Source organism: Caballeronia sp. dw_19 (genome assembly GCF_018449515.1).
Classification (GTDB): Bacteria; Pseudomonadota; Gammaproteobacteria; order Burkholderiales; family Burkholderiaceae; genus Caballeronia.
Map to the genome: position 1 here is coordinate 1 of NZ_JAAVUQ010000035.1, position 57,671 is coordinate 57,671.

At 60.0% G+C, this 57,671-nt stretch carries 50 protein-coding genes and 3 pseudogenes; 28 read left to right on the forward strand and 25 right to left on the reverse strand.

Translation table 11 applies throughout. The annotated features are described in order from the left end of the window. Window positions 1-321: 321 nt before the first annotated feature. On the forward strand, window positions 322-1,695 hold the full coding sequence (locus tag HB376_RS31830; RefSeq protein WP_213767648.1) for an MFS transporter: 1,374 nt from the start codon (window positions 322-324) through the stop codon (window positions 1,693-1,695). A 273-nt stretch (window positions 1,696-1,968) separates the two neighbouring features. Next, window positions 1,969-3,081: a porin gene (locus HB376_RS31835; RefSeq protein WP_213767649.1), complete on the forward strand. Its 1,113-nt coding sequence runs from the start codon at window positions 1,969-1,971 to the stop codon at window positions 3,079-3,081. A gap of 124 nt (window positions 3,082-3,205) precedes the next feature. Here HB376_RS31835 and HB376_RS31840 read toward each other — a convergent pair whose 3' ends face one another. The 4 genes from HB376_RS31840 to HB376_RS31855 are packed head-to-tail and all read right to left on the reverse strand — an operon-like array spanning window position 3,206 to window position 5,739. After that, complete coding sequence (locus HB376_RS31840) at window positions 3,206-3,565, reverse strand: protocatechuate 3,4-dioxygenase (RefSeq protein WP_213767650.1); 360 nt, start codon at window positions 3,563-3,565, stop codon at window positions 3,206-3,208. Further along, window positions 3,562-4,455 carry a gallate dioxygenase gene (locus HB376_RS31845; protein ID WP_213767651.1) on the reverse strand — a complete coding sequence of 298 codons (894 nt, stop codon included), beginning with the start codon at window positions 4,453-4,455 and terminating at the stop codon, window positions 3,562-3,564. The genes HB376_RS31840 and HB376_RS31845 overlap by 4 nt, the downstream gene beginning before the upstream one ends. Window positions 4,456-4,510: 55 nt before the next feature. Continuing rightward, entirely contained in the window at window positions 4,511-5,008 is a 498-nt protein-coding gene (locus tag HB376_RS31850; RefSeq protein WP_213767652.1) for a nuclear transport factor 2 family protein, read from the reverse strand. Continuing rightward, window positions 5,005-5,739, reverse strand: a complete 735-nt coding sequence (locus HB376_RS31855) for an alpha/beta hydrolase (RefSeq protein WP_213767653.1) — start codon at window positions 5,737-5,739, stop codon at window positions 5,005-5,007. The genes HB376_RS31850 and HB376_RS31855 overlap by 4 nt, the downstream gene beginning before the upstream one ends. Window positions 5,740-5,974: 235 nt before the next feature. Here HB376_RS31855 and HB376_RS31860 point away from each other — a divergent pair, with 235 nt between their 5' ends. Beyond that, window positions 5,975-7,189 (forward strand): serine hydrolase domain-containing protein, encoded by a 1,215-nt coding sequence (locus HB376_RS31860; protein ID WP_213767654.1) that lies wholly within the window; start codon window positions 5,975-5,977, stop codon window positions 7,187-7,189. Window positions 7,190-7,200: 11 nt separating this feature from the next. On the opposite strand, the gene HB376_RS31865 is transcribed toward HB376_RS31860, so the two are convergent. Beyond that, on the reverse strand, window positions 7,201-7,626 hold the full coding sequence (locus HB376_RS31865; RefSeq protein ID WP_255631668.1) for a hemerythrin domain-containing protein: 426 nt from the start codon (window positions 7,624-7,626) through the stop codon (window positions 7,201-7,203). A gap of 150 nt (window positions 7,627-7,776) precedes the next feature. On the opposite strand from HB376_RS31865, the gene HB376_RS31870 reads away from it, so the two are divergent. From HB376_RS31870 to HB376_RS31905, 8 genes are all read left to right on the forward strand, one after another. Beyond that, complete coding sequence (locus tag HB376_RS31870) at window positions 7,777-8,655, forward strand: LysR family transcriptional regulator (RefSeq protein ID WP_213767656.1); 879 nt, start codon at window positions 7,777-7,779, stop codon at window positions 8,653-8,655. Window positions 8,656-8,816: 161 nt separating this feature from the next. Further along, on the forward strand, window positions 8,817-10,115 hold the full coding sequence (locus tag HB376_RS31875; protein ID WP_213767657.1) for a Rieske 2Fe-2S domain-containing protein: 1,299 nt from the start codon (window positions 8,817-8,819) through the stop codon (window positions 10,113-10,115). Next, complete coding sequence (locus HB376_RS31880; protein ID WP_213767658.1) at window positions 10,112-11,077, forward strand: PDR/VanB family oxidoreductase; 966 nt, start codon at window positions 10,112-10,114, stop codon at window positions 11,075-11,077. The genes HB376_RS31875 and HB376_RS31880 overlap by 4 nt, the downstream gene beginning before the upstream one ends. A gap of 114 nt (window positions 11,078-11,191) precedes the next feature. Beyond that, complete coding sequence (locus tag HB376_RS31885; RefSeq protein WP_213767659.1) at window positions 11,192-12,562, forward strand: MFS transporter; 1,371 nt, start codon at window positions 11,192-11,194, stop codon at window positions 12,560-12,562. Window positions 12,563-12,592: 30 nt separating this feature from the next. After that, complete coding sequence (locus HB376_RS31890; protein ID WP_213767660.1) at window positions 12,593-12,895, forward strand: LysR family transcriptional regulator; 303 nt, start codon at window positions 12,593-12,595, stop codon at window positions 12,893-12,895. Window positions 12,896-12,906: 11 nt separating this feature from the next. Then, complete coding sequence (locus HB376_RS31895; protein WP_213767661.1) at window positions 12,907-13,638, forward strand: PIG-L deacetylase family protein; 732 nt, start codon at window positions 12,907-12,909, stop codon at window positions 13,636-13,638. Window positions 13,639-13,661: 23 nt separating this feature from the next. Beyond that, window positions 13,662-14,330 (forward strand): 4-carboxy-4-hydroxy-2-oxoadipate aldolase/oxaloacetate decarboxylase, encoded by a 669-nt coding sequence (locus tag HB376_RS31900; protein WP_346730620.1) that lies wholly within the window; start codon window positions 13,662-13,664, stop codon window positions 14,328-14,330. Between the two features lie 12 nt (window positions 14,331-14,342). Further along, the gene (locus HB376_RS31905; RefSeq protein ID WP_213767662.1) at window positions 14,343-15,446 is read left to right on the forward strand and encodes a 4-oxalomesaconate tautomerase; all 1,104 of its coding nucleotides are present in this window, start codon (window positions 14,343-14,345) and stop codon (window positions 15,444-15,446) included. Window positions 15,447-15,547: 101 nt separating this feature from the next. Here HB376_RS31905 and HB376_RS31910 read toward each other — a convergent pair. Next, a pseudogene (locus HB376_RS31910) lies at window positions 15,548-15,825 on the reverse strand (DUF1348 family protein); the annotation flags it as partial. 1,045 nt (window positions 15,826-16,870) lie between these two features. On the opposite strand from HB376_RS31910, the gene HB376_RS41350 reads away from it, so the two are divergent. The 4 genes from HB376_RS41350 to HB376_RS31930 all read left to right on the forward strand — a co-directional run bounded on the left by HB376_RS41350 (window position 16,871) and on the right by HB376_RS31930 (window position 20,377). Beyond that, a complete protein-coding gene (locus tag HB376_RS41350) occupies window positions 16,871-16,999 on the forward strand; it encodes a hypothetical protein (protein ID WP_255631669.1) in 129 nt (42 codons plus the stop codon). 580 nt (window positions 17,000-17,579) lie between these two features. After that, window positions 17,580-18,176: an NAD(P)H-dependent oxidoreductase gene (locus HB376_RS31920; protein WP_213767663.1), complete on the forward strand. Its 597-nt coding sequence runs from the start codon at window positions 17,580-17,582 to the stop codon at window positions 18,174-18,176. A 342-nt stretch (window positions 18,177-18,518) separates the two neighbouring features. Next, complete coding sequence (locus tag HB376_RS31925) at window positions 18,519-18,869, forward strand: hypothetical protein (protein WP_213767664.1); 351 nt, start codon at window positions 18,519-18,521, stop codon at window positions 18,867-18,869. A 1,124-nt stretch (window positions 18,870-19,993) separates the two neighbouring features. After that, complete coding sequence (locus HB376_RS31930; RefSeq protein ID WP_213767665.1) at window positions 19,994-20,377, forward strand: hypothetical protein; 384 nt, start codon at window positions 19,994-19,996, stop codon at window positions 20,375-20,377. A 374-nt stretch (window positions 20,378-20,751) separates the two neighbouring features. Here the strand turns inward: HB376_RS31930 and HB376_RS41825 are convergent. From HB376_RS41825 to HB376_RS31950, 4 genes and pseudogenes are all read right to left on the reverse strand, one after another. Further along, a pseudogene (locus HB376_RS41825) lies at window positions 20,752-21,894 on the reverse strand (bifunctional enoyl-CoA hydratase/phosphate acetyltransferase); the annotation flags it as partial. 47 nt (window positions 21,895-21,941) lie between these two features. Further along, complete coding sequence (locus tag HB376_RS31940) at window positions 21,942-22,241, reverse strand: hypothetical protein (protein WP_213767666.1); 300 nt, start codon at window positions 22,239-22,241, stop codon at window positions 21,942-21,944. A gap of 13 nt (window positions 22,242-22,254) precedes the next feature. Further along, the gene (locus HB376_RS31945; protein WP_213767698.1) at window positions 22,255-23,367 is read right to left on the reverse strand and encodes an IS630 family transposase; all 1,113 of its coding nucleotides are present in this window, start codon (window positions 23,365-23,367) and stop codon (window positions 22,255-22,257) included. Next, complete coding sequence (locus HB376_RS31950) at window positions 23,360-23,872, reverse strand: hypothetical protein (RefSeq protein WP_213767667.1); 513 nt, start codon at window positions 23,870-23,872, stop codon at window positions 23,360-23,362. The genes HB376_RS31945 and HB376_RS31950 overlap by 8 nt, the downstream gene beginning before the upstream one ends. 27 nt (window positions 23,873-23,899) lie before the next feature. Between HB376_RS31950 and frc the strand changes: the two genes are divergently transcribed. The 5 genes from frc to HB376_RS31975 all read left to right on the forward strand — a co-directional run bounded on the left by frc (window position 23,900) and on the right by HB376_RS31975 (window position 29,417). After that, a complete protein-coding gene (gene frc / locus HB376_RS31955; protein WP_213767668.1) occupies window positions 23,900-25,150 on the forward strand; it encodes a formyl-CoA transferase in 1,251 nt (416 codons plus the stop codon). Between the two features lie 94 nt (window positions 25,151-25,244). Next, window positions 25,245-26,957 carry an oxalyl-CoA decarboxylase gene (gene oxc, locus HB376_RS31960; RefSeq protein WP_213767669.1) on the forward strand — a complete coding sequence of 571 codons (1,713 nt, stop codon included), beginning with the start codon at window positions 25,245-25,247 and terminating at the stop codon, window positions 26,955-26,957. A 113-nt stretch (window positions 26,958-27,070) separates the two neighbouring features. Continuing rightward, entirely contained in the window at window positions 27,071-28,246 is a 1,176-nt protein-coding gene (gene yfdE, locus HB376_RS31965; RefSeq protein ID WP_213767670.1) for a CoA:oxalate CoA-transferase, read from the forward strand. A gap of 151 nt (window positions 28,247-28,397) precedes the next feature. Continuing rightward, window positions 28,398-29,105 carry a DUF1275 family protein gene (locus tag HB376_RS31970; protein WP_213767671.1) on the forward strand — a complete coding sequence of 236 codons (708 nt, stop codon included), beginning with the start codon at window positions 28,398-28,400 and terminating at the stop codon, window positions 29,103-29,105. 72 nt (window positions 29,106-29,177) lie between these two features. Continuing rightward, on the forward strand, window positions 29,178-29,417 hold the full coding sequence (locus HB376_RS31975) for a DUF3562 domain-containing protein (protein ID WP_213767699.1): 240 nt from the start codon (window positions 29,178-29,180) through the stop codon (window positions 29,415-29,417). Here HB376_RS31975 and HB376_RS31980 read toward each other — a convergent pair. Continuing rightward, entirely contained in the window at window positions 29,399-30,121 is a 723-nt protein-coding gene (locus HB376_RS31980) for an IS6 family transposase (protein ID WP_213767672.1), read from the reverse strand. The two genes, HB376_RS31975 and HB376_RS31980, sit on opposite strands and share 19 nt — an antisense overlap. A 147-nt stretch (window positions 30,122-30,268) precedes the next feature. Here HB376_RS31980 and HB376_RS31985 point away from each other — a divergent pair, with 147 nt between their 5' ends. The 3 genes and pseudogenes from HB376_RS31985 to HB376_RS31995 all read left to right on the forward strand — a co-directional run bounded on the left by HB376_RS31985 (window position 30,269) and on the right by HB376_RS31995 (window position 32,728). Next, window positions 30,269-30,868: a transposase gene (locus tag HB376_RS31985; RefSeq protein ID WP_213767673.1), complete on the forward strand. Its 600-nt coding sequence runs from the start codon at window positions 30,269-30,271 to the stop codon at window positions 30,866-30,868. A gap of 72 nt (window positions 30,869-30,940) precedes the next feature. Next, window positions 30,941-31,129 (forward strand): annotated as a pseudogene (locus tag HB376_RS31990) (DDE-type integrase/transposase/recombinase); the annotation flags it as partial. 390 nt (window positions 31,130-31,519) lie between these two features. Further along, window positions 31,520-32,728 carry an MFS transporter gene (locus HB376_RS31995; RefSeq protein ID WP_213767674.1) on the forward strand — a complete coding sequence of 403 codons (1,209 nt, stop codon included), beginning with the start codon at window positions 31,520-31,522 and terminating at the stop codon, window positions 32,726-32,728. 249 nt (window positions 32,729-32,977) lie between these two features. Here the strand turns inward: HB376_RS31995 and gabD are convergent, their stop codons facing one another. From gabD to HB376_RS32045, 10 genes are all read right to left on the reverse strand, one after another. Next, window positions 32,978-34,459 carry an NADP-dependent succinate-semialdehyde dehydrogenase gene (gene gabD, locus HB376_RS32000; RefSeq protein WP_213767675.1) on the reverse strand — a complete coding sequence of 494 codons (1,482 nt, stop codon included), beginning with the start codon at window positions 34,457-34,459 and terminating at the stop codon, window positions 32,978-32,980. Between the two features lie 68 nt (window positions 34,460-34,527). Further along, window positions 34,528-35,289, reverse strand: a complete 762-nt coding sequence (locus HB376_RS32005; protein ID WP_213767676.1) for a glucose 1-dehydrogenase — start codon at window positions 35,287-35,289, stop codon at window positions 34,528-34,530. 50 nt (window positions 35,290-35,339) lie between these two features. Next, entirely contained in the window at window positions 35,340-36,788 is a 1,449-nt protein-coding gene (locus tag HB376_RS32010) for an NAD-dependent succinate-semialdehyde dehydrogenase (RefSeq protein WP_213767677.1), read from the reverse strand. A gap of 33 nt (window positions 36,789-36,821) precedes the next feature. Continuing rightward, window positions 36,822-38,183 carry an MFS transporter gene (locus HB376_RS32015; protein WP_213767678.1) on the reverse strand — a complete coding sequence of 454 codons (1,362 nt, stop codon included), beginning with the start codon at window positions 38,181-38,183 and terminating at the stop codon, window positions 36,822-36,824. Window positions 38,184-38,237: 54 nt separating this feature from the next. After that, the gene (locus HB376_RS32020) at window positions 38,238-39,416 is read right to left on the reverse strand and encodes an acetyl-CoA C-acyltransferase (protein ID WP_213767679.1); all 1,179 of its coding nucleotides are present in this window, start codon (window positions 39,414-39,416) and stop codon (window positions 38,238-38,240) included. Beyond that, window positions 39,416-41,542 (reverse strand): 3-hydroxyacyl-CoA dehydrogenase NAD-binding domain-containing protein, encoded by a 2,127-nt coding sequence (locus tag HB376_RS32025; protein ID WP_213767680.1) that lies wholly within the window; start codon window positions 41,540-41,542, stop codon window positions 39,416-39,418. The genes HB376_RS32020 and HB376_RS32025 overlap by 1 nt, the downstream gene beginning before the upstream one ends. A 39-nt stretch (window positions 41,543-41,581) precedes the next feature. Next, window positions 41,582-42,391 (reverse strand): crotonase/enoyl-CoA hydratase family protein, encoded by an 810-nt coding sequence (locus HB376_RS32030; RefSeq protein WP_213767700.1) that lies wholly within the window; start codon window positions 42,389-42,391, stop codon window positions 41,582-41,584. A gap of 5 nt (window positions 42,392-42,396) precedes the next feature. Then, a complete protein-coding gene (locus HB376_RS32035) occupies window positions 42,397-43,245 on the reverse strand; it encodes an enoyl-CoA hydratase-related protein (RefSeq protein ID WP_213767681.1) in 849 nt (282 codons plus the stop codon). Further along, window positions 43,235-44,461, reverse strand: a complete 1,227-nt coding sequence (locus tag HB376_RS32040) for a CoA transferase (protein WP_213767682.1) — start codon at window positions 44,459-44,461, stop codon at window positions 43,235-43,237. The genes HB376_RS32035 and HB376_RS32040 overlap by 11 nt, the downstream gene beginning before the upstream one ends. Window positions 44,462-44,622: 161 nt before the next feature. Further along, window positions 44,623-45,423, reverse strand: coding sequence for an IclR family transcriptional regulator (locus HB376_RS32045; protein ID WP_213767683.1), 801 nt, complete (start codon window positions 45,421-45,423; stop codon window positions 44,623-44,625). Between the two features lie 169 nt (window positions 45,424-45,592). Here HB376_RS32045 and HB376_RS32050 point away from each other — a divergent pair, with 169 nt between their 5' ends. The 3 genes from HB376_RS32050 (at window position 45,593) to HB376_RS32060 (ending at window position 48,494) form a co-directional block, all read left to right on the forward strand. Further along, on the forward strand, window positions 45,593-46,759 hold the full coding sequence (locus tag HB376_RS32050; RefSeq protein WP_213767684.1) for an iron-containing alcohol dehydrogenase: 1,167 nt from the start codon (window positions 45,593-45,595) through the stop codon (window positions 46,757-46,759). Between the two features lie 17 nt (window positions 46,760-46,776). Further along, window positions 46,777-47,205 carry a thioesterase family protein gene (locus tag HB376_RS32055; RefSeq protein ID WP_346730618.1) on the forward strand — a complete coding sequence of 143 codons (429 nt, stop codon included), beginning with the start codon at window positions 46,777-46,779 and terminating at the stop codon, window positions 47,203-47,205. Window positions 47,206-47,366: 161 nt separating this feature from the next. After that, window positions 47,367-48,494 carry a porin gene (locus tag HB376_RS32060; protein WP_213767685.1) on the forward strand — a complete coding sequence of 376 codons (1,128 nt, stop codon included), beginning with the start codon at window positions 47,367-47,369 and terminating at the stop codon, window positions 48,492-48,494. A 917-nt stretch (window positions 48,495-49,411) separates the two neighbouring features. Here HB376_RS32060 and ltrA (HB376_RS32065) read toward each other — a convergent pair. Both ltrA (HB376_RS32065) and HB376_RS41830 read right to left on the reverse strand, forming a co-directional pair. After that, window positions 49,412-50,665 (reverse strand): group II intron reverse transcriptase/maturase, encoded by a 1,254-nt coding sequence (gene ltrA, locus HB376_RS32065; RefSeq protein WP_218627442.1) that lies wholly within the window; start codon window positions 50,663-50,665, stop codon window positions 49,412-49,414. Window positions 50,666-51,241: 576 nt separating this feature from the next. Next, window positions 51,242-52,045, reverse strand: a complete 804-nt coding sequence (locus HB376_RS41830) for a group II intron maturase-specific domain-containing protein (RefSeq protein WP_346730619.1) — start codon at window positions 52,043-52,045, stop codon at window positions 51,242-51,244. 297 nt (window positions 52,046-52,342) lie between these two features. On the opposite strand from HB376_RS41830, the gene HB376_RS32075 reads away from it, so the two are divergent. After that, window positions 52,343-52,504 (forward strand): hypothetical protein, encoded by a 162-nt coding sequence (locus tag HB376_RS32075; protein WP_213767686.1) that lies wholly within the window; start codon window positions 52,343-52,345, stop codon window positions 52,502-52,504. After that, on the forward strand, window positions 52,497-54,710 hold the full coding sequence (locus HB376_RS32080; RefSeq protein ID WP_213767687.1) for a recombinase family protein: 2,214 nt from the start codon (window positions 52,497-52,499) through the stop codon (window positions 54,708-54,710). The genes HB376_RS32075 and HB376_RS32080 overlap by 8 nt, the downstream gene beginning before the upstream one ends. Window positions 54,711-54,724: 14 nt before the next feature. On the opposite strand, the gene HB376_RS32085 is transcribed toward HB376_RS32080, so the two are convergent. After that, window positions 54,725-55,207, reverse strand: a complete 483-nt coding sequence (locus tag HB376_RS32085; protein ID WP_255631672.1) for a reverse transcriptase domain-containing protein — start codon at window positions 55,205-55,207, stop codon at window positions 54,725-54,727. Between the two features lie 229 nt (window positions 55,208-55,436). Beyond that, a complete protein-coding gene (ltrA, locus tag HB376_RS32090; protein ID WP_213767689.1) occupies window positions 55,437-56,741 on the reverse strand; it encodes a group II intron reverse transcriptase/maturase in 1,305 nt (434 codons plus the stop codon). Window positions 56,742-57,671 lie beyond the last annotated feature (930 nt).

Below are 57,671 nucleotides of genomic sequence, written 5' to 3' on the forward strand. Positions count from 1 at the left end.
TCGATTGCTGCCGCGCCGCGCGATCGGCTAAAAAATCCCGCCGCGGGTCGCCGCGTCTCCCAAGGAGGATGAGGCTCATCGCTTTCCACGCTCGCGTAACCGCCGAAAACTGCGGGACAGGAAGGCGGCCAATTGCCATCTCGATTCGAGACGGCGCCACCTTGAATTAGCGGTTTACGCACCTCTTCCACCTCAATACCATCCGCAGAACTCACTCGGGCCACGTCGTCGCCCCGTTAGGACGGCTTGCGTGCGATAGGAACCATCGACGTCGATATCGGCGAGCCCGTGAAAAATTCATCAAAAATGATGGAGACAGCCATGCAGGGGCGCCTCTGCGATATTTCCACCGTGATCGAACAACAGAAGTTCGGCCGGTTTGCGATCTTGTTGATCTTTTACATGTGGTTCGTTTTACTGATAGAAGGCTATGACATTGCCGTACTCGGTTACGCCGCACCGGCGCTGGCCCGAGCATGGCATCTGAGCCGCAGCGCATTCGGCATGGCGTTCTCGGCCAATGTTCCCGGCGTGCTGATCGGGTCGTTCCTGTTCGGATACTTCGGCGATCGCGCGGGACGGAAACCCGCGATCATTCTCGGCATTCTGCTGTTCGGCATTTGCACATTCGCGACCCAGTGGGCAACGGGCATCACCGGCCTGATCTGCCTCCGGTTTATCGCGGGCATCGGCCTTGGGGGAACCGTTCCAAACGTCATTGTGCTGCTGACCGAATTCGCTCCGCGACGCATGAGGGCGACGTGGATTAGCCTGTCTTATACCGGTTACATGGTCGGCGCAGCGCTTGGGGGCGTGGTTTCGGCTAGCCTGGTCTCGACCTACGGGTGGCAAGTCGTATTTTTCGTCGGCGGCGTCATGCCCAGTGCGATCGCGATCGCGCTGGTGTTCCTGATGCCAGAATCGATCCGCTATCTGGCACTGAAAAAACGCTCGCCGCACCGGATCGCTCTCACCGTACAACGCATCCAGCCCAATTTTGTTCTGCCCGATTCGGCTCGCTTCATCGTGTCCGACGAGCAAACAAGCGCGCGTTTCTCGGTAAAGCAGCTATTCAGCGGGCCATTACGGTACATCACGCCAGTATTGTGGCTGATCTGCATCGCGAATTCTCTGACGCTGCTTTTTCTGCAAAACTGGCTTCCGATACTGATCGAGGCGATTGGCGTGGCACCCGCGCACGCCGCGCTGCTCGCCGCGATGTTCTCGGTCGGAGGCGCAGCAGGCGGTTTGGCCTTGATGCGTCTACTCGACCGTCATGGCGCAATCGTCATCGCATGCCTGCCGCCTCCCGGCATACTGCTCGTCGCACTGCTCGGACACACGATGCCGGCACCCGCATTGGCGATTGCCATATTCGGCGTCGGCTTCTGCGTGGTCGGGACACAATTCGGTCTCAATGCGATGATATCCATCGTCTATCCGACGGCATTTCGCTCGAATGGAACCGGTGCGGCGCTGGCGGTATCCAAGATCGGCGCGTTTCTCGGACCGATGATCGGCGGCATGCTTATGACCATGCACATGCGCATACAGAACGTCTTCCAGCTCGCCGCGTTACCACTCGCTTTTGTCGCCGTGCTCGCCGTGATGCTGGGGCGACTTCATCACGTCGAGGTTGCCTCTCCGGAAAACAGCTTGGCGGTCGAAGGCGGTCAAGGGGGCAAGAACTATTGACCACTGGGCCCCGCCTCTCGTACAGGAGGACAGCCACGACACCCTAAGCGCTACGTCTTTATAGGATGAGTCATGTAACCAATCCCTAATTATTTAGCGGTACAGATTACCTTTCATTGATATCCATTGGACATGACCGTCCGGGATAAGGAGTTACAACCTGGAGCACCGACGTCTGAAAAGGCCCGACAGCGAGTCTGCCCGGACATCAGATCGTTCCAGAAAGTCGAGTGATATTTCAGAGTATAAAATTTGTCTGAGGAGACGCAAAAAATGAAGAAGACGATGATCGCATGGGGGTGCTGCACATTGGCGTTGGCGGGGATCGCTCTGCCGGCACACGCGCAAAGTAGCGTGACGCTATATGGCGTGATTTCGGTAGGCCTAGTCTATACGAACAACACGGCGGGTAGCCGCGACTACGCGCTCGTCAGTGGCGTCCAACAAACGCCCCACTGGGGTTTGAAAGGTGTCGAAGACCTGGGCGGCGGTTACAAAACGTTCTTTACCCTGGAAAACGGCTTCAGCATCACGAGCGGCGCGCTGAGCAACGGCGGCAAGCTGTTCGGCCGCAAAGCCTTCGTCGGCATATCGACCCCGGATTTCGGAAGCATCACCGTGGGCCGTCAAGTCGATGCGATGAGCGACGCTCTCTTCTTTTACGAAGCCGCCGCTCAATTCGCCGCATTCGGGGTGCCGATCGGCGACAACGACAACGTGTTCGAGACCACGCGCGTCTCGAATGCAGTGCGTTACTCGAGCCATCTATACAGTGGCTTCCAGTTCGTCGGTCAATATGGTTTTTCCAACGACGCGGGTGAATTCAACAACAACAGCAGCAAGAGCGCTTCGCTAACCTACACGAACGGTCCGTTCAGCGCCGCGATCGCCTATAGCGAGTTTCTACTCCCGAACTCGGCGTCGAATTCGAATGGCGCGATCACCGACACCTATGGTGTTCCCGTCATTACAACCTTTGCAAGCAATGTTAACCGGCAACAGATGTTCGGTCTCTCGGGGGATTACAAGTTAGGCGCCGCTCAGTTCACCATGATGGTCACGCGCTCGATGTTCAGTTACCTGCAGGGTGCACCGGGGCTGAGCCTCACGAACTACGAACCGACTTTTACCTATTACGTCACACCGGAGGCGCTGGTCGGCATCGGCTATATCTTCACCGACGGCCATACGAATAATGAAAGCCCGAAATGGCACCAGATCGATACGGGTATTGACTATTTCCTCTCGAAGCGCACTGACGTGTTTTTGGTTGCCGTCTATCAAAAGGCCGCCGGCGACGCGAAGTTTGCGCAGATCTACGGCAATGCGCCGTCGACCAGCCGGCTACAGTTCTCCGCCACCGTGGGCATCCGTCATACGTTCTGATCGCACCCGGTACGGGCAGGCTCGCTTCACGGTGGGAGGATCCGTGTTTCACCACAGCTCTATTGCGCGCTTGTGGAGAAACACGCCGGCGAGCCCGCCTATCGTCGTGACGGCGGGCTATCGTTCAAGCCGATGCCGGCACCTTACGGGTCTTCAGAAAATCATCCAGCGTTTCGCCGCGCATCGAAGCATAAACCGCCAGATTGGAAACTCTGAGCAATCGCGCATATTTTTCGAGCACGAAAAACGATACCCCATATTGCACCAGACCCAGCCAATCCCGCTTCACGATGAGCTGACGCTCCTCATCGCTTAACCCTGCGTCGTCGAACGTCCGCTCCGGATCGTCAAGAAACAGCTGACGGAATGCCGGGTCGCGCTGCTGCCAGAAAAATCGATTGATCTTCAGCGCCTTGCGACTCTTGCGCAGATCAAAGATATATGTGCCGGACAGATTGTCGAGGCCATCGAGTTGCGGATTCATGACGTGTGCTCCTCACCAACTCGTGTGCCATCGGCCGAAGCTTCATGCGCCGTGACCGCCGGTTCATATAACGTCACGGCCATTGCGGTCGTGGTGGCCAGATAGTAGTTCTGATGCAGGCAGCGGATATTTTGATCGAGTGCGCCGCGCATGGCGAGCCACATGATGACTTCGACACTTTCCGCGCCGCCGAGCCGGATAAAATCGGCGTGACGCATCGCAGTCAATTGCTGCGGATCGTCGACCATCAGCCTCAGGAATTCATGATCCCATTCGCTATTGTTATACCCCGCGCGTTCGCCGTGAATCTGGTGCGATAATCCTCCCGTTCCGACCACCACCACCTTGAGATCTTCGGCAAACGACTGCACGGCACGGCGCACCGCCTGGCCCAGCGCATAACAGCGCGCCGCGGTCGGCAGAGGATACTGGAGAACGTTGATCGCGACCGGCAGGATCGCGCCGGGCCATCGCGGCTCGTGCTGCCACAGCAGCGCCAAGGGCGAATTGCAGCCGTGATCGAGCGCCCGCTCCTGAAACACGGTGATGTCGAACGCATCGTTGACGAGCGATTCGACCATATGCGCCGCAAATTCGGCATGCCCGCCAATACGCGGCAAGGGACGACGGCCGCCGCCCTCGTCGGCCATGTCGAACTCTTCCGAAATACCCACCGCGAAGGTCGGATAACAATCGAAGAAAAAGCTGTTGCCGTGATCGTTATAAAACATCACGAGCAGATCGGGGCGTTTGTCGGCGAGCCATTTCGCTACCGGCTCGTAGCCGTCGAACAGCGGCTTCCAGGCTGGATCGCTCTGCCGCCTATTGTCGTATGCCGCCCCAATCGTCGGTACGTGCGAGGTCCCGATACCGCCTATGATTTCCGCCATCTGTGTTCCATCCTGTTTTTAAAACCTGCTAGATCTGCCGGCTATCCAGCAAAGGCTATGCATTTCGAAACATGACGAAGCGTGCCACCCGCTTCGCAATCAACCATTCCTCTTCGTGCCGCTCGAGCATGTCGTCGAATTCGCCCAACAGTTGTAAAGGGTCGGCGCAGTGTTCGTTGAGCGCGGTTTTCGGGGGTCCGCCTTCATCGACGGAAATAGCGGAATCGCGCTCCGCGGGCTCCCGCGTGGCGCTCCAAAGCAGCACCGTGCTCCTTGCGCGCGCAAGCGTCGGGGATTCCAGATCGACGATGATGTTCGTGAGCAGGTGCCGCGTGGATCTGTCGGCGGGCCGCTGCAGATAACTCGCGAGAATCGCGTCGCGTCCTTCGAGCACGGTCTGGTTAGGTCTCGTCAGCGTGGCGTCGCGAGCGAAGTGATGCGAGAACGCTACGTAATCGCCCGCATCGAGTGCGGCGCCCACACGCAGAATGCAATCGCGGCACGCCTGCTCGGCCAACCAGTGTTCCGGCGGCAGCGAACCCACGGCACTCATGCGGCGAGCCACGTCCGCAATGCGCGCGTGACAGATTCGGGTTGCTCCATCGTCGTCATGTGCCCCGCATGCTCGATGACCTCCAAATGCGCACCCCGTATCGCCTCGCGCATGTCGGTATGCCTCGCAAGCGGACTCCATCGATCCTCGCGGCCGCACAGCAGCAGCGTCGGGCAATCGATATGGGCCAGCAGCGACGTCCCGTCTGGACGGCGCAGCAGCGCTTCGATCTGGTGCGCGAAACGCTGCACACTATTGCGTTCGATCATCCGAAGTATCGCTTCGAAAGTCGGCGTGTCGACGTGAGCGGGATGGACCATACCGACCGCCCATTGGGTGCCCATCTCACGCATGCCTTCGGTTCTTGCGCGATCGAGCAGCGCGAGGCGCTGGCTTCGCTCCTGTACGCCGGCTTCAGTCTCGGGGCGCGCTTGATAACCTGTGTCCAACAGCGCGAGACGCGCCACCCGCAGCGGTGCGCGACGCACGATTTCAAGCGCGACGCGTCCACCCATCGAGTGGCCGACTAACGCGAATGTATCGGGTAATTGGGTCGACAGCACCGCTTCGGCCATAGCTTCGATCGAATCGCACGCGCCGTAATCCGCTACAACGCAATCCGCCGTATCCGACAAGCTTTCGATCTGATGTTCCCAAACGGTACTGTCGCAAAGCAAGCCAGGGAGTAATACCAACGTTTGATGTTTTGCGGCGCGAGATACGAGGTTCATTCTCGGGTCGATTCAAATGGATTGAGTGAGTTCAAAAAACACGATAGGCGAGCGCATCGGCGCGGACAAGAGAATAAATTTCATCTGAAACCCATCGCGCCGTGCTTGCCTTGCAGCAAGGGGCGCTCGTGCGGAGAGCGCCATTTTCCGCAGGGGCTCTCTACGCCCTCGGCATGGCGTTTTCCGAACCCATCTGGTATACCGAAACCGATCGTCTCAATCGCACAGGACATGTATGAAAAACAGTAGTGCAGATCAAAATGGTTTTTCCGGAGAACGACTGGATCACCTCGCCGAATTTTTAAAATCGGGTTACGTAGAGACGCGTCAGTTGGCGGGATTTTCGCTGCTGATTTCGCGCGCCGGCACCGAAGTCGCCCGTTTCATGGCGGGTCATGCCGACATCGAACGCGGCAAGCCTATCGAGAACGATACGATTTTTCGTATCTATTCGATGACCAAGCCAGTGACTTCGATCGCGCTGATGATGCTCGTGGAGGATGGCCTCCTTTCGCTCGACGACCCCGTCAAAAAATATATTCCCGCGTGGAGCGAGCTGCACATGCTGCCGGACGGCAGCGCCGATCTGTCTCAGGCGATGCCGGCACCGGATATGCTCGTGGTCGACCTAATGCGCCATACGTCCGGACTGACCTCGTGCTTCCAGCGCGGCTCGCCGGTTGACGATATATATCGCCAGCACAATATCGATACGCGCGTACGCGGCAGCACACTCGCGCATACCATCGAGCAGCTTGCGCAAGTGCCGTTGCGCTTTGCCCCTCAAACGAAGTGGAATTACTCGATTGCGACCGATGTCATCGGTTATCTCGTCGAGCAATTGAGCGGCCGCACTCTCTCGGCATTTTTTGAAGAAAGGGTGTTCACCCCGCTCGGCATGACAGACACGACTTTTGAATTGCCGAAGGACAAGGTACAGCGTTTTGCCGCGCTGTACCGTACCACGCCACACAAGGGCCTCGAATTGATCGACGATCCGGCGACCAGCGACTATCTGGTTCCGGCGACGCAGTACTCGGGGGGCGGCGGACTCGTGTCCACGCTCGACGATTACCACCGTTTCTGCCAGATGTTGTTGAACGGGGGAACTCTGGACGGTCAACGGATCATCGGTAGAAAGACGCTGGAACTGATGACGGCCAATCATCTGCCAGGCGGCGTGGATCTCGAGACCCTTGCTGTATCGAGTTTCGCCGAAACGTCGTTTAAAGGCGTCGGGTTCGGACTCGGATTCGCCACCACGCTTGATCCGGCTCAATGTCTGCTGCAAGGTAACGCGGGGGATTTTTTCTGGGGTGGCGCCGCCGGCACTTATTTCTGGGTCGATCCGGCAGAGGAGCTGATCGTCATCTTCATGACCCAGCTTTACCCTCATCTGCCGCGCATTCGCCGCCAGCTTCGTACGCTTGTTTACGCCGCGATGACGTAAAGCGGAACCACTCAGCGGCGGCCGAGCGCACGCGTAAATTTAAGCGGCGCCCCGCCCGTGGCGTGCTGCACGAGCCAATCCGCGAGGCCGCGATCCATCGCATCGAGATGGCCGGGAAACCAGCGAGCCAATTCTTCGGCGAATCTCCTGCCGACGGCAAAACGCCGTTCATCGGGTAGCACGCGCACTTCATTCACTGACGTCAACACGGCGTGATGTTCGTCGACATGGCACTTCGCGTTGCCGTAGCCGGATTCGGCCATCAAACGATCTTCCTCGGCGAAATGACGCTGCGCGTGCGCGGCAAACGCATCAAGGCAGATGTCGAAGCTTGCCCTCTCGGTGGCGGCGAGCATGGCATTGACGGCCTCGACAAACTCCCGATGCGTCGCATCGATCAGCGTATTCCCTAACAGATACGTGTCAAGCCATGGCATGGTCGAGGCAGGCGTCATAATTGTCGAAAGAAAGTAGGCAAACGCAGGCGTCAGAGAATATCTCACTTTTGTCGCGTAAGCCATCGGGCCATTGTCCTGGATCGGCGACTGACTAGAATATTTCGCGCAGCGCTTAAAAAAACTATCCCCATGAAAATCGATCCAGTTTCATTGCAGCTCTTCGTCAGCATCGTGGAAGAAGGAACGATCTCCGCGGCCGCGGAGCGGGAGCACATCGTCCCCTCCGCCGTGAGCCGGCGGCTCGCGGAACTCGAAGCGACCTTGCAAACGAGCCTGCTGCGGCGAACCAATCGCGGCGTGGAACCCACCCCCGCTGGGCTTGCGCTGCTGAGTCTCGCGCGCGGCGTCTTGCATGATCTCGATGAGATCAAGGTGCAGATGAGCAGCTACTCGCAAGGCCTACGCGGGCAGATTCGGATTTTCGCCAGTATGTCGGCCATCACGCTCTATCTCGCGCAGGATCTGGCCGCATTCGTGCAGGCCCACCCGCATGTGCAGATTCACCTCGAACAGCATCTGAGCAATGCCGTGACGAAGGGGGTCGCCGAGAACAACGCCGACGTCGGCATTTCGATTTCGAGCCCTCATGGCTTCGAACTCGACTCGTTCCCTTACCGGAGTTATTCGCTGGTCCTGCTGGTGCCGCGCGGCCATCCGCTGGCCGGCCGCCAGTCGGTCCGGTTTCGCGAAACGCTCGATTTGCCTTACATCGATTTCACCGGCGTCAACGTACGTCTGGTCAGCGCCGCGAACGAACTCGGGCGGACCTTGAACCTGCGCCTGCACGTCGCCAGCTATGAAGCGCTGTGTGCGATGGTCGAAGTGGGTCTCGGAATCGGGGTACTGCCAGCATCACTCGCGAGTTATTATGCGTGCACCCGTGACCTGGTAGCGATCGTGCTGGACGAACCATGGGCACGCTGCGATTTGAACGTATGGGTCCGATCGACCGACGCGCTGACGCCCGCCGCACAACTATTTCTCGATAGTCTGCGCGTCCCCCGCTGAATTTTCCTCGCCGTTCCCGTCACTGCTGCGACCGACCCGGTTCATGACTGCCATCTCGGTTCGAGAGGGCACCGACACGCATTAGCGATTTACTCGTCGGTAGTGCACTTTTATGATCGGTTGAAGCAATACCGATCAGACGATGGACACGGAGTGAATAGATGAGACACGAGGAGAATGAGATTCTGGCTCATGTCGGCCGGGGAACCCCGCTCGGCGACACGTTGCGGCGTTACTGGCATCCGGTGGCGACGTCGGCCGAATTACCGCACCCCGATTGCGACCCGCTGCGCACGAAAGTGCTCGGCGAGCGCCTCGTGGCGTTCCGTGACAGTGCGGGCAAAGTCGGGGTCATGAATGAACTGTGCATGCACCGCGGCGCGTCGCTTGCGCTGGGCCGGGTCGAGGACGGTGGGATCCGCTGCTTGTATCACGGCTGGAAATTCTCCGTCGACGGAAAGATTCTCGAAACGCCGAATCTGGCGGAGCCGCGCATCCGCGAGCGGCTGAACGCGCCGGCCTACCCCGTGCGCGAAAGCGGCGGGGTGGTCTGGGCTTACCTCGGGCCGGCCGAACTGGAACCGCCGTTCAGGCGTTTTGCATTTGCCGACGCGGCTGATGAAAATCGCGTGGTGCTGCGCATCAACGTGAAGGCAAACTTCCTTCCGCTCTGGGAAGGTGGTGCGGACACCTCGCATGTCACCATGCTGCATAGCAACGTCGCACGGCCGAGTTGGGCGCTAAAGGACGGCATGGATGGCCCTATCGTGACCGATCTGCTCAATCCCGCGTTCGACGACACGGCGCCGACCCTCGAAATCGAGAACACAAGCTTCGGTTTCCACTACGCGGGTATTCGCCAAATTGCCGACACGAGCCCGGCAAAACGCAATATCCGGGTCGTGCCTATCTTTATGCCATACGGCCGGATGATCCCGTTCAACGATTTTTTTACTACGATATTCGAAGTGCCGCGCGACGAAGAAAGCACGAGCACTTACCTGATCGACGCGAGCTTTACCCAGCTGCCTCATGACCGTGCGGGCCGTCTGAAGCGTTCGGGCCTCGCCGACAGTCGGTTCTATGAAGATAACAACTTTGTCGCTTCGTGGGAAAACGACTTCTATCAAGATCGCACGGCCATGCGGCAACGCAAGAACTGGACGGGCTTCAGCGGCATCACTCAGGAAGATTTCGTGATTGCGACGGCAATGGGCGTTGTGCCGGATCGCGTCAACGGAGAGCACCTGGTGCCGGCCGACATGGCGATCATGCGCTTGCGCCGCCGCCTGCTCGATTCGGTCGAGCTCAATCAGACGGGCGGCACGCCGCTCGGGCTGATGTACGAAGATATGACGGAAATGCTCGCGCGCGATTTCGATCTCGAGGGCGACCGGCCCTGGCAGGATGTCGTGCCGCATGACTCGGTGCTCTACAAGGGGAGCGGAAATAGCCGATGAATCAGCTCGCACTCAGGGTCGCCGCAATCCGTTACGAAGCGCAACGCATTCATACCTTCGAACTCAGACTGCCGGAAGGCGGCGAGCTTCCGCCATTCGATGCGGGTGCACACGTCAACGTGCATCTGGGTAACGGCCTCGCGCGCAGTTACTCGCTGACCAATGCGCCCTCCCAGCGCGACTGTTATGTGATCGGCGTCAACCTCGACCGCAAGAGCCGAGGAGGATCGGCGTATATGCACGACAAGGTTCGAGTCGGCGACATGCTCACCGTCAGCCCGCCGGCCAATAACTTTCCACTGATGGAAAATGCGCCGCACAGCGTCCTGATCGCGGGCGGCATCGGCATCACGCCCTTGAGGTCGATGGTGTACAGATTGGAAGAGCTGAATCGCTCATGGGAATTGATCTATTGCTTCCGGCAACGGCATCATGCCGCGTTTGTCGAGGAACTCGAGGCATTGGGCCGCAGCAAGGGCAGACGGACGCGCTTTTATTTTGATGGCGACGCAGGAGGCCGGCGTTTCGAACTGCACGGCGCATTCGACAATCAGCCGGAGAACACGCATTTTTATTGCTGCGGTCCAACGTCGATGTTGAGCGCTTTTGAAACGGCAGCCAAAGGTATCGAGCCCGCGAGGATACACGTCGAACATTTCGCCGGCCGCCAGGCGTCCGACGAAACGGCCACGCAGGGCGGGTTCAAGGTACGGCTCGCGGCCAGCGGCCGCGTGCTGGATGTCGCGCCCGGACAATCGATTCTCGACGTGGTGCTCGGCACGGGCGTCAGAGTGTCGTATTCGTGCAAGGAAGGCATTTGCGGATCATGTGAGACCCGAGTCATCGACGGCACCCCGGAGCATCTGGATCTGGTCCTGTCAGAACGGCAACAACAAGCGAATGACCGGATGATGATCTGCTGCTCGAGATCGAAATCGGCCGAACTCGTACTGGATTTATAAGGTCGGCGGGCCTGGCAGCAAAACGGAGACACCTCGCCCCATCGTCCCGCGACCAGATTCACCGCCAGGTGACGGCGCAGCGTACAGCGTATAAAAAGGAAAGGAGACGACGACATGCAAACATCGGTTTGCGACATATCGGATGTAGTCGAACAGCAAAAAATTGGCCGTTTCGCCGTTTCATTGGTCGCCTGCATCTGGTTCGTGATGCTGATCGAAGGCTACGATCTCGCGGCGCTCGCGTACGCGGCTCCAGCCTTATCGAAAGCATGGCATCTGGGGCGCGGCGCGCTCGGCCCGGCATTCGGCGCGAACGTGCCGGGCATCATGATCGGTTCGTTCCTGTTCGGTTATCTAGGCGACCGCTTCGGCCGGAAACCGACGATCATCCTGGGCGCGCTGGTATTCGGCACCATGACGCTCGCAACGATCTGGGCGCCCGGCGTGGAAGGCCTCATCGCGTTGCGCCTGCTTGCCGGCATCGGTCTTGGCGGCGCCATCCCCAACGCGGTCGTGCTGCTGTCGGAATCGGCGCCGCGCCGCCTGCGCGCGACCTGGATCAGTCTGTCCTACACCGGTTACATGATGGGCGCGGGGCTCGGCGGTGTGGTGTCCGCAGGGCTGGTTCATCGCTTCGGCTGGCATGTGGTGTTTTTCATTGGCGGAGTCGCCCCGCTCGTGATCGCAGTCGGCCTCGCCCTCCTGCTTCCCGAATCGTTGCGGCACCTTGTCGTCAAGGAGCGCGAACCGAGGCGCATCGCCCATATCGCAAAGCAGATCCAGCCGGATCTCGACGTCGACGAAACCACGCGCTTTATCGTATCGGACGAATTCAAACCCGTGCGCTTTTCAGTCCGGCTGCTGTTCGGCGGCAGGCTCCGGTACGTCACACCAGTTCTGTGGCTGACCTATATCGCCAATTCAATGACGCTGCTGTTCCTGCAGAACTGGCTGCCGATGCTGATCGAATCGATTGGCGTGCGCCCCGGACAGGCCGCGCTCGTCGCCGCGATGTTCTCGGTCGGCGGCGCGGCAGGCGGCCTCGCGCTCATGCGCTTTATCGACGATCGCGGCCCCGGCGTGATTACCTGCCTGCCTGTGATCGGCATTCCGTTCGTCGCGCTACTGGGCGTGCCGATGCCGGAATCAACCTTGATATTCGCCGTATTCGGTGTTGGGTTCTGCGTGGTCGGCACGCAATTCGGCCTCAATGCCGTCTCGGCGATGGTCTATCCGACGGCTTTTCGTTCCAAAGGAACTGGCGCCGCGCTTGCGATCGCGAAGATCGGCTCCTTTCTGGGTCCCGTCATCGGCGGCATGCTGCTGGCCGCGAACGTGCCCGTCGCGCAGTTGTTTTATGTGGCAGCGGTCCCGGTGCTGATCGTGGCAGTGCTCGCGGCGACTTTGGGCTGGCTTTACCGCGACCGCTCGAAGCAAGCCGATTTCGCTAAATTTTCCGACGACATTCAGACCATTCGGCATTGAGTGGCTGACAGGCATAAGGCGCGAAACATCATGAGCAGGCCTCCCAGCTTTGCCGCGTTGCGTGCTTTCGAGGCCGCGGCGCGGGTCGAAAGCTTCGCATTAGCCGCGAACGAACTGTACCTGACACCTTCGGCGATCAGCCATCAGATACGCGATCTCGAAGCGTATTTCGGGCGACCGCTGTTCATCCGGAGGCACCGCAGCGTGAAGCTGACCGCCGAGGGGCAGGCATTGCTCGGCGGCATATCACATCCGTTCAGGCAGATCGAAGCGATATGCGCACAGATGCAGCCGGCGCAAGCTGCACGAAAGCCGGTCTTTTCAACGCTTTGAGGAGGTTTCAGATGGGTTCGAATGACTCGATGCTGGTTGTGAGCGCACATAGCGCCGACTTCGTATGGCGTGCCGGCGGCGCCATCGCGCTGCACAGGAAAAATGGCTATCGCGTGAAAGTGGTCTGCCTATCGTTCGGCGAGCGAGGCGAATCCGCAAAACTCTGGCGCAAGGGCAGCACGACGATCGAAGCGATCAAGGCGACACGCCGGGAAGAAGCCTTGCGCGCCGCGGAAATACTCGGCGCGGAAATCGAATTTTTCGATCTCGGCGACTACCCGCTGCGTGTATCCGATACCGCGCTCATGCGCCTCGTCGATATCTATCGAGCGATTCAACCCGCATTCGTTCTGAGTCACTCTCAGAAAGATCCCTACAACTTCGATCACCCGCTCGCGATGCATATCGTGCAGGAGGCCCGCATCATCGCGCAGGCGGAAGGGCATAAGCCTGGCGAAACCATTATCGGCGCCCCGCCCGTCTATGCATTCGAGCCGCATCAGACCGAGCAATGCGAATGGGTTCCGAATACCTTTCTCGACATCACCGAGGTGTGGGATCTGAAACGCAAGTCGATCGAGTGCATGGCCGGTCAGGAACATCTTTGGGAATACTACACACGCGTCGCGCTGCAGCGCGGCGTGCAGGCGAAACGGAACATCGGTATCACGGCGAAGCGCGATATCCAATATGCGGAAGGCTATCAGCGGCTGACGCCGGCCGTTCTTGGAGATTTGTCATGAAGCGCGGCATCGTGGTCTAGAACATCCGGCGCGCCGATCAGCGTCACGTCGCGCAGCTCGAACAGACCGGCGTGTCCACCGTGCACGAAGCGCAAAACCGTCTGGGTCTGCTTGCATCGTATCTGCGGCCCATCTATGCCGGCGCCTCGATTGCCGGATCGGCCGTCACCGTGCTCGCCCCGCCATCGGACAACTGGATGCTGCATGTCGCCGTCGAGCAGCGCGCGCCCGGCGACGTGCTGGTCGTCGCGCCGACATCTCCGTGCGAGGACGGTTATTTCGGCGAATTGCTGGCGACCTCGCTGGCGGCGCGCGGCGTGCGCGGACTCGTCATCGACGCCGGCCGCCGCGATATACGCGCACTGACCGCGATGGGTTTTCCCGTGTGGTCGAAGGCCGTTTCGGCCCAGGGAACCGTCAAGGAAACACTGGGGTCGGTCAATGTGCCGATCGTCTGCGCCCAGCAGCTCGTGCGGCCCGGCGACATGATCGTGGCCGATGACGACGGCGTAGTCGTCGTGCCTTTCGAGACGGTGGAAGCCATTTCACGAGCAGCGGCCACCCGCAGCGAAAAAGAACAGAAGACACGTGCGGCGCTGGCGTCCGGCGAACTCGGCCTCGGCTACTATGCGATGCGCGACCGGCTTGCGGCCAAGGGGCTGCACTACGTCGATTCAACATCGGAACGCTAAAGGAATACGGCGATGGAAACGGCTCGCAGGCAGCGCAGCATTCCGTGCATGTTGATGCGCGGGGGCACGTCGAAAGGCGCATTTTTCCTCGCCGAGGATCTTCCTACCGATCCAGCCACGCGCGACCGCGTACTGCTCGCGGTCATGGGTTCGCCCGACAAGCGGCAGATCGACGGACTGGGCGGTGCCGATCCGCTGACGAGCAAAGTGGCGATCGTTTCCCGATCCTCACGGGGCGACGCGGATGTCGATTATCTGTTCGCGCAGGTCGTGGTCGACGAAGCGCGTGTCGACTTTGGGCAGAATTGCGGCAACATGCTGGCGGGCGTCGGCCCCTTCTCGATCGAACGCGGTCTTGTGCCGGCCCAGGAAGGCGCAACGCGGGTCGCCATTCATATGGTGAACACGGGGCAGATCGCCGTGGCCCTGGTGCAGACCCCGGGCACCTGCGTGACTTACGAAGGCGACACGAGAATCGATGGCGCGCCGGGCACCGCGGCCGCGATTCCGCTCGAGTTCAAGGAAACGATGGGCTCCACCTGCGGAGCGCTACTGCCGACCGGACATCTGCGCGATCGGGTAGGTGGCATCGAGGTCACGTGCATCGACAACGGCATGCCACTTGTGCTGATGCGAGCAACCGATCTGGGCGTGACGGGCTACGAGAGCCGCGATGAGCTCGACGCGGACGATGCGTTGAAGGCGCGCATCGAAGCGATACGGCTGGAAGCCGGCCACATGATGAATCTCGGCGATGGCCGTGAGCGCACGGTGCCCAAGATGTGCCTCGTCGCCCCGCCTCGCGATGGCGCGATTTCCACGCGGAGTTTCATTCCGCATCGCTGCCATGCGTCGATCGGCGTGCTCGGCGCGGTAAGCGTCGCCACGGCCGCCGTCATGCCGCACACCGTGTGCGACGGCATCGCGGTCGTGCCGGCAGGTCAGCGCAAGCGCATCTCGGTCGAACACCCGAGCGGCGAATTCACGGTCGAACTCGAAACGGAACAAGGCCGTAACGGGCCCGAGGTGCTCAGCGCCGCCTTGTTGCGCACGGCTCGCTGGCTGGCCGATGGCGTTGCCGGCATACCGTCGGCGATATGGACGGATGAAATATGAAGACTATTCAACGCGGCTTGCATCGGCCTTGAAGAAGTCGGCAACACTCAAAGACCGAGTTCACTCAAGCCCGGATGATCGTCGGGACGGCGACCGAGTGGCTAGTGGAACTTGCGCTTCGATTCCTGCATCGGCATGTCGTTGATGCACGCAAAACGCCGCTGCATCAAACCGTCTACGGTGAACTCCCAGTTCTCGTTGCCGTACGAGCGGAACCAGTTGCCGGAATCGTCGCGCCACGCGTAAGCGTACCGCACCGCTATACGATCGCCGTCGAATGCCCAGTTTCCTTGATCAGGCGGTAATCCAATTCTTTGCGCCACTTGCGCTCGAGGAAACCACGGGCCTCGTCCCGGTTGTTCGCGAAATCGGCGGGAGATATGAGGCGCATTTTCATACATAGCAGTTTACGCAACAATCAGTGCTGTCACGACTTTAGTTGCGTGAGCGACCCCCGCGCACACAACTAAAGTTGTGTCTAAATTTCAACTGCAGTTGTGACTTACTCGCCACCGGGTCTGCCGAACGCCTGATCCAACTGTTACGCGCGTCGAACCGCGTCGCCGTGTAGATCGATCGACATCGTCGCGAGCGATCCATGACGTAGATTGTCGCGCACCGTCTCGCCTATGCTTAACGCGTTTCCTCACGCGTTTCCTCGCGCGTTTCTTTGAAAGGGAGGCGCGCCATGCATCAGCCATTGAATACCGGGGGTGCCACACCTAATCCTGCACCGGCTCCTACTAGAACCACAAAGGCTGACTGGACCGCTGGCACTGCACTACTGGGTCGAGTCCGCGCCGAATTCGCGGTCAGCTCGGTCGCAGGCACTGGCGCGGCCTCACGTGGGGCGCGTCTCCGCGCACAGAGCAACCGGGTGATCGAAAGGAAGTGCTGCTTATTAAGCCGAAAATATCAGCCGCTCGTTCCCCAAGGACGAAATGGAAGGACAGACAGCCTTCTATTTTTGCTCGCTTTGCGCCCCGCGCCCACTATTTCTGCGGCGTACAGCGCGCGAAGCCGCCGGTACGCACTCTTAATTTCCGCATTCATGCTTACTCCAGTTATCAGATGTGACGATTTTGAGTCGAGCGCACGACGTGACGGGTTTGCGGCTGAGACGGTACGTGAAGGGTAGGGCGGCAGGACTCTCCGCAGAACACCACGAGCGTAGACCGTCAAAGGCGGCCCCCTTTGACCTTGGTCAACGAGGGAACCCGTCGGTTCATACCGACAGTCGTGCTGCTGGTCGTCGTCGTCGGTGATTTATCGTGCTGAACGGAACTTGATCCAACGCAAGGTCGGTGCAAACTGTCGAGCGTCTACTTGATGGGTTCCCGGGGGCCGGGTTCTTTTTAAGCCACCTCGCGATCGACTGAGGCCGGGAAGCATCTGCTTCCCGGTATTCCATGAGGAGAGTACCCATGCAACTCCAAATCACCATGACGGTTCTTATGGTCGTCTCCACACTGCTTACCATTGCAACGTTTAGCCACATGGCGGTCGCCCGGATGATCATCCAAAAAGTCGCGGTGCGGGGGCGGGCGCCGTAAAGGATATGCGCTTTCCGACGTCTATCAGTTGCCGGAACCGGGGCCTGTTGTCCTGCTTGCAACTTGTCATAATGGGCGGGCGAACGTTATGACAATGTCAGGCACATGATGGTTGAATTTATGCCACCACTGGCGGCCTGTGTCGTCAGCCGAGACGATTACATTACAGCTTTGCCGCGTTACGGGCGACCCGCGAATGCGTGATCGCCGGCCCGGCGGCGGAGCTTGCACCGAAAGTGGTCAAAATCGGCAATTGCTCGGGAAGCGAGATCGACAAAATTCGAGTCAATTGGTTTGATACCGTTGTCGGCTGAATGCATCGCAGCGGCACTGATCGCGGAATGCTTCGTCAATCTGGAATGCAGGGTAATCGAGATGCGGCTGATAAACAAATACGACCTCTTCGTGCTGGAGGTGCTAAAAACATGGAGGGATTTGGTTCAGAGAAATCCGAAGACAATCCACCATCGTGGATATGGCGTAGTCGAGGCGTAGTCGACGGAGAAACAATCCGGCCGAAATAATTGATGCCGTATTGAACAGTATATTAGGATACCTTAGTTAAAGTTCGGGAAAATATATGAAACACCTCGTCGTGGTGGCACATCCCGTCGAAGACAGCTTCACGATGGGACTCATGCGCGCTTATACCAATGAACTGGAAAAGCTCGGACATACCCAGCGAACGTGTGATCTTTATCGCATAGGTTTCAACCCTGCCTTGACCCCACGCGAATTGATGCCCGCTAGTGCCAGAGAGCCGGTCTGCGTCGATGTGGCGCTGGCGCAGGATGAGATTGGCGCCGCCGATGTCATTGCTCTGATTTATCCGCTCTGGTGGATGTCGATGCCGGCGATGATGAAAGGCTACATCGACCGGGTCTTCGCCCGCGGCTTCGCTTACGAATCCAGTCAGGGTGTGGTGCACGGCCTGCTAGGAGGGAAGAAGGCAGTCCTGATCACCTGCTCGGGCGCGCCGCTACCACTGTTGGTGAAGAGCGGTAACTGGAACGCCGTGCAGGTCCTGCAGGATACCCATATCTTCCGATCAACTGGCTTCGAATTGATCGACCATCTTCATTTCGACGAGATCGCTCCATCTTTGCCGGAGAGCGCGGCCGCGCAGCACATGGAACGCATCCGGTCCTTCGCGCGGCAGCATTTTTATGGCAGCTAGCGCGCTTTTACGCAACGCAACGATACACCCGGTCTGCAATGGAGCATCGTGAATGAGTTCATTTCTGCCAGTTGCTATCGAAACGCAAACTCACGCGCCCGGTCTTCGATTGCTCCAGGACGCGCAGTTTGGTAACCGGTAACGCCACAAGCGCAGTGTTGTCACCGGCGTTGATGTGGCGCAATTGCGCGCCGGTATGTCGAACCTATCCTGATATTAGATATTGGTTCAGGATGAGTAAAAGGAGCGGCAGTGATGTTATGGGCGAGTGGACGAAATCGATACCGATGGTTAGTCGCATTAGTTAAGATGGTAGTACTGTTTATAATAATTGCAATCGGAATGACATGGGCTGGTTCAACGTACGACCATCCGATCGACAGATCGATCGTGGTCGGCATGGGGGCGCCGGAGTGCGCCGAATTCGCGCGATGCAAGCTGGCTCTCTACTTCTCGCAAGACAGCCGGACAGCGATATTTGCCGGTCCTTTCCTTTACCGAACGACGTTCCCGGATGCCGCAGATGACCTGCATTCCTATAAGGCGTCCGTCATGCAGGATCGGATCGGTGAATTCCGGCAACTGGTGGGTTACGTTTGCTTGCTTTGGCTCGCCGTCGCAGGTGTCGTCATTGGCTTGACGTACGCCGTTCGCTTTGGATATCAATGGTACTGGCGCGGCACACAGCGGTAAAAAGACTGAACACCCGTACAACACGCGTGTTCCTGGCAAAGCCTTCTATAACCGCAACACTGCGCAATCGGATATCCCACACGAATTTGAAGGGGATAAGTCATGGAAGCAAACTATCCGGAACGGCACCACGAATTGCAAACCCTGCTTGGAAAGATGCGGCGTGAGATATCCGGTCCCATGGCTGGCTTCGAACACTTCCACAAGGAGCCCATTGCGGGCGGCTCATTATCGACGAGGCACACAAGGAGCTGATGGCTTTGGCCATAGAGATTGCTCTGCGTTGTGGTGACTTATTGCATACCATGTGCATGACGCACTGCATGTGATTGCCGCGCAACAGGAGATTCTTGAAACGGTAAGTGTACCCACCATGATGGGCGGCGGCCCCGCGATGATGTATGCGTGGCGATGACGCTGCGGCTTTCGAAGCGTCTTCTGAAGGCGCTGCGAGGCGACGTTGGACCAGCTTGCATCGCTCGCGTCGCTCGGTGCCTGCACCGAGCGACGGGTGTCCGAAGATCCGGCGCCCTTTGCCGCATCGACGTTACGTCCGCCTTCGGATCTGGCCTTCATGGCAAAAAATAGGGCGGTTTGTTATCCGACAGTTTGACCCCTAAACGTCGACTTGCGATCTGTTGCCTCGCATGCCGACCGATGCACGATCGCGTTGTGGTGCTTCCCAACAAGGAATGCAAGATTAGGAGCCTGCCGCGATTCACACTGCAAGAGATTATTGCCAACTTGCTGCCCATTCGAACGTGCGCGTCGCACAATACGCCAAAACCGGCGACCAAATGATCCTCCGAGACGCGTAGACTTTTTGGTCATATGACACAGATCAATATTGCGACTCTCGTTGCGGTAATAATTTAATAACCAACATTATCGAGCGGGTGGCCGAAGCCACCAGTGCGAAAACGAACCGATGGTCTTAGCAGCGACTCTGAAAGTCGTCGGAGAGAAACGCCCCGATAGATTGAATTGCGAATCTGGTAACGATCGACGCGGAAAGCGGTGACCCAATTGGATGCACAGTTACCGTCGTGCGAAGCGGGACACACATGCTGCTGCGTCGTCTTTGTGGCAAACGAGCTAATTACCTTTATCAATGGGAGAGGAACATGTTGTTTTTAACGAAAAAGAAATTTGGGATACTCGTAGCTACAGCTGTACTGACCGTCTGCTCTATCGCTTCGGCGACAGAACAGACTGCAAGCTCCGGTAGTCATGTCACTGATTTCGCTTCAGATGCGGCTCCAGTCGTCAATGGTGCAACCGTGAAGGCATCTCAAGCAAAGCCGACCAAGGCTGAACGCAAAGTGGCGCGAGAGCAGGCTCGGGAGGAACGCCAGGCTGAGCGCAAACAGGCCCGAGCAAAGCGAAGCGCCGAATTGAAGAAGCTTGAGGAGGCAGGATATCGTCCGGGACAAGACGACCCGAACTATCCAGATGATTTGCAGAAGGCAGAGAAGAAGGCTGGAATAGGTACGAGCACTAGTCAGTAACTTCCTCAGAATAGCAATACAGTTGGCCCCTTTGCAGGAATCTAGTGTCTTTGAAAGGTCTTTCGCGGTATCGTCTGAGGCGCGAGAGAGGTCAATATGCAAAGTATTCCTCATATTACCGGATCGTATAATTTATCGGCGACGCACGGATGGATTCCGCTAGTACATTTGATCTGTGCTTTGACGATCACGGGCATAACCTCAATGCTGTACCGCGCAGATCGATGAAGTCACTCATGCCGTTGCTCCCTGAACGTGACGAAGGCTGCGATGCGCGACGTTGCGGGCAAGCGTCACGGACCCGAACCGCGCGCAGGCTGTTAGCCCGGCTGGTCTCAGGACGATCCGCGGGCGCGCGCCGAGCACTAGGCGGAGTAGATCATCTGCTTTGCCAGCATGTTGCCGGCTTTCAGGTCGGGTACGGGCAGGATGTCCTGCCTGCCCGTACCCGGCGAGACGATGCCCAGGTCCTCGCGGCCTCAGGCTGATGGCGTTGTCGAAGACGAGCGGGCGTTGCCCAGCGCCTTGCATCTGGCCTCGCGCCGCCATCACGGTCAGAGCCGCGGGATTCGCGGTCTCCACCGCGGCGAGCACGGCCACGCGCGGCGTTTCGATGCCCCGCAGGTGCAGTAGGTCGATCGTGTTCTAATCGTGTTCTGGTAGATATCGCATTTCTCCTTGAGCAAGGGCGTGACATTGATCGCGGCGGCGGTGACGAACGAGTGCCCTGGATAAGCCTGGACCTCCATTGTATACGCGTGGCTAATGCGCCGTTCGATGCGCAGCCTGAGGTCGTCTCACGATCGCCGCGAGCAGTTCGCTCGTTCGCAGGCTGCTCTTCATTTGCGTGGCCGCCTCGCCCGTGGCGCCCATTTCCACGACACGCGCCGCGGTCGCAAGGCTGTACTCGACCGCGTCGATCGCCACCCCGACGAGACTCATCTGCGCCCGTTCCGTGGCGGCCCTGATCTTTGCTTCCGGTCCGATCTACACGGGGCCGATCATTCCCTCGTTGCGGGCCTCGATCGCGGCTGCGATCGCTTCCGGGGAACAAGGATGCACGATGGCCGTGCGCAGCGAAGGCAGCGCTTGGGCTTCGCGGATGAACGCGGTAACGATCGTGCTGGCGCACCGAGACGTCCGGATGGGCTCTACGCGACCATGTCACAGGCTCGGCCGACGCGATTACCGTGGCCACGCCGAGCAGGACCACGTCGCCGTGCTTGTTAGTGCAACGCGTATCGAGATGCACGATCCGCTTGTCCGCGCGCTTTTCCCTCACGTTCACCGTGGCCGTCACGAGATCACCCGGCACGAACGGATGCTGGAACTGCAACTCCTGGTCGAGGTAGATCCGTGTCCGGTCCAGGCAGTCGCGTGCCCAGCAGCGCCGAGAACAGGTCCGCCGTCCACATGCCCTGCATGACCGCATGGCCAAACCTGTGATGAGCGCCGAACGCGGCATCGACATGTGCGGGATTGACATCGCCCCATATCACGGCGAACAGTTGGATATTTGTCGAGTCCGGCAAGGCGAACTAGTTACAACATCCCGTAAATATGTTTAATAATTATCCGGCTGCAAATAGGGCGCCAGGAGCGTGACGACCAATTGAGCCATCTCGTCGAGCGGCCCTGAGCCCGGCAGAGGTTCCCATCTCCCGCTATGGCTGCGAAAGGCTGCACCATAAAGGTTGCGGCCGAGTTCGGTCAGGCGAGCCACAACAATCGGATCCGGATCGTCCAGACGTTTGATTAGCAGGTGACGCCCGTAGGCTTGCGTAACGATCTGATCATGGCCCAACAGGGCGCGCAATTGACGCTGTAGTTCTGAAACGTAGTGTTTGGTGGGTAAGGCGGCCATGACGGTCCCTCGATTACGATGTGCCGGTTTGCAACGGATAGCCCCGGAAACTCCATTTGAAGGGGTGCGCTGTCTGATTGCGCTCGCGGATAAACTGCTCGGTGCGCTCGCGCAGATGCGCGGTGCTGGTGTGACTGGCATGGCGAAGCACACGGCGGGTGTAGAGGGCAAACCATAGTTCGATCTGATTGACCCAGCTCGCGTGCAAAGGGGTGAAGTGAAAGTGAAACCGCTTACCGTGCCTCGCGTTGAACGCTTGCCACACGGCGTGTGCGTGATGCGTATTCAGATTATTCCAGATGACATGCACCTGTTTGCCAGGGTACGCGTGCGCCACGCTCTCCATGAAGGCCACCAGATCGTCCAGCGTGCGCCGTTCGCGACAGCTGCCCAGCACCTGTCCAGTATGAACATCGAGCGCGGCAATCAACGCCTGGGTGCCATGACGGATATATTCAAACTCACGACGACGCAGCCGTCCCGGTCCGGGCGCGCGTCCCGGATGCTTGCGCTCGATGGCCTGAATGCCGGTTTTCTCGTCGATACTCAGCACGACCGCGTTCCTGGGTGCGCGGCGATACAGTTTGCAAATCACATTGACCTTCTCGCGAAAGGTCGGATCCGGACTGTGAAGCCATTGTTGGACCCGGTGCGGGCGAATGTCGCCGGCCTGCAAAATACGCTGTACATGGCTGCGGCTGATTTGCCCGACAATGCCACGCTCCACGGCACGCACCACAATCTCGTCAAGCGTCGGCGTGACCCGTCCCTCAGCTTCCTGCGCTTCACACGCCAGCGCAATCAATTGCAGTCGCGTTTCCTGCGTTATGCGCGCAGGACGACCACTGCGCTCACCTTCTCGAATTCCTTGCACACCTTGCCGCGCAATGCGCTTGCGCCACAGGCAGACCGTTTGCACGGACACGCCCAGTTCCTGCGCAATCGCTGTATTCGAGTGGCCCTCATGAGCCAATAACGCGAGGCGCGCACGCATCACATCTCGCTGAGGGGCAGTCTTGCACCTGATCAGCGATAACAGTTCCTGTCTTTCTTTCTTCGCCAGCTTCACTGGCGTTGCAGGACGGCGTTGGCTCGTCCTGCCATGATAAACGAGGCCGTTAAATATTCAACTTATTTACGGGATGTTGTACTAGCGAGGCCGATTCGCCGATCGCGAGTTCATCGAAGGTGCGGTTGTGAAAGAGGGGCCCCCCATGGATCGCTCTCGGTGCGCAAGCACCGGTGCATTGGCGGTATTGCTCGCGACGGCGCTGCGCCATGAGGACAACGCTAACCGCGCAGCAGCTGCGACGATTGATTGTATCAACTGCGACGGCATCGCCATTCATCGCGACCGGACATTCACGGCTTTCCTTACGAACGCCCGTCGGACAATGAAAACGATAAACAAACAGAAATAAATGCGGGAACCGCGTGTCGACCGATGTTTGATACAGGTCATATTCGCGGCCTCCTACCGCTATAGAGTCGGCCAGGTCCACCCACGCGGCGCCTTCGAAGTCGAAGCAGGCTCCGGGCATAGCTAGGCACTCGTTGGCGTTTGAGACCCGTTCGCGGCCGATCAGGCACGCGTCTTGGGCAGCAGCACCGATGGAGTCCGCATTTGCCATTCATTGCACTTACACCGGAGTTACACCATGAGCTTACCTCTTGCGGGAATCAAAGTTATCGACTTCACGGGCGTACAGGCGGGTCCTGCCTGCACGCAATTACTGGCGTGGTTCGGAGCGGAGGTGCTGAAGGTCGAGCGGCCGGGAGTGGGCGATGTCACGCGCCGTCAACTCCGTGACATTCCCGATGTGGATGCCCTTTATTTCACGATGCTCAACAGCAACAAGAAGTCGCTGGAATTGAATACCAAGACGCCGGAAGGCAAGGAGATCATGGAGAAGCTCATTCGGGAAGCCGATGTGCTGGTCGAAAATTTCGGGCCCGGCGCGATGGACCGGATGGGGTTCACCTGGGAACATATCCAGGAACTCAACCCGAAGATCATCTTCGGCTCGGTCAAGGGTTTCAGCGACAACTCCCCGTATGCGGACATCAAGGTGTATGAGAATGTCGCGCAATGCGCCGGAGGGGCCGCCTCGACCACCGGCTTTTGGGACGGCCCGCCTACCATCAGCGCGGCGGCCTTAGGCGACAGCAATACCGGCATGCATCTGGCAATCGGCATCCTGACGGCCCTGATCGGGCGTCAGAAAACGGGCAAGGGCCAAAAGGTCGCGGTCTCGATGCAGGACGCCGTGCTGAACCTGTGCCGCGTCAAGCTGCGCGACCAGCAGCGATTGGAGCGCGTCGGCTTCCTGGAGGAATATCCGCAGTATCCCAACGGCACGTTCAGCGATGTGGTGCCTCGCGGGGGCAATGCCGGCGGCGGCGGTCAGCCGGGCTGGGTGCTCAAGTGCAAGGGTTGGGAGTCGGATCCGAACGCGTACATCTATTTCACTATCCAGGAGCAGGACTGGGGCCCAACCTGCCAGGCGCTCGGCAAGCCGGAATGGGCCGAGGATCCCGCCTACGCGACGGCGCACGCGCGCCAGCCGCACATCTTCGATATCTTCGCCGACATCGAAAAGTGGCTGGCTGACAAGACCAAGTTCGAGGCGGTGGAGATTCTGCGCAAGTTTGGGGTTCCCTGCGCCCCTGTGCTCAGCATGAAGGACATCGCCTACGATCCGGCGTTGCGTTCGAGCGGCACCGTGGTCGAAGTCAAGCAGAAAATCCGCGGCACCTATCTCACCGTCGGAAGCCCGATCAAGTTCTCGGACTTCACCCCGGAGATCACCGGGTCTCCATTGCTCGGCGAGCATACGGACGAAGTGCTCGCGGGCCTCGGGTATAGCCCGGTCCAGATCGCTAGGATGCGTGAGGCGAAGGTCGTCTGACGGCGCCGTGTCATTGCCGTGAGGACCGAGCCGGACATGGCTTCGCGGTCAAACGAATTCTACGCAATCCAGTCATTGCGAAAGGTTTTTCACGATGGTTATCGAAGCGCAATCTCCACCTGCGACCGACGGGTTTCATCTCGTGGTCGACGCCCTCAAGCTCAACGGAATCGACACTATCTATGGCGTCGTGGGCATTCCCATCACCGACCTGGCCCGCCTCGCTCAGGCGGAAGGCATCAGGTACATCGGCTTCCGGCATGAGCAGTCGGCCGGAAACGCAGCTGCGATCTCGGGCTACCTGACGCAGAAACCGGGGATCTGCCTGACCGTTTCCGCCCCAGGTTTCCTCAACGGCATGGTGGCGCTCGCCAACGCGACCACGAACGGTTTTCCGATGATCCAGATCAGCGGATCGAGCAACCGGGCGATTGTCGATCTGCAGCAGGGCGACTACGAGGAACTCGATCAGATGAATGCCGCCAAGCCTTACGTCAAGGCGGCCTTCAGGGTGAACAAGCCCGAAGATATCGGCATCGGCGTGGCGCGGGCCATCCGCGCGGCCATATCGGGCCGTCCTGGCGGCGTCTATCTTGACTTGCCTGCGGATGTGCTCGGCGCCTCGCTCGACGCGGACACGGCTGCGCAATCGCTGATCCGCGTGGTCGATCCGGCGCCCCGGCAGATCCCGGCACCCGATTCCATTGCGCGCGCGCTCGACCTGCTCGCGAACGCACAGCACCCGCTCGTCATTCTCGGCAAGGGCGCTGCCTACGCGCAGGCTGACGACGATATCCGGTCGTTCCTCGAGACAACCGGTATTCCCTTTCTGCCGATGTCTATGGCGAAGGGGCTCCTGCGCGACGACCATCCCCAGTGCGCGGCCGCGGCGCGATCGTTCGTGCTTGCCCAGGCCGACGTCGTGATGCTGATCGGCGCACGGCTCAATTGGCTGCTTGCCCACGGAAAAGGACCACAATGGTCACCCACCGTGCGCTACATCCAACTGGACATCTGTCCCACGGAAATAGATAGCAATCGTCCCGTTGCCGCGCCTGTCATCGGCGACATCGGCTCTGCCATGTCGGCGTTGCTGGCAGCGCTCAAGCCGGGGCAGGTTTGCGCCAGCCCCGCATGGCGCGGCGCGATCGCCGAACATAAGCAGCACAATGCCGAGCGCATGGCGGCGCACCTCGACGCCAATCCAAGCCCGATGGACTTCTACAACTCGTTTCGGGCGATTCGCGACGTGCTCGCGAAAAGGCCGGATGTCTTCGTCGTCAATGAAGGAGCCAACACGCTCGACTTCGGCCGCAACATCATCGATATGCACGAGCCGCGCAAGCGTCTCGACTCCGGGACATGGGGTGTGATGGGAATCGGCATGGGGTACGCCATCGGCGCCGCGATCGTCAGCGGCAAGCCCATTGTTGCCATCGAAGGCGACAGTGCCATAGGTTTCAGCGGCATGGAACTCGAAACCATTTGCCGGTACCAGTTGCCGATCGTCGTCGTGGTCTTCAATAACGGCGGGGTCTACCGGGGCGACGATGTCAATCGCAGCGGCCAATCGGACCCCGGGCCGACCGTCCTCATGAAGGATGCGCACTACGAAAGGCTCATCGAAGCATTCGGCGGAGCCGGCCACTACGTCAAGGATCCACAGAGCCTTTCCAAGGCGCTGACCGATGCTCTCGAGTCAGGAAAGCCGGCACTTATCAACTGTGTGATCGACCCTAAAACCGGGACCGAAAGCGGTCATCTCAAAAGTCTGAACCCGCAAAGCGCTGTCGGCGGCAGGAAGTAAGGCGAACGATGCACGAGCGCCGCGATGCACTTTTTCCACGCAGGTCGCAGATACGCAGGTTGCCGGCATGAAGCCATGCGAACCCGCATCACTATTCATAGAGGTAGTCTGCAATGTCATCCACCCAAGTCGAAAGAGTTGCTGGTCCGTTTTCGGGCCTGCTCGTGATCGATATGACCCATGTTCTCAACGGTCCTTTTGGCACGACGATCCTGAGTGATCTCGGCGCGCGCGTCATCAAGATCGAGCAACCGGGTCACGGTGACGACACCCGTACCTATGGACCCTTTGTAAAGGACCAGTCTCTCTATTTCAGTTTCGTGAATCGCGGGAAAGAAAGTGTTGTGCTCGATCTTAAAGCCGAGGGCGACCGGGAGATTTTCCTGAACATGGTCCGGCAGGCCGACGTGCTGGCCGAGAACTTTCGGCCCGGCACGATGAAGCATCTGGGCTTCTCCTACGAAGAACTCTCGGCGATCAATCCGCGGTTGATCTATGCATCGTCCTCGGGTTTTGGACAGACCGGCCCGCTTGCGACTTTCCCGGCCTATGACACGATCATCCAGGCGATGAGCGGCATCATGGACGAGACCGGCTTTGCCGACGGTCCTCCCACTCGCGTCGGGACCTCCCTGTCGGATCTTTGCGGCGGCGTGTTCATGTTCAGCGGCATTGCGAGCGCGCTCTATGCACGGGAGAAAAGCGGCAAGGGCGCGCATGTCGACGTGGCCATGTTCGACGCCACGCTGGCCTTCCTCGAACACGGATTCATGGCGTACGTCGCCACCGGCCATGCACCGACGAGGATCGGCAATCGGCATCCGTACATGGCGCCGTTCGATGTCTTCGAAGCATCGGACAAGCACTTCGTCATCTGCTGCGGGAACGATCATCTGTTCGGCCGGCTGTGCAGCGCCATTGGCCGTCCGGAACTTGCCTCCGACGCCCGCTTCATAGCGAATCAGGATCGGATGGAGCATCAAGCCGTGCTGAAGGAGGAATTGCAGGTCACGCTGAAGAAGCAGGCGGCGCAATATTGGTTGAAGGTCATCCACGAAGCAGGCGTGCCCGTTGCTCCGCTTCTGAACGTGGCCGAGGCGGCCGAACTTCCCCAGACGGCGGCCCGCAACATGCTGATCGAAGCGGGCGGGGTCCGGATGCCCGGCAATCCGGTCAAGATCAGCGGCTACGAGGATCCGAAAACGAGGGTGGGCGCGCCCACCCTCGATCAACACGGCAAAGCCGTGCGAGCCGAGTTCGCCTCGCGTATTCCCGTGGCACAGAACTAGGCGCCGGTGGGCGCCGCGAGCGAATGGCGCGCAGGGCGCGTGTCCTTGTCATTCGCCACTGGAGCCACGCCGCGTTCCTTTACGTTTACGTAAGCCGACTTACCGACCGCGAATCGGGCTCTCCCGGGACACGGAAAGCATTGGACATTCTATGCACGCGACGATTCAACCCCCGGCAGATCTGCCACTCGCCGTCTCGCTTCGACGTGTCGTGGTGCTTGCCGCCGTGGCTGGCTATGTGGAAGTCATCGGATTCATGGATGTCGGGGGAATCTATCCCGGCATCATGACGGGCAATACGGTTCAGCTCGGCATGACCTTTGCCAAAGCCCAGTGGGCCCGGTTTGGCCTCATCGCTTTCGCGGTCGGGCTGTTCTTCGTCGGCGGAATCATTTCCAGCCTGATCAAGAGGCACCTGCGGCGTCCCCCGCTCGAGTTGCTCGTGATGGCGGGGATCTTGTTCGTCGCCAGCGTCGTGCGCTTGCACGCGTCGGTGCGCATTCCTGTCGAGTTGCCTTTATTGGCGCTGGCGATGGCGATGCAGGGCGAGACGATCGCCACGTTCGGAGGGGTATCGCTGCAAACCATCGTCGTGACCAACAACATGGTGAAGTTCTCAGACGCACTGGTTGGCCGTTATCTGCTAGGACCCGCGGGACAGCAGTCGCTCAAGGTGCCCGAGCTTAAGGAAGTCCTGATGCCGGGACTGGCCTGGCTTAGTTACAGCGTTGGTGCGGGCGCGGGCGCTACAGCGGCCGCCTGGCTTCAACTACCCTTGCTGGTGCCGGCTGTGATGCTGGTATTTATCGTCGCAGACCTGCTGTTCACGAGGCGCGCGGCCGTTGGCATGGCACGTTGAAGCGCGCATGGCAGAGTCCTACGGACTTCGAGACAGACACGGGCCCTTACAGCCAGAGAGACGAGGAAACCCATACCATGCGCGGACGTCGGCTTCATCCATTCAATCGCTATCAAAACGCAAACACCGCAGGGTACGGTATCAAGGATGTACGGGACGACATTGGCGGAGATAGGAGAGGGCGCCAAGGTGCTCGACTATATCGCCCTGCTTGCGGCGAAGAGAGTGCGTCGAGAACGGTTCTGTCGCGATAAGGTCATCTTGATGAGCAGAGCCGAAATGACAAGGACTGCTCACCTAACCATAGAATAGAACTGCTCGGCGGCGGACGGATGGGTTCCAATCTCGGTTTTCATCTGCCCCTTCCTGATCATATGCATTACTTCGATGCCGGACAGGATGATGCGGGCGCAACGAAAATCCTTGAAGCCCAACATCGGTCGGGTGATGCGTTTGATGGCTCGATGGTCTTGCTCGACCACGTTATTCAGGTACTTGACTTGACGGATCGTGATTGGTGTCTCCCGCTCGGCATTCACCGCGTGCAGCGCGGCCAGATTAGAGCCGCTTTTGTCGATGGTTATCGTCTCGGGTACACCGTTCTGAGCGATCGATTTTTCAAAAAAGCGCCGTGCTGCCACCTTGTCTCGCTTGGCTCTGAACAGGAAATCAATGGTTTTGCCCGCCTTGTCCACCGCCCGATAGAGGTACTTCCACTGGCCTTTGACTTTGATATACGTTTCGTCCATCCGCCAGCTCTTGCCTACCGGCTGCTTGTACTTACGGAACATCTTCTCGAACAGCGGCACCAACTTGATCACCCAGCGATGCACAGTGGAATGATCAACCTCAATACCGCGCTCGGCCATCATTTCTTCGAGGTTACGCAAACTCAGTGAGTAGGCGACGTACCACCGCACGCACTGCACCATCACATCGAGCGGATAGTGAAGGCGCTTTAGCACTCGGGCGATGCCCACAGCAAGCGTCTTTCGCGGGGTTTTGGTCTTCTTCATTGGTCAGCCAAAGCATACTGTCAGACTCGAATACTACCTCTCCCGCCTTAACGCGACAAAACCCACCTGTTCGCCCTGACCCAAGCGGTTGAGCTATTTGATGCTTATTCCAAAGCGCTACAGCGCTGAGACGTCCAACTGGAGAGCATGCTTAAGGCGTTGAGCCGGAGCGAAGCTGAACCCGGGCCGTCCAAGCGCCGCGTCGGCAAGGCTAAAAATGCCCCTAAGTTTGATGCACGCACCTATCTCTTCCGCATCTGCGGCGTTGACCTGACCGCGATTGACGGCATCGACGTCACGACCGCACTCAAGGTAGTCGCCGAGATCGGCCCAGATCTGTCGCGCTTTCGGAACGCCAAGCACTTCGCCTCATGGCTGGGCTTGTCTCCTGGCACCAAGATCTCCGGAGGCAAGCGCCTGTCAGGGGCCACCAAGGGCAACGCTAATCGCGCTGCTCAAGCTCTGAAACTGGCTGCCGCTGCACTCCGCCCCAGTCAGTCGGCTCTGGGCGCCTACTATCGCCGAATGTGCGGGCGGTTGGACAAGGGCAAGGCCGTGACAGCGGTCGCACACAAGCTCGCCCGCCTGGTCTACGCCATGCTGACCAAAGGCACTGCCTATGTCGATCAGGGGCAGGCCTACTACGAAGAACGCTACCAGCAGCGCGTGATCTACCACCTCAGGAGAAAAGCCGCAGCCATGGGTCTCGAACTCGTCCCAATCCAGGCACAAGGACAATCCGCTTGAAAAACAACCAATCAAATCATGTGCTTAAAATGGTTTCTTGAGAGGGGGCAGCAGCACAGCAATGCGCTGCTGCTACCCGACCAAGACCATCGAGCCATCAAACGCATCACCCGACCGATGTTGGGCTTCAAGGATTTTCGTTGCGCCCGCATCATCCTGTCCGGCATCGAAGTAATGCATATGATCAGGAAGGGGCAGATGAAAACCGAGATTGGAACCCATCCGTCCGCCGCCGAGCAGTTCTATTCTATGGTTAGGTGAGCAGTCCTTGTCATTTCGGCTCTGCTCATCAAGATGACCTTATCGCGACAGAACCCGTCGCCACACCCCGCATGCCCGATAGACGTGGCCGCCCGCAGCAAGCGCGATCAGCTGTTCGCAGTCGCCAGCACTGAGCTGATTCGCGAGCCACGGTACCGACCGCCAGAGCCTCCGCGATCGTGTGCGCCGGAACGCCCCGTCCCAGGTTGAACACGAAGACCATGCCTGGACCGCTTACCGGCCCAGTATGTCAGCACGAAGACATAGCAAAAACGACTCGTTACCCGCGCGTTCCTCCCTGTATGAGAAGCGCCGATTTCCGCGCGTCTGCAGAAAAGCCGCAGATTGCCCATAATCGCTGTCTGTCCCCGACATTCGTTGGAAAGTCCGATGAAAACAAGCTCTGACGGATCGCGATCGCCCAGCGCGTTCCTCGCGGTCTCCCTCGCGTTCGTGATCAACATGATGGGCACGACGCTGCCGACGGCGATCTATCGCTATTACCAGTTGCAATACGGCTTTACCGCCACGGTCATCACTGTAATCTACGCGTGCTACGCAGCCGGTGTGCTCGGCGCGCTGCTGGTCGTCGGCAACTGGTCCGATCAGCTCGGCCGCCGGCGCATGCTGCTGGTGGGACTCTGCATGTCCGCTGCGTCCGCCATTACGTTCCTCTTGAGCCACGGTCTCGCAGGATTGATGCTGGGACGGCTGCTGTCCGGCATCTCGGCTGGCATTTTCACGGGCACCGCCACCGTCGCGGTGATCGAGCTGGCGCCACCAGCGTGGCGTCGCCATGCGACCCTCGCGGCCACCGCGTCCAACATGCTAGGGCTCGGCTGTGGGCCGTTGTTAAGCGGCGTGCTCGTCGAACTGCTACCGTGGCCTATGCAGCTGCCTTATGCGGTCCACCTGCTGCTGGTCGCCGCGGCCATGGTCGCGGTATGGAGCGCACCGGAAACGGCGCAGAGGCCCGCACGCATCGCGCTCGGGCTACAACGAATCTCGTTGCCCGCCGAAGTGCGTGGCGTGTTCGTGCCGGCCGCGATGGCGGGGTTTGCAGGTTTTGTCGTCGTGGGCTTCTTCGCGGCAGTGGCGCCGCAACTGATCCGCGTCGTGCTGGGCTACAAGAGCGGCATCGTGATCGGTGCGATCGTTTTCTTGCTGTTCGCCTGCTCGGCGCTCGGGCAGACATTGCAGGCAAGCATCCCCGCGCCGCGGCGGCAGCTTGCGGGTTGTATGGGACTGGTTGCGGGCCTGCTCGGCGTCGCGTTGTGCGTGCCGGAGCGCTCGCTGGGCGTGCTCCTGACCGGCACAGCACTGGCCGGGATCGGACAGGGAATCAGCTTTCGCGCGGCACTAGGCGACATCGCAGCGAAAAGTCCGCCGCACCGGCGCGCAGAGGTAACGTCGAGCTTTTTCGTGGTGCTCTATGTTGCGATTTCGCTGCCGGTGATCGGCCTTGGCCTCGTCGTTCAGCTCGCGGGCGTCGAACGTGCCACATTGATCTTTGCCGCCCTGACGATCGTGCTCGTCCTCGTCGCGCTGCTGTTGCTGCGTAGCCAGGATGCGCACATCAGAACTGCGAACTCCGCCTGAGATTCAAACGTAAGCGTCAGCCGGTGCGAGCTCAATCGGCGACACGGCCTCGTCCAGCACTGTGACACTGTTCGGCCGGTGCTGCATTCTGATGTGTGACTTCGTCCATATGCACGCCGACCAGATTCATCTTTTCGATGCCGTCGCCCTGCTCTTCCGACACGGCTCGCTGACCGCGTCAATCGCATCGTTGACGCGGCGGATCGCGAAGAACATGCGGCACGTCTATCAGCACGACTACGTGCTGCATCAAGTGATTCCACCCATGCAAAGATATTTCAGTTCAAGATAATCATCGATCCCATACTTCGACCCTTCGCGTCCGAGCCCACTTTCCTTCACACCACCAAACGGTGCGACCTCTGTCGAAATCAACCCTTCATTGATGCCGACGATTCCGTACTCGAGCGCCTCCGCGACGCGCCAGACGCGCCCGATGTCGCGGCCATAGAAGTACGACGCGAGGCCAAATTGTGTGTCGTTCGCAAGTTCGATCGCTTCCGACTCCGTCTTGAAGCGAAACACCAGCGCTACCGGGCCGAAGGTCTCCTCGTCGAAAATCTGCATGTCTCGCGTCGCGTTGGCGAGCACGGTTGGCTCGTAGAAGTTACCTCCGAGTGCATGCCGTGTACCACCGACGACCGCACTCGCGCCTTTCGCGAGCGCATCGGCGACGTGCTCCTCGACCTTCGCAACCGCATGGCTGTCAATCAGCGGTCCAACTGTCGTGCCGCTTTCGAGACCGTTGCCGACGGCAAGCTTGCGAACCGCCACGGCGAGCTTGTCGACAAACACCTCGTACACGCCATCCTGCACGAGCAGGCGGTTCGCACACACGCAGGTCTGGCCGGCGTTGCGGTATTTCGATGCAATCGCGCCTTGAACCGCAGCGTCGAGATCTGCGTCGTCGAACACGATGAACGGCGCATTTCCACCGAGTTCCATCGACGCCTTCTTGATCGTCGCTGCGCATTGCGATAGCAGTTCCCGGCCCACTTCGGTCGAGCCGGTAAACGACAGCTTCCGGACAACTGGATTGCCGGTCAGCTCACCGCCGATCTCGCGCGCCGAGCCCGTGACGCAGGACACAACGCCTTTCGGGATCCCGGCGCGCTCGGCCAGCACGCACAGCGCGAGTGCCGAGAATGGCGTCTGGCTCGCCGGCTTCAGCACGATCGTGCATCCGGCCGCAAGCGCCGGACCGATCTTGCGTGTAAGCATCGCCGCTGGAAAATTCCATGGCGTAATCGCCGCGCAGACGCCGATTGGCTGCTTGATCACAACGATCCGCTTGTCCGGTGCGTGAGCCGGGATCGTGTCGCCATAGACGCGCTTCGCCTCTTCGGCAAACCATTCGAGAAACGATGCGGCATAGCCGATCTCGCCACGGCTCTCTGCGAGCGGCTTGCCCTGCTCAACCGTCATGATCTTCGCGAGATCGTCCTGATGTTCGATCATCAGCTCGTACCAGCGGCGCAACAACGCCGCGCGCTCCTTGCCTGTCTTCGCCCGCCACGCGGGCAGCGCGTGCGCCGCGGCGCCGATGGCGCGGCGCGTCTCTGCGGCCCCCATCTTTGGGACGGTGCCCAGGCTCGCGCCGGTCGCAGGATCAACCACGTCGATCGTCGCGCCGCTATCGGCATCGAGCCATTCGCCGTCGATCAGGCAACGGTGGCGAAAGAGTTGCGGATCGTTCAGTTGACCCGCCGGCCAGGGTTTGAAATGCGACATGAAAACTCCAGTTCCAGAATGAAACAATCGTGAGACGCGAGGCCACCGGAATGGCACCGACACGTCAATCACGACAACGATCGGCCGCCATCAATCGTGATCACCTGCCCGGTCATGAAGCCCGGCGCATCGGTGGCAACCCACGTTATCGCGTCGGCGATCTCACCCGGATCGCCGAGCCGTCCCAGCGGAATCTGGGGCAGATAGCGAGCCATCGCCTCGTCCCACGTCTCGCCTGGGCGCAAGAACTTCTCGAACATCGGCGTCTTCAGCGATCCGGGCGCGATCGAGTTGACGAGAATCCCGTCGCCCGCAAGTTCAAGCGAGAGCGTCTGCGTAAGCGAGATCGCCGCCGCTTTTGCCGCGCAATACGCGCTCATGCCTGGCCGCGCGCGGATGCCGGATACCGAGGTGACATTGACAATCCGTCCGGACCGCTGCCGCCGCATCAACGGCGTCACCGCCGCGCACAGGTTCGCGATGCCCGCGACGTTGACGTCCATGATTCTCGTCCACATCGCCGCATCGACGTCCTCGAAGGGCAGGTTCGTCTGCGGCAACCCTGCGTTGTTGACGAGTACATCGACACGGCCGCAGCGTGCCTCGATGTCGGCCACCGCCTTGCCGACTGCGTCCCGAGCGCGCACGTCCACCGCCCACGACGCCGCCGTCTCGCCGCCCGGGTCGAGATTCGCTGCCTGTGCCTTCGCTGCCTGCGCATCGATATCAAGCACCATCACCACAAAGCCGCGCCGGTGCAAACGCGCCGCCGTCTCCGCACCGACGCCGCTGCCCGCGCCAGTCACAATTGCTACCTTGCTACTGCTCATAGCCTGCTGACTCCCTTATCCGATGTTCTTCAATATGTTTCATGCCGCCATCATGCTGAGCGCAGCGGCGGATGCTGGAGGATCGCCTTGCGCCGCATGTAGGCTTCGAGCCCCTCGATACCGGACTCGTAGCCATGTCCCGACGCCTTGATCCCACCGAACGGCGTCTCGGTGCGCGACAGCACGACCGTGTTCACGCCAACCATCCCCGCTTCGAGCGCGTCGCTGACCATCGTTGCGCGTTCAAGCGATTCTGTGAACACAAACGAACCAAGCCCGTACGTCGTGTCGTTGGCGCGGCGGATCACGTCGTCGGTGTCCGAGAAGCGCGCGACCGGCACGATCGGGCCGAATACCTCGTCCGTCATGATCTTCGCGTCATCCGGCACATCTGAAATCACGGTCGGCGCAAAGAAATAGCCATCTCCGGCTGGCCGGCTGCCCACGTCGTGAACCGTCGCGCCGCGCGCACGCGCGTCGTCGACAAACCCACCCATTACGTCGAGACGGCGGCGGTTCGCAAGCGCGCCCATCTGTGTAGTAGGTTCGACACCGGGACCCACGCACAGCGCCGCCGCGAACGCGGCGACACGCTCAACGAAACGGTCAACCACGCGCTCGTGCACATAGAAGCGGCTTGGCACGTTGCAGACCTGGCCCGAGTTGCGAAACTTCGCTATCGCACATGCCTGCGCCACAGCGTCAACATCGACGTCGTCGAACACGATCACGGGTGCGTTGCCGCCCAGCTCCATCGTCGTCACCAGGTCATGATCGACGGCGAGATGGCCCAGCGCGCGGCCCACACCGATCGATCCGGTGAGAGACACCTTGCGGATCACGGGGCTCTTCAGCAATCGCTCGGAAATCTGCGCGGGAATGCCGAGCACGAGGTTCGCCACCCCGGGCGGCAAACCCGCCTCTTCGAGGCATTCAAACACTGCAACCGCAGTCGCGGGCGTTTCTTCCGAAGCCTTGATGACGATCGTGCAGCCCGCCGCAAGCGCGCCACCGACCTTCCGCGCAACCGTCGTCGCCGGGAAATTCCACGGCGTGAACGCGGCAACCGGGCCGATCGGCTCGGCAACCACCATCAGTCGCGTACCAGGCGCTCCCGGCACGATCCGGCCATACGCACGGCGGCCCTCCTCTGCATACCAATCGAGAATATCCGCGCTGACCGCGATCTCCGCCCGGGATTCGGCAAGTGGCTTTCCCTGCTCCAGGCTCAGGATCGGCGCCGCTGTGTCGACACGTGCGCGCAGCAGCTCGGCCGCACGGCGCAGAATGCGGTAGCGCTCCTGCGGCGCGGTGTGGCGCCACGGCGTCGCGCTGCGACCCGCGGCGGCGAGTGCCGCGTCGATATCGGCCTCGCCCGCATGCGCGAATTCGGTGAGCGGTCGCGCAGTCGCGGGGTCAACGACCGTCTCCGCTGTCGTGCCGCTGCCCCGGCGCCACGCACCATCGATGAATTGTCTGATTTCCGGAAAAGTTTGCATCACTTCTTCTACTCCATGAAAAGTGGCGGGCCATCACACCATCGGCAACGGCCGCCTGGCCGTTTCGCGCAGTGTCAATGCCGTTCCCAACGAGATGGCAGCCGCGACCAGCAACATCCACGCGGGCGCCTTTGCGTCGCCCGTCGCCGCGATCAGCCATGTCGCGAGATACGGTGCTGTACCACCCGCGAGAATCGACGCGAGGTTGTAACCGAGATTGAATCCGCTTGCACGCACGCGTGCCGGGAATTGTTCACAGTAAGTTGACAGGATCACACTCATGTACAGCGCCTCGAGCTGGCCGAGCACAATCTGGGCAAGGACTGCCGCCGCGACAGAATGCGACATCACGAGAAATGCAGGATAGGCAAGCACAAGGTCAGCCGCGCAGACCGCAATCAGTAAGGGCCGGCGGCCCACTCGATCCGACATTCTCCCCCAGAAAGGAATGACGAACATCGCAAGGATCAGCGTTGCAGTGGTCGACCACGCGGCGGCTGTACCCGACATCACGTTCTGCCTCTGGAAATACGTCGACATATAGGTGAACGTCAAGTAGTACGACATGAATGATGCCAGCGATAGTCCGCAGACAGTCAGCACGCCGCGCGGATTCGAGCGTAGCGCCTCCAGCGCCGGCGCACGCGCGACAGAACCGGTCTGTTCGAGACGCTCGAACTGTTGCGATTCCTCCATTCTCCAGCGCAACACGAGCGTGATCAGGCCGAGCGGCAACGACACGAGGAACGGAATGCGCCAGCCCCAGGCAAGGAGCGCGTCATGCGACATGCTCACATGTAACACTGCCACACTCGCCGATCCGAGCATGGTGCCGATCATTGTGCCGAGGTTCATCGTGCTGGTCAGCCGGCCGCGCTGCCCGTCCGGCGCGACCTCCGCAACATAGGATGCGGCGCTGCCGAGTTCACCTCCCGCTGAAAGTCCCTGAACACAGCGCAGCAGGAACAGCAGCACCGGCGCGGCAATGCCAACCGTCGCGTAGGACGGCAGCAGGCCGATCGCCGTGCTCGCGAACGCCATCCCGGCAACCGACAGCGTCAGTGCCGGCCGTCGCCCGTAACGGTCGCTGAGGTGGCCGATCAGGATGCCGCCGAGCGGCCTCAGCACGAACGACGCACCGAATACACCCAGCGTATAAAGTAGCGCGGCAGTCGGGTTGTCCGACGCAAAGAAAACGTTGGCGATCACCGTCGCGAGAAACGCATAGACGCTGAAATCGAAATACTCCACGATCGTGCCGAAGGCACCAGCCGAAATAATGCGGCGAATGCGCCGTGCCGCCTCACGGTCGTCATGATCGCTGTGCTCCTCGCCCGCAACCGAGGCGAGCACTGCGGCAACTGGAATGCCACCAGCCTGCTTAATATCACTCACTGCTGTCTCCTGTCTGTTCGTATTTGTATGCCATCAAGGCGCGCGGCTATCTGTTCAAAGCACCTCGAACAGTCCGGCTGCCCCCATCCCACCGCCGACGCACATCGACACAACGACGTAGCGAACCCCTCTGCGTCGCCCTTCGATCAGCGCATGGCCCGCGAGCCGGGCTCCGGACATTCCGTACGGGTGGCCAAGTGCAATTGCGCCGCCGTTGACGTTCAATAGCTCATCCGGGATACCAAGCCGTTCGCGGCAGTGGATCACCTGAACCGCGAAGGCTTCGTTGATTTCCCAAAGCCCGATGTCATCCACCGTCAGACCATGACGCGCCAGCAACTTCGGAATTGCGTAAATTGGCCCGACACCCATTTCGTCCGGCTCGCAGCCCGCCACCGCAAAGCCGCGGAAAAGGCCAAGGGGCGCGAGGTTGCGCTGCTGCGCCGTGCGCGCATCCATGAGCACGCATGCCGATGCGCCGTCCGACAACTGGCTCGCGTTACCCGCGGTGATGCAACCGCCCTCCAGCACCGGTTTCAGCCGGGCAAGACCGTCTGGCGTCGACAGCCGGATGCCCTCATCGGCTTTGAGCAGGTGACGCTCGATCGACGTCGTGCCGGTCTCCTTGTCGGTGACGCGGCGCTCGACTTCGATCGGCACGATTTCGGCCGCGTAGCGTCCGTTGGCCTGCGCCTCGAACGCACGCTGCTGGCTGCGAGCGCCAAACTCATCCTGGCGCTCGCGTGAGATGCCGTAGCGCTTCGCGACGACCTCGCCCGTGTCGATCATCGTCAGGTAGATCGATGGCTGATGACTGACCAGCCAAGGGTCCTGCTCCATGAAGTGATTCATGTGCTCGTTTTGCACGCAGGAAATCGTGTCGAGTCCGCCGGCCACGACAATCTCCGCCTCACCGCACATGATTGCTCGCGCGCCCATCGCGATCGTCTGAAGACCGGACGAGCAGAGCCGGTTCACGGTCACGCCTGGCACGCTCACCGGCAACCCCGCGCGCAACGCAATCTGGCGTGCCACATTTTCCCCCGCTGCCCCTTCAGGACGGCCGCAGCCCATCAATACGTCTTCAATCTCGCCCGCCTCGATGCCCGCGCGCTGGACCGCATGGCGGACCGCATGAGCGCCCAACGTAGGACCATGCGTCGCATTCAGCGAACCGCGATAAGCCTTGCCGATCGGCGTACGCGCAGTTGATACGACAACGACTTCGTTCATCACACCGTCTCCTTGCTGATTTCGCCTGCGCTCACACCGGCGCGACTGAACGCGGATAACTTGTGGCCCCGGGCCGCCAGTTCGAGGAGCAATGCCGGCGGTTGCCAGAACGCGGGTTCTTCGTGGTTGGCGTACACATGCAGGTTCGCGACAACTGCATGAAGCCCGAGTGCGTCGGCGTTGAACAGTGGACCGCCCCGATGACGAGGAAACCCATAGCCATTCAGGAAGACGGCATCCACGTCGGAGCCGCGTTGCGCAATGCCTTCTTGCAACAGGCGCGTACCTTCGACGATCAATGCGTGGGTGCACCGCTGGATGATTTCGTCGTCAGTGAATGTGCGCGGTGCGACCCCGGCCTCGGCGCGCGCCTGCGAAATCAATTCGTTCACTTCCCGGTCCGGCATACCGCCGCGCTGTCCCGCCTCGTAACGATAGATGCCGCTTCCGCCCTTCAAGCCGAGCCGGCCGCTCTCGCTCACACGGTCGAGCCACGCGGGCCAGCGCAATTGCGGACGTTCATGCATCTGGCGCTGCCGGATCAAATAACCGACGTCGAGACCGGCGAGATCGGCCACGTGAAATGGTCCCATCGCAAAACCCCATTGCTCCAGCGCCGAATCGACCTGCTGCGGCGCCGCGCCGAGTTCGACGATACGCGCCGCCTGACGCAGATACTCATGCCACATCCGGTTGCCGATGAAGCCGTCGCAAACGCCCGACACGACGCCCACCTTGCCGAGCCGCTTTGCGAGCGCAAGCGCGCTCACGAGGACATCAGGCGCAGTGACAGTGCCGCGGACGATTTCAAGCAGTCGCATCACCGGCGCCGGACTGAAGAAGTGCAGACCGACAACGTCGCGGGGCCGCTCTGTAAATTGCGCAATCGCATTCACATCGAGCGTCGACGTATTGGTCGCAAGGATTGCACCGGGACGCATGACGGCGTCGAGGTGCGTGAAGACCTGACGTTTCACGTCCAGATCCTCGAAGACCGCTTCGATCACAAGGCCCGCTTCAGCGAGCGAATCGACTTGCGAGACCGGCGTAACCAGTCCGGCGCGGCGCTCCGCCTCGGCCGCCGACAGGCGACCCTTCTGCGCCTGCTGCGCATAATGCAAACGGATCGACGCGATGCCCTTTTCAAGTGACTCCGGCTTCGCGTCGAAGAGCCGCACGGCGACACCCGAATTTGCGAAACATGTGGCAATACCTGCGCCCATCGTGCCTGCACCGACAATGGCTACTTCATCCACTGTTCGCGCAGCCACGTCCTGTGCGGCGCGCTCGTCGAGCGAAGCGGCGCGCTTTTCAGCGAAAAACGCATAGCGCAGCGCTTCGGACTCAGGCCTCGCCACCAGTTCCTCGAACAGCGTGCGTTCGATTTGCATACCTTCGTCAAACGGCATGGCACCTGCCGCATCGATACAGCGATTGATCGTTTCAACCGGCAGTGCGTAAGCGTTCTCGCGAGCGGCTTTTCTCGACGCGCCAGCATCTCGATCGACCGGCAGAGGTCGATCGCAGGTCCGCGGCAACGGCGCACCCGATTCGATCCATCCCGAGAGCAGCTTCACGGCTCCCTCAATCAGGTCGCCCTCCACGATCGCGTCGACGATGCCCATGCGCTGCGCGGCATCGGCACGCAGCGGGCGGCCAGCGACGATGAACTCCCGCGCCACCATGCGGCCGACCAGCCGGGGCAGACGTTGTGTACCGCCGGCGCCTGGCATCAGACCAAGTGTGATTTCGGGCAAACCAAGGCTAGCGCGTGCGGATGCAACCCGCGCATGACAACCCAGTGCGAGTTCCATGCCCCCGCCAAGCGCAAAGCCGTCGATCGCCGCGACAACCGGCACGCGTGCCTGCTCGATGCGCGCAATCAGATCGTTCAGCGACGGAAACGCGGTACTGGGCGCCGTGCCGAATTCGGCGATGTCGGCGCCCGCAGAAAACGCGCGCGCGCCGCTGCCCGCCAACACGATACCGCGCACGTCCGGGTTATCGAGCCCGGCACCAATACGTTCGTACAATTCGCTGCGAAGCGCGAAACCGAGTGCATTCACTGGTGGGCTGTCGAGCAGGATGACCGCGATGCCGCGGCGTATGTCCAACGATGACGTCATTGATGAGATTCCGATTCCGTGGAGAAACGTGCGCGTCGCTCAGCCGATGCGTGCGACGATGCCCGCGACACGATCGCGGTGATCAGCGGTCGCATGCGCGAGCGCCTGGAACGCGGCCGACATTTCGAGGACCGTCTCAAGCCGTGCATTCGCCGACTCACGCATCAGGCGCTTCGCCATGCGCAGCACGTGCGAGGGATTCGCGGCAATGCGCTCCGCCACGGCAAATGCTTGTTCAAGCAGGTCATCGTGTGGCACGACCTTCGATACGAGCCCGTACTGGAGCGCTGTCGTCGCATCTATCGTGTCGCCGGTGAATGTCATCTCGGCGGCCCGGGCCGGGCCGATCACGCGCTGCAACAGCCACGCGCCGCCGTCGCCCGGGATGATGCCCACCTTCACGAAGCTTTCGGCAAACGTCGCCCGCTCGCTCGCGATCCGGAAATCGCACATGCACGCGAGATCGAGACCCGCACCGATAGCCGGCCCATTGACCGCCGCGATCAGTGGGACCTCGAATTTGTAGAGCGCCATCGTCACGCGATGGATGCCTTCCTGATACCGGTACCGGTCTTCAACCGGCTCGATCGACCGATCCTGAGCGCGCGTGTGCATCAGCTTCACGTCGCCACCGGCGCTGAACGCCTTGCCCGCCCCAGTCAAAATCGCCGCGCGGATCTCGCGATTGCGATGCACCTGTCCGAACACCGCTTCGATGTCGGAGAAGTCGTCCTCGCTGCTCATCGCATTGCGCGTATCGGGCGCGTTCAGCGTGATCAACGCGATGCCATCTTTCGCAGTGCAGGTAACGAATGGCTGACGCTCGCCTTGCGCGGATTGTCGGGGAATGTCACTCACGATGGGTCTCCTGTCTGGCCTGTGAGGCGCGCGAAGCGCGGCAGGCGTTTTTCCGTGAAAGCGGCTCGGCCTTCGGCAAAATCGGCGCCAGTACGTGCGCCTTGCAATGCCCGGTCGCTCGACGCGATTGCGCCCAGCAGCGTTTCGTCCGAAGCTGCACTCAGCTGTGCCTTGATCGTCGCCATGGATTGCGGTGCACAGCGCTCGACTAGCAAGCGCAGATAGCCGGCGACGTGCGTGTCGAAGGAGGCCTCGTCGGCGAGCTGGTCGACGAGGCCGAGACGCAGCGCCTCGGAGGCATCCACGACTCGGCCCGAGAGCAGCAGGTCCCGGCTGGCTCCAGCACCGATCATCCGTGGCAGCCACCATGCGATGCCGTATTCGGCGACGAGCCCCACGCGGCTGTAGGTAAAACCAAGCTTCGCATTCGCGGCCGCAATACGGACGTCGCAAAATGCGGCAAGCACGAGACCAACGCCAATCGCGGCACCGTTGATCGCCGCAACGATTGGCTTGCGCGATACGCTCAGATAGCCGAAGCGGAATTCGTTGAGCGTCTTCGGTTCGGATGCGTACGGAATCGCGCCGTTGGCAACGGGGCTCGTCCCAAGATCAGCACCAGAACAGAATCCCTTGCCTTCTCCGGTGATACAGATCACGAGACAATCTGGATCAGCGTCGGCTGTCTGCACAAACACGCGCAATGCGGCATCCATCTCGGGTGTCATCGCGTTCAGCCGATCAGGACGGTTCAGCGCAATCCAGGCAATGCCGTCTGCGAGCCGATACGTTGCATGGGCCGATTCGTCGCGCACATCCGGACTGTGGGCAGCCTTAATCGCCATGGCGCTTCCTTGCTTTGCGCACGACGCCACTCTGTTCCAGTGCCTCGATATCGGACGGCGTGAACCTTACTTCCGCGAGAATCTCGCTCGCATGCTGGTTGTATTCGGGTGGGGCCGCATAGACGTTGCCCGGCGTACGCGACAGCTTCACCGGAATGCCGGTGCTGCGATACTCGCCGAGTTGTACGACCATCTTGCGGTGCAGCGTATGCGGGTGGGTCAGCACACGATCGACGCTCTGCACCGGGCCGCCGCCGACACCAACGTCCATCAGCTTGTGCGCCAGTTCTTCGCCGTCGAACTCCTTCAGCCGTGCCTGAATCGCTTCGGCCAGCACCGCCCTGTTCTCGACGCGTGCCGCGTTACTGCGAAAGCGCGGATCGGTTGCCAGCTCGGGCGCCCCGATCACCGTGCAGAATTTCTCGTACTGGCGATCGTTGCCCACGGTGACGAGCATCGGCGCACCCTTGGTCTCGAACAGACTGTATGGCGAGATGCTGGGATGATCGTTGCCTGTGAGCCCCGGCACCTTGCCGGACATGAACCAGTTCGGGGCGTGCGGATGCAGCAGGCTCACGCCCGTGTCGTAGAGGGTGAGATCGACATGCTGCCCCTTGCCCGAGCGCTCCCGCTCGAACAGCGACATCGAAATGCCGATCACGGCGTTCGCACCGGTCATCATGTCGATGATCGGCACGCCGACCCGCAACGGACCGCTTTCCTTCGAACCGTTAATCGACACCAGACCCGTCCACGCCTGCGCCATCAGGTCATAACCAGGATAGCCGCCGAACGGACCGTCCTTGCCGAATCCGGTTACGCTCGCATAGACCAGTCTCGGAAACCGCTCCGCGAGCTGCTCGTAACTGAGGCCCCACTTTTCCATTGTGCCCGGCTTGAAGTTCTCGATCAGCACGTCAGCTGTTTCGAGCAGACGCAGCAGCACTTCACGCCCTTCTTGACGCGATAGATCGAGCGACAGCGCGCGCTTGTTACGATTGACGTTCAGGAAGTAAGCGGATGCATCGCCCTGGAACGGGGGGCCCCACTCGCGCGTTTCATCGCCCTGCGGCGGCTCGACCTTGATGACGTCGGCGCCGTGGTCGGCCAGTATCTGCCCGGCGAGCGGGCCGCCCAGCACACGCGACACATCAATGACACGGATTCCCTTCAGTGCGCCAGCCGCCTGGCCGGCTGCAGCAGATGAACTGCTCATCAGTCTGTCTCCATAATGACCTTGTTGCGTGCGCCGCACTGCATGCGGCGCCTGTATCTACAAGGCCATTATGGTCGTGGCTGTAACGTATTTCGACGTTCCAATTCCATGCAATGGAACTGGAACGTCATTGCCGGGCCTTTCCGACACCGCTACCCGATTTACCGTCCCATCAGCGCGCGGGCACCTCCACCAAATTCCGCCCTCACACGCTGTACGAGATCCAGCAGCAGCGGAACAAGCGTCGTGTCGGCCTTGCGACGGGTAAAGTCCCCCGTCGCGTAGCTGATGTTGAACACGTACGGTGGTAGCTCAGGCAAGCCGAGCGGCGACGCAATCGACGTAATACCCGCCTGCCACGACACTGCACAATAGCCGCCCAGGCGCGCCTCCTCGAGTGACTGCTCGATCCCGGCCGAAACCTGAGGCCAGTCGTCCTGATGACGCGAGTGCAGCTGTGCTGCCAACCTGTTACGCGCGCTGGCCGAAAGCGTTGAGAGATACGCACGACCCAGCGACGTCAACTCGATGGGCACGCGTGAGCCGCTCGCCACGTGGCGGAACAGCTCGCGCCGGTTTCGCCGCACCGACTCCAGATAAACCATATCCGTCTGGTCGGCAACCGCGAGGCCGACGTTGATCCGATGATCTTCGGCGGTCTCGCGCATGACCGGCAGCGCGAAGTCAAGCACGTCCGAATCCAGCCGCAATGCATGAGCGAGGCTGAGCACCGGCGCGCCAAGCCGGTAGCTTCCGGTTGCGACCTCGTAGTCAAGAAAACCGCTTTCGGCAAGCGTCTGCGTCAGCCGGCTGACCGTCGAACGCGCCAGCCCCGTGCGTTCGGCAAGCTCGGCGTTACCGAGGCGGCCTACGCCGGGGCGAAACGCCCGAAGGATCGTCAACGCACGCTCGACCGAGCGATTTGACGGAGATATGCGTTCGTGGATCGGATGCGTAGGCATGGTAGGACTCAATGCGTCGACGAGGACAGTTGTGTCTTTGAGAAGGGAGAACGCTCCAATTCTACAGAGTGGAATTGCGCTATGTCGAAATCGCATTCTTTTGATGACAATCGTGGGACTGAACAATCTGCGGACGTCGCGGTACGTGATCGCTTTCGCGAGGAGACATATGAACCCCTTCCAATTCCATTCGCCGGCCGCCCTCATCGTCGAAGCCGGTTCAGCGGCACGTATGGGCGAGATTGTGCGCTCGGCCCGAAGCCTGCGCACTTCGCTGCGGTCGCTCTTCATCGTATCGGATGCCGGCGTCCAACGCGCGGGGCTGCTGGACGACGCTCTCCTCGATCTACGCCGCACCGGCGTCGCAATAACGCTCTTCACCGATGTGGAAGCCGATCCATCGGCCCATACGGTCGAGGCCGCTGCGCGCGCTGCACGTGAAGCAAACGCCGATGCGATACTTGGTCTCGGCGGGGGTAGCCCGATGGACGTTGCCAAGCTCGTCGCACTTCTTGCGGGCGGCAACGAGGCACTCGACACGGTATACGGCGTCGGTATTGCCAAAGGTCCACGTCTCCCACTCGTGCTGGTTCCTACCACCTCAGGCACCGGCTCGGAAGCCACTCCGGTCGCGATCGTCACTACGGGCGCAGGCCAGAAGAAAGGCGTGGTATCGCCACTTCTGATTCCCGACTGCGCCGTACTAGACGCGAAGCTAACACTCGGACTCCCGCGCCCTGCCACCGCTGCCACGGGCATCGATGCGATGGTTCACGCGATCGAAGCCTACACGAGCCGGAGACTAAAGAATCCGCTGTCCGACTGTCTCGCGCGCGACGCGCTGCGCCTCCTATCCGCCAACATTGAGCGCGCGTGCGAAGTAGGCAGCGACCTCGCAGCGCGCGAAGCGATGTTGCTTGGCGCGTCGCTCGCTGGCCTCGCGTTCGCCAATGCACCGGTCGCCGCTGTCCATGCGTTGGCTTATCCGGTTGGCGCCCGCTTTCATGTACCGCATGGGTTGTCGAATTCGCTCGTACTGCCAGCGGTGATGCGCTTCAATCTTCCCGAAGCAGTTGCCCCCTATTCGGAACTTGCATCGATCGTCCTTCCCCGTGCCACGGGTTCTGATGCGTTCCGGGCACAGAGGTTGATCGACTGGCTGACTGCCCTCCCAGACTCGCTCGGCCTGCCAACCCATCTGGCTGAAGTCGGCATAGCTGCAAATGATCTGCAATCGCTCGCGTCCGATGCAATGCAACAGACCAGACTTCTCGTCAACAATCCACGTGAAGTCTCGTACCAGGATGCCCTAGACCTGTATGCGGAGGTGCTGTGAGCGCGCGACCACAGCCCGTGTCAAAGGATGCATACCCGGTCCTGCGTGATATCGACACGCGGTGGATGGACAACGACGCGTATGGCCACGTGAACAACGTTGTCTATTACTCATATTTTGATACGGCAGTAAATGCGCATCTCCTCGAAAGCGGAGCACTCGGGCGGTACGATGCTCACAACGCGATCGGACTCGTTGTCGAGACGCAATGCTGTTACTTCGCGTCGGCCAGTTTCCCTGATCGTCTCACTGTAGGCCTGCGCGTCGCACGCATCGGCACTAGCAGCGTGCGCTATGAGCTCGCAATATTCCCGCGCAACGAACCGCTTGCAATTGCACAGGGGCATTTCGTTCACGTGTACGTCGATCGTGAAACGCAGCGCCCGGTAACTACACTACCGGGCGCTTTACGCGACGTCCTCGACGCCATGACTATGCCAGGGTGACCGCTGCTGGCGTGCACAAACTCAGCATCGCGCCCCGCCATATTAATTCGTAGTACGCCATATATCCAATTGGATAGGGCAATGACGACTGCCTCGCGCGCAAGGCATCGCTAGAGGTTGAAGTGGGAAATACAAAAACACAACCGACTGGAGACACATGCATGACCAAAACGACCATTCTTATCCCTGCGGCGCTGGTACTCGCATCGACCAGCGCTTTCGCGCAAAGCAACGTAACGCTCTACGGCATCCTGTCCGAAGGCATCGCGTGGGTCAATAATGATGGCGGACACAGCAATGTGAAGACCGTCACCGGGCCGAACCAAAATAATCGCGTCGGCCTGCGGATCAGCGAAGACCTCGGCGGTGGCAATCACGCCATCGCGACCCTGGAAAACGGGTTTGACATTACGAGCGGGAAGCTACAGCAAGGCGGTCGAATGTTCGGTCGACAGGCTTACGTCGGTCTGTCGAACGATACCTACGGGACGCTCACACTGGGCCGTCAGTACGACATGTTCTGGGATTACTTCACTCCGATCTCATCTGCCGCGGCTACGAGCGGACTCGCTGATCATCCGGGGGACTCCGACAACCTGATCGGCAGTTGGCGATACAGCAACGCAGTCAAATATACATCGCCAACCGTCGCCGGAGTGAATGCCGAGGCCATGTACGCCTTCAGCAATTCCGCTGGTGAATTCTCCGAAAACCGTGCATTCGGCGGCGGTATAGGCTACGACCAGGGCCCGTTGAAGATCGCCGCCGCCTATGTGGAAATGGATCAACCCGGCACCCTCAACCCGTCCGGAGCAGTCAGCGATGACTTCCAGGGCGCATCGTTTCTGACGTTTCGCACCAGCCCACTGAACAGCAATATCGGCACGGCCAAGCAACGCAACGTTGGAGTCGGGGGGCGTTACGACTTCGGTCACGGCATGCGCGTAAACGCGCTCGTCGACACCATTCGGTATACGTACCGGGACGGCACGAGCTTCCGTCTCGATAATTACGATGTATCGATTGACTACAATCTGACGCCGAGCTTGGTGCTTGGCGCAGCGTACGTATATTCGGCGGGCAAGTACGGAGGTGTTAGCGCAAATCCCCACTGGCACACCGCTGCCTTGAGCCTCGACTACTTCCTGTCGAAGCGTACCGACGTGTTCATCTTCGATGATTTCCAGCGTGTGTCGGGGCCGTATGCGGTGGCGGCACTTTATCTCGATGCGCCTTCGTCGACCCGGTCCCAAAACATGGTCGTGGTAGGAATGCGCCACAAATTCTAAGGTACCGACTGAACCGTGACCTGATACCCGAGTATCCGACATCTCGTTTGAGATACACAAAACGGGCATTCCCAGATGCAGATCGCGCGCCCGCGGATGCTTGCCTACGAGCTAGTCGAATCTCCTATTGGGCAGGTGATGTGGACCTGTGACGAGTTCCACCGATGGACTTATAACCAGAGAACCCCGGAGGGTCGCGCAGGCATCGAATCGAAGCTCGATGCATTCGTCCTTCTGGTTCACGACGGGCTCTGTCCTGATCTCCCTGGCGTCCCGTGCGGCAAACTTCTCCACGTTTAATGGAATGAGGATTGAAGTTTCTCTTGCCTCGACCATTTGTAAGCACAAGATCTTCAAGTATCCATGGTGGATTCTGAGCATTGATGTCGTTTCTGTCGACAATCATCCGGCTGGTAAATGTTCACCGGCTAAATATTGATAGCAATCTGGCCTCAACCACACTGCGGATGCAGAATCCCGATGGTGCCCCTGCTCTCGCGGAAGTAACTTGAATACCCTCCTAAAAGTGACCACCGCGTTATCTCCATGGAGTCGATGCCGCCGCCTGTCGACAGTCCAACTTCGTGGTTTCTTCGCTGGTCGTGGCGAATTACTGAATTACCGGGCTCGACTCTGAACGTTTTCGGAATACTTTTTTCGGGTCATGAAGTTAATTAACTCACGGTGACTTGTATAGTCGTTGCTTGGTCTTGTAGGGTCGAGAACTGGCGCGCGCACGTTAGGCTCCGGTGGCAGTTCCACTGCTTTCGCAGTGGGCCTCAGTCCGGCTGCCATGGCCACGTTTCCAGCTCCCGCCTCATCGAACGCAGCGGGCCGTTTGTCGAGTAGCCCGAGGGGATCGCACCCTCAGGCCCTCACGCAACCGAACGTGAGCTTCTCAGCTCATTCGGCTCCTGTTATCCAGGCCGATCACCTCCGATCCGCCAGTGGAAGAACATCCCGGGAACGACACTCTTCATCTTGCTGAGCCATTCCACACTGCACCGCTTGCGCCGCGACAGTGTTTTGTACTTGCGTCTGGCCCATTGCTCAAGCTTCCGGTCAACATAACGGAAGATTTTGCGCATTGCGATCTGATAGAACGCTCCGTAGTAGTTCCACCATCCTTGTATCGTCAGGTTGCATTGCTGTGCGAGATCGTCCAGCGTCGCTGAGGTCTGGCGATGTATCCGCCATCTACGTGCCGTCTGTCTCATCCGCTTGAGCGCGCTATTGCTTACCGCCGGCAGGAAGTTGGTAAATCGCCGGTTGTATTTGCTCATTGCGTCCCGGGGCCTGAACGTAAAGCCCAGAAACGTGAACTGCATGTTCGGATAAGTGCCGGTGCGGTTGCTGTCCTTGCAGTACACGATCTTCGACTTCTCCGGATGCATCGTCAGTCCACAATCGTCCAGTCGTGATGCGATGGCCTTCATCACCGCTTCGGCCTGCGCCTGAGTACGGCAATGAACCACCGCATCATCGGCATAACGTGCGAAGGGACATTGTGGATACGTCCGCTTCATCCAGCTGTCGAACGTATAATGCATGAACAGATTCATCAGGATCGGACTGACTACCCCGCCTTGTGGAACGCCTCGCGTGCGGGGCACACTTGCCCCGTCCGCAGTCTCGAACGGCGCAACCAGCCACCGCTCGATATACAGCAGGATCCAGTCTTCCCTGATGTGGTTTCGCACCGCCTTCATCAACAGCGCATGGTCAATCTGGTCAAACGCCGCCCTGATATCAAACTCAACAACCCAGTCGTACTTCCAGCAACGCTTGCGCGTCACCGCAATCGCCTGTTTCGCCGATTTACCGGGCCGATATCCGTATGAATCTTCGTGGAACATCGGATCAAGTATCGGTTCGATCATGAGCTTGGCTACAGTTTGAGCAGTCCGATCCGACACGGTGGGCACTCCCAGTTTTCTGGTACCGCCCGTGGCCTTCGGTATCTCTACTTGTTTAACCGGTGGCGGGAAGTACGACCCCGATGACATCCGGTTCCAAAGCTTGTACAGATTTCCCGACAGGTTCTGCTCGAACATGGCGATTGTTTCATCGTCCACGCCCGCAGCACCACGGTTGGCCCTCACCAACTGATAAGCTTCCCATACCGTGCGCTTCGCAATGCGGTACGGCTTTGCTGATGTCACGTCACTCATCCCCGTTACCCAGGTTGATGACATTCGTCAGCGGGATAACGCTGCCCCTTCGCTCCACCTTCATTACAAAGGCTTCAACGCTAGTACGAGCAGCTCCGCCCCTCACTTCAGCATCGGTATTCATCCTCATGGTGTCTGCCATTTGTCTTTTCCCTTCGCATCCGAAGCAAGGTTCTCACGTTCCATACCAAAGCCTGTATTGAGATCATGCCGCCTATACACCGACTGCCGTCTGGACCGTAAGCAGGTATCGTCCCGACTGATCCTGGAGCTACCGGACGGCCCCAGTTTTGACAGTGTCTTGAGCGTATTACGATGCGTCATCGGACGGTTTACTTTCGTTCATCTTCTCAATACGTACCTGCCATTCTCAAGGAATGACTTTTTTCCACGGTCGCTCACCACCGTGCCTTTTGAACACAGCAGCACCGGGCGGTTTGAAGCCTACCCCTGCAGGTCGGCTTCGGGAGGCCTTCTCCCATCTTTGGTATAGCTCCACGAGCTCGCGCTCATGTTCGTGACACACTCCGGCACTACGCTCTCCTGTTTGCTTCATGTCAACGTTTACGGGACCTATCATGCTTTCGACGCTTTCGACGCTGTCTGGTAGCGAACCTTGTAGCCATTGAATAGCCTCAGTTCGCCATACAACCACCGCTTACTCCACATCTTCCAGCCGAAGCCATGTTGCTGCCGGGATCGCTGCATGTGGCGCCTGATCTTCTTTTCCACCCAGTCTTTCACGAAGCTGAAGCACTCACTGGAATTTCCAATAGCGAAGTAGTTCACCCAACCACGTAGTACCGGGTTGATCAGTTCGACAACCCGGCCCACCGGCTGTGACCTATATCGCCTGAATACATCCTTGAGCTTTCGCAGTAACGCCGTTCGCTTCTTCAGCTTTGGCGTGTACTGCGGTCGCCATACCTTGTTCCGGATGCTTCGGACGCGACGGAAGTCGAACCCCAGAAAGCCGAAGCCCTCTCCACACGCCAGATTCACGGTGCGGCTCTTCTCTTCATTGATTTCGACCTGCAGTTTGGCAAATTCTTCCCGAAGGCGTCGGGTTACGGCCCCGAGCAACCACGCATGACGCGGATAAGCATAGATAAGCACGACAAGATCGTCAGCAAAACGGGCATACTCAACGTAGGTGTACTTCCCATTGCGCGTTGTTTCTTTCGCGCGCTCCAGCATTTGATCCACCTCTGTGAGGTAGATATTGCTGAGTAGCGGTGAAATCACCCCGCCCTGCGGAACGCCTTGTTTGCCCGATGCTGTCAGCATCAGCTTTAGCAGATGCATGACATCCCGATCATTGATCCGCCTCGCCACCTTGTCGAGCAGCAGGTGATGCCGCACGGTGTCAAAGGAAACCACGACAGACTACCCCATCCCAAGACGTTCCTGAATCGGTCGTCATCACACGAGCAGGCCATCCATTCGAAGGCCTGCGCCTGCAGGTCATCAGCCGGCGGCAACGCGCTGGTCGACCACATCTCCTGCTGCTTCTTCCAGACCAGTCACGCGGACTGATTCCTGTCGACTGGACCGATTCCATTACCGATGTCGTGGGGACCGCCCCGGCATCCGACGTGCTGGGTTCACTCGCCGACCTGCTCCACGCTCGCGTCATCATTGACGCTTTATTGCGCCAAACGGAACAGGAGAGCAACGATGCAACTGAACCTGGCCTTCGAGGATCTGCCGCACGACGACAGTCTATGGGAGCAACTCGACGAAGCGACACGCGAAACGATGATCGATCGGCTCGCGCAGGCGATCGCAAAGGTCGAAATCGTAAGTCGTCCAAACGAACTGGAGTACAACGATGAGTGATGCATCCCACAAGATAGCCGTGAGCCATCTGCAGCGTACCGCGGTCGTTTACATCCGCCAGTCCAGCGCCAGTCAGGTTGAGCACAACCGCGAATCGACACAGCGCCAGTACGCGCTTGCTCAACGTGCGCTCAGCCTCGGCTGGCACGAACAGCAGGTCAGTGTGGTCGACGAGGATCTGGGCCTCTCGGGCGCCAGTGTCGCGAATCGTGGCGGCTTTGCGCGCATGACCGCCGAGGTAGCACTGGGGCACGTTGGAATCATTCTCGGACTCGAAGTCTCGCGTCTGGCGCGCAACAACTGCGACTGGTACCGTCTGCTCGATCTGTGCAGCATGACCGATACGCTCATCGGCGATGCCGATGGCGTATATAACCCGGCGTTTTTTAACGATCGGCTATTGCTCGGCTTGAAGGGCACCATGAGTGAAGCCGAACTGCACATCCTGCGCGCCCGTCTGGATGGCGGCATTCGCAACAAGGCAGCCCGCGGTGAACTGCGCCGCGGGCTGCCAACCGGGCTGGTATGGGGCGAGGCCGACGGCGAGGTGAGACTGCATCCCGACGAAGCTGTGGTCGGTGCAATACGCGCCGTATTCGCCCGTTTCAGTGAATTCGGCTCAGCCCGCCGCGTCTGGCTGTGGTTTCGCTCGGAGAACCTCTCGTTCCCCCTGCAGATGCATCACAGCGACCAGATCCGCTGGATCGCGCCGACGTATCATGCGATCCATAGCGTGCTCGCCAATCCGGTTTATGCTGGTGCCTATTGCTACGGCAGGAGCCGGCAGGAGCGATACATCGACCCGCAGGGGAGACTGAAGACGCGCGTGCGTCGGCTGCCGCAGTCGCAGTGGGCCGTGCTCATCAAGGACCATCATGAAGGCTATATCGACTGGGCAACTTATGAAGCCAATCAGGTTCGCCTGGGTGGCAATATCAAACCCACGCCGCATCACGCCGGAGGGGCCGTGAGAGAGGGCACAGCCTTGCTTCAGGGTCTGGCGATCTGCGGTCACTGTGGCCGGCGACTCAGAACCCACTACCGCGGCATGAACGAGACGCCGGAATACCATTGTGCAAATAAAGGTGTTGTGAATGGCCGTGGCGTCTATTGCCTGAATGTCGGTGGCCTGCAGATCGACAAAGCTGCCGCTGAATCCTTCCTGCGTGCCGTCGAGCCTGCCGGTCTGCAAGCTGCTGTGCGGGCCGCAGAGCTTCTCGAAGCCGATCATGACGCCGCGCTTGTGCAGTGGCGACTGGCTGTGGAACGCGCGCGCTATGAAGCGCAGCGGGCCGAGCGCCGATACCATGCCGTCGACCCCGAGAATCGCCTGGTGGCACGCGGGCTCGAAGCCCAATGGGAGAAACGTCTGCACGACCTCGAGCAGGCACAACATGAGTTGGAGCGGCGCGAGCAGCTCCGCCCTCGAACGTTGAGCGTTCAGGAACGCCAAAGCCTCCTGGCACTCGGCAAAGATATTCAGCTACTGTGGTATGCGCCGAACCTCGCCGTGCGTGACAGAAAGCAGTTGCTGCGCGCCCTGCTTGAGGAAGTGACGGTTACCGTTCATCGCGAACAATACCAGGCGCATCTTAAACTGCGCTGGCGAGGCGGCAAGCTCACCGAATGCGATGTGGAGCTCCCCCGCTCGCGGCCCGCCACCATCCGCACCGACGAAGAGACCCTTGCGCTGGTCCGTCGGCTCGCGCAGCACTATCCCGACGCCACCATTGCGGGCATCCTCAATGCGCAGGGTCGGCTGAGTGCACAGGGGATGCGCTTCAACCAGAATCTCGTGGGTAACCTGCGCCGTCACTGGAAGATCCCCTGTTTCGAACCACCCGCCGAGCGGCCCGATGGAGAACTGCTCAGCGTCCGCCAGGCCGCCCGCGTGCTGGGCACGGCATCGTCGACACTCCATCGCTGGGTCAATGACGGCTTCATCGCCGGCGAGCATCCCACGCCCGGTGCGCCCTGGCGCATTCGGATAACAGAAGCATTGCGTCGTATCTTTGTTGATAGCACTCCTGATGGATACGTCGCTATGCAGGTCGCAACGCAGCGACTCGGTGTTTCCCGTCAAACTGTGTTGCAGCGTGTAAAGCGCGGCGAACTCGACGCGGTGCTGGTCCGCCGCGGTCGATGCAAAGGCTTGCGCATCAAGGTCGTTAGCGAACAGCCGGACTTCTTCGAACGCACTTCATGAACCAGAGGGCATTGCTATGAGAGATCGAAGAATTGTTCGAGGTCCAGGTCTACAACCCAGCGATGTCCCGCCTGAATGTAGCCTTGCGCGCGCTCCACTGCCTGATGTGCCGAGCGTCCCGGACGGAAACCGTAACTGGCATCCGAGAACGTCGGGTCCCACTGCCTTTGCAACACCTGCAAGACCGCCTGCTGGACGAATCGATCAAGCGCAGAAGGAATGCCGAGCTTGCGCACGCCACCGCCATCAGGCTTGGGTATCTCGACCCGTCTCACCGGTTGGGGCTTGTACGTGCTGTTGAGCAGCGTGTCCCTTATCGACGGCCAATGCTCACGCAGGTACGCCGGTAGTGCCTGAACCGTCATGCCGTCCACGCCCGGCGCGCCCTTGTTCGCCTTCACACGTTTCAACGCCTGTCGCAGGTTTCCCCGCTCGCAGACTTCCTCCATCAGTCGGTCACAAGCCGACGGGCTTTCAGGTTCGGGGTTCGCCGCCATAGGTTCAGCCCCTCGGGCGGCAGTCCTCCGGGCTTCACCCAGACTTCCGTCGCCAAGGACGCGTTGCGTTTTCTGCTGCGCTCCCATGTCGAGTTCTCCGGCTTACTCGCCGCTCCTCTCCGTTTGGGCCTTCCAACGTTGCCGCTGTGTTGGGTCGGAGGAGGCGCGCTGACGCGCTGGCCTCCGTCCGCCGCTCAAACTGCACGTGCCGTTTTCCGGCATGCAGCTTTCACGAAGATGCAGCATGCTGAGACGCAATAGAAGGTATCAGTTGCACAAGATTGACCAACCCGAACTCGCCATACAGCCGCGCCTCGGGCAAGACCTTCCAGCCCATGTTGCGCCAGCGCTTGAATCGATGCGACCAGATTCGCCGCACGATCCATCGGTTGAGCCGGTTGAAGATTCGCCGGACGTGGGAGCGCTTGTAGTAGTGCCCCCAGCCCCGCAGGATGGGATTGAGCCGTCCAATCAGCTCCCGCGTTCGAAGCGGCACGCATCGCTTTGTAAGACGACGCACCTGATCCATGAAGCGCTGGACCGACTTCTCCCGGGGGTACGCGTACAGCGCACCCGACCGGGCGCCACTGCGGATTTTGGCTGCGGGCAGCGATAACTGCCGCCCACGCTTGATCTTGTAGCCGAGAAACTCGAATCCAAACCGGACATGCACGATCCGCGTCTTCTGCGGATGGAGTTGCACACCCAGTGCGCTCAGAATCTTCGTCGCCGCCGCGATGGCAGCGCGCGCTTCTGCCTGGGATGAACAGGTGATCACCCAGTCATCCGCGTAACGGGTAAGCTGGTAGCCCTTGCGCCGCATCTCCCGATCAAACGGCGTCAGGAGGATATTGCTGAGCAGCGGTGAAGCGACCCCACCTTGCGGCGTTCCGCGCTCGCTCGGAAAGAGACGACCCTTGCCGAAACTGCCGGCTTTGAGCATCGCCTTGATCAGGCCTAATACCCGACCGTCAGCGATGCGCTGGGCAATGAGCGACAGAAGTTTGTCATGGTCAACTGATCCAAAGAAGTCCTTCAGATCAGCATCAACAATCCATTCCCTGCCGCCCTCGATCTCCTTCCAGATCTTGCGCAAAGCGTCGTGTGTCGATCGCCCTCGCCGATACCCAAAGTTGGCTTCATCGAATATCGGTTCGAAGATCGGCTCCAGCCGGTTGAGAAGCGCCTGCTGACATACGCGATCATAAATCGACGGTATGCCGAGCTTGCGGAACTCCCCCGGTTTGCCGACTTTCGGGATCGAGACCTGCCGAACCGGTTGCGGCTGATAGGTCCGCGCACGCAGTTCTGCCTGCAGACGGTCCAGATGCTGGTCCGCCTGTTCGGCAAAGTCTGCCACGCTGATTCCATCGACACCGCCACTGCCCCGGTTGGCCCGGACTCGCTCCCAGGCGACTTCCAGATTCTTCCGTTGATAAACCTTGTCAATTAATGAGTGGACCTTCCTTGCTTCCATCGGGTTGATCCAGTCAGACAGTCTCCTCGGGCGCGGATGTACGGGTATTTCGCTCATGGAACTGATCCTCCTCCGTGTCCTTACTCACTGTCGTCCGGGTTCTTCCCAATCATCTTCGCCGGCTGCCTTCCCCGACCCACTTCTGTCGCCGATCGCTCGGTCACGTGGTTTTGGCCACGCCTCAGGTACTACTCAGCCGTCCGACTACTGGCACAGCACCGCTCGCCACTTCGCTCCTCGCTTATAGGCTCACTTCCCGCGGTGCCACCCGCGGACTGTGCCAGTTCTCCTGGGGTCACACGCTGTTCTTCCGTACCGTGCCGTCCGCAAACACCTTGGTGCGGTGGGTGAATGAGAACGCCTTCGCCCCCATAGTGCGGGCTCGACCTTGCCCCACCTTTGGCCGACCGGTTCGTCATCGGGGCAGCCCCCATCGACTACGGCCCGGTACTTCTCCTCATGCCCTTCGGATTCCGCCTCACGGCGGACACCCTGCCCTCCGGAGTACTGCGAGATGATGGCTTCAGGTCCGTCTTGTCCGTTTCCGGCTTTCGCCTTCGTGCCCAGTTAGACTTCTCCATACCTTCCCACCTCCCTCCGGCCAGCGAGGCATTACCCCCGCTTTCGGATATGGCGCCCCTCATCCGGGCGCCAGAGGGACTTCAACCCTCCGGAACAACGCGCTGCCCAGCGCACACTATGGCCTCTGCTGACTTCTCGCTCCGACTCGACGCCGTCGCCCTTTCAGGCATGAGGCGAGATCTCCCCAGGTAAGAACGCAATCCTTCACCGCACAACCGCCGGATTTACAGCACCTGATCCTTGACCACGAGAGCTTCGCAGTTCTTTGCCTGCTCGCCCTGATCGGCACTGCCTTCTATCCGGTTCTTGTCCATCGGCTCGCGGTTTCGCTCCACGCTTCCTCCCCACGTTCGGTCACCCTCACGCAGTTGCGCTTCGCTTCGTTCGCTGTGGTCAACTCACGGG

Coding starts and splice junctions, on each gene's coding strand:
- HB376_RS31830 (WP_213767648.1), top strand. CDS start 322: ATGCAGGGGCGCCTCTGCGATATTTCCACCGTGATCGAACAACAGAAG.
- HB376_RS31835 (WP_213767649.1), top strand. CDS start 1,969: ATGAAGAAGACGATGATCGCATGGGGGTGCTGCACATTGGCGTTGGCG.
- HB376_RS31840 (WP_213767650.1), bottom strand. CDS start 3,565: ATGAATCCGCAACTCGATGGCCTCGACAATCTGTCCGGCACATATATC.
- HB376_RS31845 (WP_213767651.1), bottom strand. CDS start 4,455: ATGGCGGAAATCATAGGCGGTATCGGGACCTCGCACGTACCGACGATT.
- HB376_RS31850 (WP_213767652.1), bottom strand. CDS start 5,008: ATGAGTGCCGTGGGTTCGCTGCCGCCGGAACACTGGTTGGCCGAGCAG.
- HB376_RS31855 (WP_213767653.1), bottom strand. CDS start 5,739: ATGAACCTCGTATCTCGCGCCGCAAAACATCAAACGTTGGTATTACTC.
- HB376_RS31860 (WP_213767654.1), top strand. CDS start 5,975: ATGAAAAACAGTAGTGCAGATCAAAATGGTTTTTCCGGAGAACGACTG.
- HB376_RS31865 (WP_255631668.1), bottom strand. CDS start 7,626: ATGCCATGGCTTGACACGTATCTGTTAGGGAATACGCTGATCGATGCG.
- HB376_RS31870 (WP_213767656.1), top strand. CDS start 7,777: ATGAAAATCGATCCAGTTTCATTGCAGCTCTTCGTCAGCATCGTGGAA.
- HB376_RS31875 (WP_213767657.1), top strand. CDS start 8,817: ATGAGACACGAGGAGAATGAGATTCTGGCTCATGTCGGCCGGGGAACC.
- HB376_RS31880 (WP_213767658.1), top strand. CDS start 10,112: ATGAATCAGCTCGCACTCAGGGTCGCCGCAATCCGTTACGAAGCGCAA.
- HB376_RS31885 (WP_213767659.1), top strand. CDS start 11,192: ATGCAAACATCGGTTTGCGACATATCGGATGTAGTCGAACAGCAAAAA.
- HB376_RS31890 (WP_213767660.1), top strand. CDS start 12,593: ATGAGCAGGCCTCCCAGCTTTGCCGCGTTGCGTGCTTTCGAGGCCGCG.
- HB376_RS31895 (WP_213767661.1), top strand. CDS start 12,907: ATGGGTTCGAATGACTCGATGCTGGTTGTGAGCGCACATAGCGCCGAC.
- HB376_RS31905 (WP_213767662.1), top strand. CDS start 14,343: ATGGAAACGGCTCGCAGGCAGCGCAGCATTCCGTGCATGTTGATGCGC.
- HB376_RS41350 (WP_255631669.1), top strand. CDS start 16,871: ATGCAACTCCAAATCACCATGACGGTTCTTATGGTCGTCTCCACACTG.
- HB376_RS31920 (WP_213767663.1), top strand. CDS start 17,580: ATGAAACACCTCGTCGTGGTGGCACATCCCGTCGAAGACAGCTTCACG.
- HB376_RS31925 (WP_213767664.1), top strand. CDS start 18,519: ATGACATGGGCTGGTTCAACGTACGACCATCCGATCGACAGATCGATC.
- HB376_RS31930 (WP_213767665.1), top strand. CDS start 19,994: ATGTTGTTTTTAACGAAAAAGAAATTTGGGATACTCGTAGCTACAGCT.
- HB376_RS31940 (WP_213767666.1), bottom strand. CDS start 22,241: ATGGCCGCCTTACCCACCAAACACTACGTTTCAGAACTACAGCGTCAA.
- HB376_RS31950 (WP_213767667.1), bottom strand. CDS start 23,872: ATGGCAAATGCGGACTCCATCGGTGCTGCTGCCCAAGACGCGTGCCTG.
- frc (WP_213767668.1), top strand. CDS start 23,900: ATGAGCTTACCTCTTGCGGGAATCAAAGTTATCGACTTCACGGGCGTA.
- oxc (WP_213767669.1), top strand. CDS start 25,245: ATGGTTATCGAAGCGCAATCTCCACCTGCGACCGACGGGTTTCATCTC.
- yfdE (WP_213767670.1), top strand. CDS start 27,071: ATGTCATCCACCCAAGTCGAAAGAGTTGCTGGTCCGTTTTCGGGCCTG.
- HB376_RS31970 (WP_213767671.1), top strand. CDS start 28,398: ATGCACGCGACGATTCAACCCCCGGCAGATCTGCCACTCGCCGTCTCG.
- HB376_RS31980 (WP_213767672.1), bottom strand. CDS start 30,121: ATGAAGAAGACCAAAACCCCGCGAAAGACGCTTGCTGTGGGCATCGCC.
- HB376_RS31985 (WP_213767673.1), top strand. CDS start 30,269: ATGCTTAAGGCGTTGAGCCGGAGCGAAGCTGAACCCGGGCCGTCCAAG.
- HB376_RS31995 (WP_213767674.1), top strand. CDS start 31,520: ATGAAAACAAGCTCTGACGGATCGCGATCGCCCAGCGCGTTCCTCGCG.
- gabD (WP_213767675.1), bottom strand. CDS start 34,459: ATGTCGCATTTCAAACCCTGGCCGGCGGGTCAACTGAACGATCCGCAA.
- HB376_RS32005 (WP_213767676.1), bottom strand. CDS start 35,289: ATGAGCAGTAGCAAGGTAGCAATTGTGACTGGCGCGGGCAGCGGCGTC.
- HB376_RS32010 (WP_213767677.1), bottom strand. CDS start 36,788: ATGCAAACTTTTCCGGAAATCAGACAATTCATCGATGGTGCGTGGCGC.
- HB376_RS32020 (WP_213767679.1), bottom strand. CDS start 39,416: ATGAACGAAGTCGTTGTCGTATCAACTGCGCGTACGCCGATCGGCAAG.
- HB376_RS32025 (WP_213767680.1), bottom strand. CDS start 41,542: ATGACGTCATCGTTGGACATACGCCGCGGCATCGCGGTCATCCTGCTC.
- HB376_RS32035 (WP_213767681.1), bottom strand. CDS start 43,245: ATGGCGATTAAGGCTGCCCACAGTCCGGATGTGCGCGACGAATCGGCC.
- HB376_RS32040 (WP_213767682.1), bottom strand. CDS start 44,461: ATGAGCAGTTCATCTGCTGCAGCCGGCCAGGCGGCTGGCGCACTGAAG.
- HB376_RS32045 (WP_213767683.1), bottom strand. CDS start 45,423: ATGCCTACGCATCCGATCCACGAACGCATATCTCCGTCAAATCGCTCG.
- HB376_RS32050 (WP_213767684.1), top strand. CDS start 45,593: ATGAACCCCTTCCAATTCCATTCGCCGGCCGCCCTCATCGTCGAAGCC.
- HB376_RS32060 (WP_213767685.1), top strand. CDS start 47,367: ATGACCAAAACGACCATTCTTATCCCTGCGGCGCTGGTACTCGCATCG.
- ltrA (WP_218627442.1), bottom strand. CDS start 50,665: ATGAGTGACGTGACATCAGCAAAGCCGTACCGCATTGCGAAGCGCACG.
- HB376_RS32075 (WP_213767686.1), top strand. CDS start 52,343: ATGCAACTGAACCTGGCCTTCGAGGATCTGCCGCACGACGACAGTCTA.
- HB376_RS32080 (WP_213767687.1), top strand. CDS start 52,497: ATGAGTGATGCATCCCACAAGATAGCCGTGAGCCATCTGCAGCGTACC.
- HB376_RS32085 (WP_255631672.1), bottom strand. CDS start 55,207: ATGGCGGCGAACCCCGAACCTGAAAGCCCGTCGGCTTGTGACCGACTG.
- ltrA (WP_213767689.1), bottom strand. CDS start 56,741: ATGAGCGAAATACCCGTACATCCGCGCCCGAGGAGACTGTCTGACTGG.